This window comes from Wolbachia endosymbiont of Culex quinquefasciatus Pel (assembly GCF_000073005.1).
In the GTDB taxonomy this organism is placed as follows: Bacteria; Pseudomonadota; Alphaproteobacteria; order Rickettsiales; family Anaplasmataceae; genus Wolbachia.
In genome coordinates this window covers 173,015-230,685 of sequence record NC_010981.1, presented here as the reverse complement: position 1 = coordinate 230,685, position 57,671 = coordinate 173,015, and the positions used below count along the sequence as shown (strand labels likewise).

Annotated in this window: 46 protein-coding genes, 1 other RNA gene and 7 pseudogenes (2 of these 54 running past the window's edge); 41 read left to right on the top strand and 13 right to left on the bottom strand. The window is 34.6% G+C overall.

The window, feature by feature from the left end; translation table 11 throughout:
• Positions 1–2,861 carry the 5' portion of a phosphoribosylformylglycinamidine synthase subunit PurL gene (locus tag WP_RS01100; RefSeq protein WP_007302652.1) on the bottom strand. Its footprint begins 199 nt before the window's first position, so only the first 2,861 of its 3,060 coding nucleotides appear in the window; it begins with the start codon at positions 2,859–2,861; its stop codon lies off the left edge, out of view.
• Positions 2,862–2,969: 108 nt separating this feature from the next.
• Between WP_RS01100 and WP_RS01095 the strand changes: the two genes are divergently transcribed.
• The 5 genes from WP_RS01095 (at position 2,970) to WP_RS01070 (ending at position 10,194) form a co-directional block, all read left to right on the top strand.
• Positions 2,970–5,768 carry a PD-(D/E)XK nuclease family protein gene (locus tag WP_RS01095; RefSeq protein ID WP_012481761.1) on the top strand — a complete coding sequence of 933 codons (2,799 nt, stop codon included), beginning with the start codon at positions 2,970–2,972 and terminating at the stop codon, positions 5,766–5,768.
• Between the two features lie 214 nt (positions 5,769–5,982).
• Positions 5,983–6,579: an ankyrin repeat domain-containing protein gene (locus tag WP_RS07630; protein WP_007302654.1), complete on the top strand. Its 597-nt coding sequence runs from the start codon at positions 5,983–5,985 to the stop codon at positions 6,577–6,579.
• Between the two features lie 60 nt (positions 6,580–6,639).
• Positions 6,640–7,389, top strand: a complete 750-nt coding sequence (locus tag WP_RS07625; protein ID WP_007302655.1) for an ankyrin repeat domain-containing protein — start codon at positions 6,640–6,642, stop codon at positions 7,387–7,389.
• Positions 7,390–7,581: 192 nt separating this feature from the next.
• Entirely contained in the window at positions 7,582–8,970 is a 1,389-nt protein-coding gene (gene fumC / locus WP_RS01080) for a class II fumarate hydratase (RefSeq protein ID WP_007302656.1), read from the top strand.
• A gap of 351 nt (positions 8,971–9,321) precedes the next feature.
• The gene (locus WP_RS01070) at positions 9,322–10,194 is read left to right on the top strand and encodes an IS982-like element ISWpi16 family transposase (RefSeq protein WP_007301954.1); all 873 of its coding nucleotides are present in this window, start codon (positions 9,322–9,324) and stop codon (positions 10,192–10,194) included.
• Here WP_RS01070 and WP_RS01065 read toward each other — a convergent pair.
• Positions 10,191–10,742 (bottom strand): hypothetical protein, encoded by a 552-nt coding sequence (locus WP_RS01065; protein ID WP_038227380.1) that lies wholly within the window; start codon positions 10,740–10,742, stop codon positions 10,191–10,193. The two genes, WP_RS01070 and WP_RS01065, sit on opposite strands and share 4 nt — an antisense overlap.
• 462 nt (positions 10,743–11,204) lie before the next feature.
• Between WP_RS01065 and WP_RS07940 the strand changes: the two are divergent.
• A pseudogene (locus WP_RS07940) lies at positions 11,205–12,145 on the top strand (IS5 family transposase).
• 128 nt (positions 12,146–12,273) lie between these two features.
• On the opposite strand, the gene WP_RS01050 reads toward WP_RS07940, so the two are convergent.
• Complete coding sequence (locus WP_RS01050) at positions 12,274–13,458, bottom strand: hypothetical protein (RefSeq protein WP_007302657.1); 1,185 nt, start codon at positions 13,456–13,458, stop codon at positions 12,274–12,276.
• Between the two features lie 143 nt (positions 13,459–13,601).
• Between WP_RS01050 and WP_RS01045 the strand changes: the two genes are divergently transcribed.
• The 10 genes and pseudogenes from WP_RS01045 (at position 13,602) to WP_RS01005 (ending at position 20,694) form a co-directional block, all read left to right on the top strand.
• Positions 13,602–14,243 (top strand): HAD family hydrolase, encoded by a 642-nt coding sequence (locus WP_RS01045; RefSeq protein ID WP_007302658.1) that lies wholly within the window; start codon positions 13,602–13,604, stop codon positions 14,241–14,243.
• Positions 14,243–14,716, top strand: a complete 474-nt coding sequence (locus WP_RS01040; RefSeq protein ID WP_007302659.1) for an RDD family protein — start codon at positions 14,243–14,245, stop codon at positions 14,714–14,716. Before WP_RS01045 ends, WP_RS01040 begins: the two co-directional genes overlap by 1 nt.
• Before the next feature lie 53 nt (positions 14,717–14,769).
• Positions 14,770–15,246 (top strand): bacterioferritin, encoded by a 477-nt coding sequence (bfr, locus tag WP_RS01035; protein WP_007302660.1) that lies wholly within the window; start codon positions 14,770–14,772, stop codon positions 15,244–15,246.
• A 1-nt stretch (position 15,247) separates the two neighbouring features.
• A complete protein-coding gene (locus WP_RS01030) occupies positions 15,248–15,859 on the top strand; it encodes an SURF1 family protein (protein WP_007302661.1) in 612 nt (203 codons plus the stop codon).
• A gap of 9 nt (positions 15,860–15,868) precedes the next feature.
• Complete coding sequence (locus WP_RS01025) at positions 15,869–16,867, top strand: recombinase zinc beta ribbon domain-containing protein (protein WP_007302662.1); 999 nt, start codon at positions 15,869–15,871, stop codon at positions 16,865–16,867.
• A gap of 120 nt (positions 16,868–16,987) precedes the next feature.
• Positions 16,988–17,121, top strand: a pseudogene (locus tag WP_RS07935) (WPE palindromic element domain-containing protein); the annotation flags it as partial.
• 66 nt (positions 17,122–17,187) lie between these two features.
• The gene (gene eno / locus WP_RS01015; protein ID WP_007302663.1) at positions 17,188–18,462 is read left to right on the top strand and encodes a phosphopyruvate hydratase; all 1,275 of its coding nucleotides are present in this window, start codon (positions 17,188–17,190) and stop codon (positions 18,460–18,462) included.
• A complete protein-coding gene (gene cgtA, locus WP_RS01010) occupies positions 18,450–19,463 on the top strand; it encodes an Obg family GTPase CgtA (RefSeq protein ID WP_007302664.1) in 1,014 nt (337 codons plus the stop codon). Before eno ends, cgtA begins: the two co-directional genes overlap by 13 nt.
• A gap of 448 nt (positions 19,464–19,911) precedes the next feature.
• Positions 19,912–20,249: a transfer-messenger RNA gene (ssrA, locus tag WP_RS06950) on the top strand.
• 16 nt (positions 20,250–20,265) lie between these two features.
• On the top strand, positions 20,266–20,694 hold the full coding sequence (locus WP_RS01005; protein WP_007302665.1) for a ClpXP protease specificity-enhancing factor SspB: 429 nt from the start codon (positions 20,266–20,268) through the stop codon (positions 20,692–20,694).
• Between the two features lie 223 nt (positions 20,695–20,917).
• Here the strand turns inward: WP_RS01005 and WP_RS07930 are convergent.
• Positions 20,918–21,858: pseudogene (locus WP_RS07930) on the bottom strand (IS5 family transposase).
• A gap of 408 nt (positions 21,859–22,266) precedes the next feature.
• Between WP_RS07930 and WP_RS07050 the strand changes: the two are divergent.
• The 7 genes and pseudogenes from WP_RS07050 to WP_RS07600 form a co-directional block, all read left to right on the top strand.
• Positions 22,267–22,545, top strand: coding sequence for a YggT family protein (locus WP_RS07050; RefSeq protein WP_012481756.1), 279 nt, complete (start codon positions 22,267–22,269; stop codon positions 22,543–22,545).
• Positions 22,546–24,657, top strand: a complete 2,112-nt coding sequence (locus WP_RS00990) for a DNA translocase FtsK (RefSeq protein ID WP_012481755.1) — start codon at positions 22,546–22,548, stop codon at positions 24,655–24,657.
• 181 nt (positions 24,658–24,838) lie between these two features.
• A complete protein-coding gene (locus WP_RS00985) occupies positions 24,839–25,396 on the top strand; it encodes a hypothetical protein (RefSeq protein WP_007302667.1) in 558 nt (185 codons plus the stop codon).
• Between the two features lie 176 nt (positions 25,397–25,572).
• Complete coding sequence (locus WP_RS00980) at positions 25,573–26,202, top strand: TRP75-related protein (protein ID WP_012481754.1); 630 nt, start codon at positions 25,573–25,575, stop codon at positions 26,200–26,202.
• 16 nt (positions 26,203–26,218) lie between these two features.
• A complete protein-coding gene (ispG, locus tag WP_RS00975; protein ID WP_007302669.1) occupies positions 26,219–27,499 on the top strand; it encodes a flavodoxin-dependent (E)-4-hydroxy-3-methylbut-2-enyl-diphosphate synthase in 1,281 nt (426 codons plus the stop codon).
• A 298-nt stretch (positions 27,500–27,797) separates the two neighbouring features.
• Entirely contained in the window at positions 27,798–28,964 is a 1,167-nt protein-coding gene (locus WP_RS00970; RefSeq protein WP_399489224.1) for an ankyrin repeat domain-containing protein, read from the top strand.
• Between the two features lie 111 nt (positions 28,965–29,075).
• Positions 29,076–29,389 (top strand): annotated as a pseudogene (locus WP_RS07600) (IS5-like element ISWpi1 family transposase); the annotation flags it as partial.
• A gap of 23 nt (positions 29,390–29,412) precedes the next feature.
• On the opposite strand, the pseudogene WP_RS00965 reads toward WP_RS07600, so the two are convergent.
• Positions 29,413–30,643 (bottom strand): annotated as a pseudogene (locus WP_RS00965) (IS256-like element ISWpi15 family transposase).
• Positions 30,644–30,741: 98 nt separating this feature from the next.
• Positions 30,742–31,119: a TraR/DksA family transcriptional regulator gene (locus WP_RS00960; RefSeq protein WP_007302671.1), complete on the bottom strand. Its 378-nt coding sequence runs from the start codon at positions 31,117–31,119 to the stop codon at positions 30,742–30,744.
• 108 nt (positions 31,120–31,227) lie between these two features.
• Between WP_RS00960 and WP_RS00955 the strand changes: the two genes are divergently transcribed.
• The gene (locus WP_RS00955; RefSeq protein ID WP_007302672.1) at positions 31,228–31,875 is read left to right on the top strand and encodes a heme exporter protein CcmB; all 648 of its coding nucleotides are present in this window, start codon (positions 31,228–31,230) and stop codon (positions 31,873–31,875) included.
• Between the two features lie 77 nt (positions 31,876–31,952).
• Positions 31,953–32,781 (top strand): annotated as a pseudogene (locus WP_RS07045) (IS630 family transposase).
• Between the two features lie 182 nt (positions 32,782–32,963).
• On the opposite strand, the gene WP_RS00935 reads toward WP_RS07045, so the two are convergent.
• The gene (locus WP_RS00935; protein ID WP_007302673.1) at positions 32,964–33,674 is read right to left on the bottom strand and encodes a class II aldolase/adducin family protein; all 711 of its coding nucleotides are present in this window, start codon (positions 33,672–33,674) and stop codon (positions 32,964–32,966) included.
• Between the two features lie 338 nt (positions 33,675–34,012).
• On the opposite strand from WP_RS00935, the gene WP_RS00930 reads away from it, so the two are divergent.
• The gene (locus tag WP_RS00930) at positions 34,013–34,495 is read left to right on the top strand and encodes an adenylate kinase family protein (protein ID WP_007302674.1); all 483 of its coding nucleotides are present in this window, start codon (positions 34,013–34,015) and stop codon (positions 34,493–34,495) included.
• Here the strand turns inward: WP_RS00930 and tsaB are convergent.
• From tsaB to ubiG, 3 genes are all read right to left on the bottom strand, one after another.
• The gene (gene tsaB, locus WP_RS00925) at positions 34,465–35,070 is read right to left on the bottom strand and encodes a tRNA (adenosine(37)-N6)-threonylcarbamoyltransferase complex dimerization subunit type 1 TsaB (RefSeq protein ID WP_007302675.1); all 606 of its coding nucleotides are present in this window, start codon (positions 35,068–35,070) and stop codon (positions 34,465–34,467) included. The genes WP_RS00930 and tsaB overlap by 31 nt on opposite strands.
• Positions 35,070–36,200 carry a cation:dicarboxylate symporter family transporter gene (locus tag WP_RS00920; protein WP_007302676.1) on the bottom strand — a complete coding sequence of 377 codons (1,131 nt, stop codon included), beginning with the start codon at positions 36,198–36,200 and terminating at the stop codon, positions 35,070–35,072. Before WP_RS00920 ends, tsaB begins: the two co-directional genes overlap by 1 nt.
• Before the next feature lie 107 nt (positions 36,201–36,307).
• Complete coding sequence (gene ubiG / locus WP_RS00915; protein ID WP_007302677.1) at positions 36,308–37,474, bottom strand: bifunctional 2-polyprenyl-6-hydroxyphenol methylase/3-demethylubiquinol 3-O-methyltransferase UbiG; 1,167 nt, start codon at positions 37,472–37,474, stop codon at positions 36,308–36,310.
• A gap of 145 nt (positions 37,475–37,619) precedes the next feature.
• On the opposite strand from ubiG, the gene dnaG reads away from it, so the two are divergent.
• A complete protein-coding gene (dnaG, locus tag WP_RS00910; RefSeq protein WP_007302678.1) occupies positions 37,620–39,353 on the top strand; it encodes a DNA primase in 1,734 nt (577 codons plus the stop codon).
• Positions 39,354–39,451: 98 nt separating this feature from the next.
• Positions 39,452–40,750: a Na+/H+ antiporter NhaC family protein gene (locus WP_RS00905; protein ID WP_007302679.1), complete on the top strand. Its 1,299-nt coding sequence runs from the start codon at positions 39,452–39,454 to the stop codon at positions 40,748–40,750.
• 120 nt (positions 40,751–40,870) lie between these two features.
• Here the strand turns inward: WP_RS00905 and WP_RS00900 are convergent, their stop codons facing one another.
• A complete protein-coding gene (locus WP_RS00900; protein ID WP_007301954.1) occupies positions 40,871–41,743 on the bottom strand; it encodes an IS982-like element ISWpi16 family transposase in 873 nt (290 codons plus the stop codon).
• Between the two features lie 166 nt (positions 41,744–41,909).
• On the opposite strand from WP_RS00900, the gene WP_RS00895 reads away from it, so the two are divergent.
• The 4 genes from WP_RS00895 (at position 41,910) to WP_RS00880 (ending at position 44,920) form a co-directional block, all read left to right on the top strand.
• Entirely contained in the window at positions 41,910–42,929 is a 1,020-nt protein-coding gene (locus tag WP_RS00895; protein WP_007302680.1) for a TomO hydrophobic C-terminal domain-containing protein, read from the top strand.
• A gap of 237 nt (positions 42,930–43,166) precedes the next feature.
• Positions 43,167–43,514: a ferredoxin family 2Fe-2S iron-sulfur cluster binding protein gene (locus tag WP_RS00890; protein ID WP_007302681.1), complete on the top strand. Its 348-nt coding sequence runs from the start codon at positions 43,167–43,169 to the stop codon at positions 43,512–43,514.
• A gap of 7 nt (positions 43,515–43,521) precedes the next feature.
• Entirely contained in the window at positions 43,522–44,535 is a 1,014-nt protein-coding gene (locus WP_RS00885; protein ID WP_007302682.1) for a hypothetical protein, read from the top strand.
• Entirely contained in the window at positions 44,519–44,920 is a 402-nt protein-coding gene (locus WP_RS00880) for a cytochrome c-type biogenesis protein (RefSeq protein ID WP_012481753.1), read from the top strand. The genes WP_RS00885 and WP_RS00880 overlap by 17 nt, the downstream gene beginning before the upstream one ends.
• A gap of 59 nt (positions 44,921–44,979) precedes the next feature.
• Here WP_RS00880 and WP_RS00875 read toward each other — a convergent pair whose 3' ends face one another.
• Complete coding sequence (locus WP_RS00875; RefSeq protein WP_007302684.1) at positions 44,980–48,249, bottom strand: UvrD-helicase domain-containing protein; 3,270 nt, start codon at positions 48,247–48,249, stop codon at positions 44,980–44,982.
• A gap of 74 nt (positions 48,250–48,323) precedes the next feature.
• Between WP_RS00875 and WP_RS00870 the strand changes: the two genes are divergently transcribed.
• From WP_RS00870 to WP_RS07925, 8 genes and pseudogenes are all read left to right on the top strand, one after another.
• Complete coding sequence (locus tag WP_RS00870; protein WP_007302685.1) at positions 48,324–49,190, top strand: 4-(cytidine 5'-diphospho)-2-C-methyl-D-erythritol kinase; 867 nt, start codon at positions 48,324–48,326, stop codon at positions 49,188–49,190.
• 3 nt (positions 49,191–49,193) lie between these two features.
• On the top strand, positions 49,194–49,541 hold the full coding sequence (locus WP_RS00865; protein ID WP_007302686.1) for an Mth938-like domain-containing protein: 348 nt from the start codon (positions 49,194–49,196) through the stop codon (positions 49,539–49,541).
• Entirely contained in the window at positions 49,535–50,344 is an 810-nt protein-coding gene (locus tag WP_RS00860) for a metal ABC transporter permease (RefSeq protein WP_007302687.1), read from the top strand. Before WP_RS00865 ends, WP_RS00860 begins: the two co-directional genes overlap by 7 nt.
• Before the next feature lie 114 nt (positions 50,345–50,458).
• Positions 50,459–50,641 carry a hypothetical protein gene (locus WP_RS00855; protein ID WP_007302688.1) on the top strand — a complete coding sequence of 61 codons (183 nt, stop codon included), beginning with the start codon at positions 50,459–50,461 and terminating at the stop codon, positions 50,639–50,641.
• Between the two features lie 5 nt (positions 50,642–50,646).
• Positions 50,647–51,666, top strand: coding sequence for a DNA polymerase III subunit delta (gene holA / locus WP_RS00850; protein WP_007302689.1), 1,020 nt, complete (start codon positions 50,647–50,649; stop codon positions 51,664–51,666).
• Between the two features lie 387 nt (positions 51,667–52,053).
• Positions 52,054–52,194 (top strand): hypothetical protein, encoded by a 141-nt coding sequence (locus WP_RS07510; protein WP_019078704.1) that lies wholly within the window; start codon positions 52,054–52,056, stop codon positions 52,192–52,194.
• A gap of 52 nt (positions 52,195–52,246) precedes the next feature.
• Positions 52,247–53,491 (top strand): group II intron reverse transcriptase/maturase, encoded by a 1,245-nt coding sequence (gene ltrA, locus WP_RS00845; protein ID WP_007302363.1) that lies wholly within the window; start codon positions 52,247–52,249, stop codon positions 53,489–53,491.
• A 165-nt stretch (positions 53,492–53,656) separates the two neighbouring features.
• Positions 53,657–54,592: pseudogene (locus tag WP_RS07925) on the top strand (IS5 family transposase).
• Positions 54,593–54,823: 231 nt separating this feature from the next.
• On the opposite strand, the gene gltX reads toward WP_RS07925, so the two are convergent.
• Complete coding sequence (gene gltX / locus WP_RS00830) at positions 54,824–56,158, bottom strand: glutamate--tRNA ligase (RefSeq protein WP_007302690.1); 1,335 nt, start codon at positions 56,156–56,158, stop codon at positions 54,824–54,826.
• Between the two features lie 222 nt (positions 56,159–56,380).
• Here gltX and typA point away from each other — a divergent pair, with 222 nt between their 5' ends.
• Positions 56,381–57,671, top strand: the 5' portion of a protein-coding gene (gene typA / locus WP_RS00825) for a translational GTPase TypA (protein WP_007302691.1). The gene runs 539 nt beyond the window's last position; only the first 1,291 of its 1,830 coding nucleotides appear in the window; its start codon is at positions 56,381–56,383; the stop codon falls past the right edge of the window.

The following is a 57,671-nucleotide window of genomic DNA, read 5'->3' as shown; positions in this document are numbered from 1 at the left end:
TTTATTATGTCTGTATTTTGTGTTTTTCCTATTGGTACTAGTGAAAGATCAATTTCAGCACCAAGGTCTCCTGCAATTAGCGATTTTGCCAAAGCAATAATTAAGCCGCCTAAGTTTGGTGCAATTGCAGAGACAATTATGCCATCTTTTATTGCCTGGTTGTAACGTTCATACAACTTCCTAGCGCTCTTTGCATTAACTTTTGGCACGTTGTTATTATCTATTCCACTATATAACTGATATTCAGATCTACCAAGCTCATCGTAGGTTGTACCAAGCACATATATCAAGTCCCCTGGCATTTTCACATCAAGCGATACCGCATTTTCAATATTGTCTATAATTCCAATTGCTGAAATGAGTAGTGAAGGTGGTGCAGATATCATCACTTTCTCGCCATTTTCATCATATCCCTTGAAGTCATTGAACATACTGTCTTTTCCGGATATGAATGGTGTTTTAAATGCAGTTGCAAAGTCGTAACAAGCCTCTGCAGCTCTCTTTAGTTGCCACAATCTTTCTGGATTATAAGCATCACACCAGCAAAAATTATCGAGCAACGCTAGATGATTTATATTTCCTCCTGCAGCTACGTAGTTGCGTATGGCAGTGTCAATCGCACATGCTGCCATGTGATAAGTGTCAATTTCTCCATAACTTGAGCCAAATCCCTGCGATTTTACAACACCTTTGTTTGAAGAAAGGACTGGCCTCGAGACAACAGCTTCGCTGCACACTCTTCCCTTGCCTTGCAGTGGTTTCAGTATTGACGATCCTTGAACCTCATGGTCATATTGCACCACTATAAACTCTTTGCTGCGTATGTTTGGTCTGCTTAGCATTTCTTTTAGTTCAAAGGTGTCATGCAAGTAGCTGAGACTGGAATCCATTTCACGCTCAGCTCTACCATCGTATGGGTTTTGGCGTAAAATGTTTGCAGGCTTTACCTGCTGGATCCCAGTGTCAAGCACTGGGATGACAGGAAAGGATACAGCAGACTCCTTAGACCACGGTTTCGTCTGTAAATGCACTTTGGGATTACCGTCATGCAGAAATTCAGTTTCGATGTCCATTATTACTTCTCCTGGGGGACATTTAACAACGGCTTTGCCACTTTTGTTGAATTCTCCAATTACACAGACCTCCACATCATGTGTTTTCATGATTTGCTTAAACGCAGGAAGATTTTCTTCTGGCACTGCTAAGGTCATTCTCTCTTGTGATTCTGATATCCATATTTCCCACGGAGCCATACCATCGTTTTTAAGGAGAACCTTGCTCAAATCAACTTCAAATCCGTCTTTTCCCATTTCACCAATGGACGATGATAGACCGCCTGCTCCATTATCCGTTATTGCATTATAAAGACCAAGATCTCTTGCTTTTACGACGGCGTTGGATAATTTTTTTTGTGTTATAGGATCACCAATTTGCACAATTGTTGAAGGGCTGTTTCCCGACAATGCCTCTGAAGAAAAAGTTGCACCGTGAATTCCGTCCCTTCCAACTCTTCCACCAATAATTACGATTTTATCACCGTTTTTGGGTTCTTTTATGTGTGAAGGTGCATTATTTATATTCCGTGGAATAATTCCGATGCTTCCAACAAAAACTAATGGCTTTCCACAGAATCTATCGTCAAAGTATACCGATCCAAGTTGCGTTGGAATACCGGAGCAATTACCAGCAACATTAACACCGTGAATCACTTCTTTCATTATATATTTTGGTGGTAAGATTTTATCAGTACGCTCTTTATCTCTATAAAGTTTGCCTTTTGATTCTTTGGCAAAGCAAAAGTAATAAGTATTCATGATAGGTTCTGCACCTTTGCCAAAACCGACTATATCTCGATTAACTCCAAGCACTCCAGTCATTGCTCCACCGAACGGATCGAGAGCTGAAGGACTATTGTGAGTTTCAACTTTATCTACAATCAAGTAATCGTCATCAAAAATTATTCCTCCTGCGTTGTCGGAGAAAACTGACACGCATATGTTAGAATTTATCTCACGCGTTGCACGCTTAATATAATGAGCATATAGACCATCTTTTATTTCATCAATAGGGGAGCAAAAAATATTGTGTTTACAATGTTCAGACCAAGTCTGTGCCAGAGACTCAAGTTCAATATCATATGGATTTCTACCGAGTTTTTTAAAGTAATCCTTTATAGCTTTCATTGCTGCCAGCGAGAGCCCTAAAGTGCCATTACCATCGATTCCATCTCTGCTGATTTTTTCAAGCTCTTGGTCACTTACATTGAGTTTGACAGATTTTGCTCCATTATTACCTGGTGTCATCCCAGTGCTTGACACTGGAATCCATTCTTTTTTTTCCTGGTCACGCGCTGTAATGACACCAACTGGGGTATTTTGTTTACTGTAATACTTCCAATGGCAATTGCCGTTTTCTTTATGGAAAAGTGTGCAATATTCAGTAATAGGATTGAATTCCTGTTTTATGTCATCTTCGGTTGGAAAACCTCCTTGACTTAGAATCAATTTTGAACTTCTTGCCTTGATAGAAACACTTTCATCAATGTGGCGTTTGCTCATTAGATATTCTCTAACAATTTGTTTTGCCGTGTTTCCTACGTTATCGGTCATGCCAGGTAAAAAGCTTATCTCCAAGCCCCACTTTGCTTGTGATTCTATGAAGTTATATTGAACTTCTTCAAGGTTTTCATTGTAGGAATAATAACGGCAGTCTTGTATGGCTTTATTATAAAATAGCCCACAAATTTCTTCATGTAATTTTGATGGTAATTCTTTGCTTATGTAAATCAAGTAAACATTAACTACCCTTCTGCGGCTAACTTGTTCACATTTATTAAAAACTTCTATTCTGATGTTTGCCATGTAATATTGTGAAAGACTTTAATATATCATAGCATAAGAAACTGCGAGCACATTTATATTTTAAATAATTTCTATACAATAAAAGTGTTGTATTAATTGTTACTGTTAGTGGGAAGAGTTTTTACTGTTAATGTGAATGAGTCCCTTTTTGATGTGCTGGTTCAGCACATATTTTCTGAATATGAAAGAGAAAAAATTCCCGAGATAAAGATCATACTTCCCTGCAAGAGGGATGTTATAGCATTGCTGAGTGCATTCAAGAATTACAGAACTATAATTTTGCCAGAGATAGTTTCACTAGAAAACATTGATGAAGAAGATTTAATATTAAATCTTGATAGAGTTAAAGTTATCAACCCAACAAAAAGAACACTGCTACTCATTCAATTTATATTGGAGTGGAATAAAAAAAACAATGATAATTTTCCAATCGATCTGGTTTACAGTTTGCCGTCATTGCTTCAATATACCCAAATAGAGGGTGATTATCAACTTGATGAGCACTCAAAAAAAGTAGCGAATTTCATAAATTTACTTATCAAAACTTGGAGTAAAACTTTAAAAGGTTTGGGAGTAATAGATATACTAAAGCATAAGAATGACTACATAAACAATATGATAAACTTCCTGCAGAAAGATCAGCATATGATCTTTATTGGAATTGGAAAGGGTGAAATCTACAAGTTATTGATTAAGGCTATATATGACCTGCCATTTGGAAAGATAATTCTACCTAACCTGAATTTGAAAATGAACGAAAAAGATTGGAAATCACTTGATAAAAAACACTATCAACATTGCCTGAAAGATTTACTCGATTATTTAAAAGTGGATAGAAGGGATGTTAGTTTTCTGTCAGAAGCGTGTTCTGGTGTCATCCCAGTGTCAAGCACTGGGATGACAGAAGAAAGGGCTGGGATAACAGGAAGTCCTGAGGAATATCTTGATTATATCTTCGATACAACTGCTGATCTAAGTGAAGTTGGTGGCGGATCAATTGAAAATATTGAAGTCATCACTTGTGATTCAAGGGAGGAAGAAGCACAAGTGACGTCACTAATTATAAAGAATGAAGGTTATGAAAACGCTTCTTTGTTTGTCTTTGATAAATTACTTGCAGATCGTATGGCGTGTACCATATCGGAAAACTATTCTTATGTGACGCTTCTGCTTTATAGTATTGAGATTTTGAACTCAAAATGGAACGGTGTGGCATTGCTTTCTCTTCTTAAACATAGGCTAGTGACTTTTGGTTACGCTCAAGAAGAGTACACTCGTATTTTATCTGAGTTTGAGATAGAAGTATTGCGTAGCTTTAATACAAATGGTCTTAAGGATATTATTAACGCTATTAATACTTGTAAAAAGCTAAGACATAAAGAAGATATATTAATTATTATCAGTAAGTTAAAGATTATATTTAATCCTTTACTGTATCTTGTAAATTATCCCATTTTTGATGTGGCATCAGCTCATTTGCAGTGTGTTAATGTCCTTTCTAATATCAATTTTTTAGAGCTAAATGGTGAAATAGGTAATTTTACTCGTGATTTCTTAAATGCATGTGAAGATGTAGCAATAAAATGCTCCTTAGAGTTATATAGCCAAATCCTGATATTATTTTTAAAAAGGAAGTTTTTTTCTCCAGAAAATAACTTAGATAAATTCAGCTTATATCACAATAAGGTTGTAGTACTTGCTGGATTTAATGATATACCAAATTTTCAGAATCCGTTTTTGAGTGCACTGAATAGAGAAAAATTTAACCTTCCTTCTGTGCAAGAAGAGCAAGGGTACTTTTTGTATACTTTGCGCAATTTATTTGGTGCCGGCAAGGTTTATATTACGAGGCTAGTGAGTGATAGAAAATCAATTCTATTGCGCCGTTTGGAAGTTCTGTTACAAGAACCAAAATATCCTTATCGCAATTGGCTAAGAATATTAAATACACCTGAGTGCATTGTTCCATGTACTCAGCCTATGCCAAAACCTAAAACTGAAGTGAGGCAAGCAAAAATGCAAGTGATGTCTTGCAGTGCGGTAGAAAAACTGATTCGTAACCCTTATTCATTTTATGTTGAATACATACTGAACCTTAGACAGTTGAAAGACTTAAATTTTAAGCCATCGATATTGGAGTTTGGCACTATGGTACACAATATTCTTGCAAGATATTTACGCAACGAAAAGTCGCTGATGAATATTGCACGAGAAATATTCTCGTCTAATCGATTCCACTTTTCAAATATGTGGTGGGTAAGGTTGCAGAGGATAATTCAATCTTTTGTTGAGCTTGATAGGACTGGAAACAATCAAGTTGAGTTGGAGAAGAGCTTTTCCTATCCGATATTTCATATTCCAGCGCGTGACACACAACTGCGCGGATGCTGTACAACTTCCACTAAGAATAAGGGTGTCATCCCAGTGCTTGACTACTTGGATCCAAAAAATTTGATTGCAAATGAACACACCAGACAATTGTGTAATAAGAGCTGGTCAGATACTCGAATGACAGAAGAAATTTTATTGACAGCAAGATGTGATAGAGTTGAGTATCTACCAGGTGGGCAAGTAGCAATTATAGACTATAAACTTGGTTCACCACCTTCCAATGAGGAAGTTATGTCAGGATTTTTCCCGCAATTAATTTTACAAGCTTTAGCAGTGGAATACACAACAAAAAAAGAAGTCTCGGAGCTTGCTTATTGGAAACTTGATTATGATAAAATAAAGGTTATTGCTTTGAAAGATTATAGACAAAAAATGCATGAATTTCAGAATATTCTACCAGATTTCTTATCTAATTATTTAAGAGATACTACTCCCTTCATTGCCTCTCCTTATTTTGATAAATTCCTGAGATTTAACATCTACAAACAACTAGAAAGGATAGGGGAGTGGTTATAAATTATATCTCCTCTCATCCAGATCAAAATAGCTGGTTGTACAGCTGGTTTACTAAGTGCAGTAGGAGAATTACTAGATTGTGATATAGACTCATCTTTGCTAGACTCAAACAACCATAAAAAAACACTAAAAAGTGATTCAATCAATTTTAGCCATTAAAACTTGAATAGTGGCTAAAATAGCTTTAAATTGTATATTTATTTTAGAGGGGTATATGCCATCACAAAAACAGCTAAATGCGCAGCTAATTGATGCTGCTAAAAAAGGACAGCTAGATTTTGTTCAGCAAGCTATACAGAGTGGAGCAATTATTAATACAATAGATGATGATTATGGGAGAACTGCTTTAATATGGGCTGCTGACAATGGTCAACTAGAGATATTACAATACTTGATAGAAGAGGGAGCAAATGTTAATGCAGAATCTCCGGGAAACATAACTGCTCTAATTCATGCTGCTGCCCATGGTCATCTTGAGGTAGTACAACTTCTAATAGCAAATGGAGCTGATTTAAATGTGAAACGTCAAGGTCAATTCTCTGCCCTAACATATGCTATTGTAAATGGCCATACGGAGATAGCAAAGCTTCTAACTAGATATCATTTAATAGCTAATCTTGATATGTCAATACCTCGCTTGCCTCTTCCTACTTGTATACCAGAGTTATCATCTTATTGGTATGACTGTAAGGATGAGCTCAATAAAATGAAGGAAGAAGATAGTGAATTATATAATTTTCTTGTAAGTAAGAGAATTAATGAACAGGTAAGAATTTGGACAGAGAGTGAGACAATACGAAATATTGCATAAGATAGATTAAATATAGAATACTCAATCTATGCTAAAGATTTAACAGGTAAAATAGAATTAGTGATATTCTTTCTTAACAACAGGGAAATAATCAATTCTTTATCGTGGTATTATAAGGTAAGAATTCAAACAATTGATCAGGTAAAAAGGCTACTTGATCGTTTCACAAGAGAACATGTAGAGCTTGAAGTAGAAATTGTTCCAGCACAATTAAACTTTAATACTCAAGAGTTACAACCCCCTAAACTAAAAACATTATCATTTGCACAAATGATTAACAATCATGCAGGATTATTTTCAGCTGCCAAAAATGGTCAATTAGAAACAGTAAGATACCTGATAGAAAAACAGAAAGAAGATATTAATTCAACAGATCACTATGGAAGAACTGCTCTAATGTGGGCTGCTGGAAGTGGCTATTTAGAGGTAGTAAAGTACCTGATAGAAACAGCAAAAGCAAATGTTAATGTGAAAGATGGCTATGAAAACACTGCTCTGAATTATGCTACTAGAAACGGGCATTTAGATGTAAAAGAATATCTGAAAAGTCATATACAAAAAGAGCTACGGAAGAAATACGTCTGCATTGGTGTTAGTGGTATAGTAGGTTATGTTGCAGGTATGACAATATCATGTTCTGCGGGAGCAGTGATTACAGTTTGTGCAGCATCAGCGACCGTTAGTCTAGCGTTAGGTGCAATGTTGGGTTATATGATTGTAGAAGTAAAAAAAGAGAAAGCAAACAAAGGTATAGCTTCTGCGCTTAAAGATGTTTTCACTATTCAAGCTCTAAGTAGAATAGCCTTATAGAGAGTGAAAGTAGGTTTATTGCTTAAGGTTGCATGATTGCCTTAATAACAATAAAAAAATAATAGAAGCAAAAGATATGGCTTGAAAATTTTCTAAGGTCTTCACTAAAAATGTCTCAACTTGACACTGAAATACAATTTGATTTAATTAATTCATATATGTAGGTAACGTCAAGCACTAGAAGGAGGAAATATGGATAAAAAAATTAGGATAGAATCAGATAGCTTAGGAGAAGTAAAAGTACCAAGTGAACGTTACTGGGGAGCTCAGACTCAGCGTTCTTTGGAAAATTTCAAAATTGGTACAGAGAAAATGCCAGAGCCCCTGATTAAAGCGCTAGCAATAGTAAAACTTGCAGCAGCACGTGTTAACATGAAACAGGGTAGCATAGATAATAGAGTAGGGGATGCAATCTGCACAGCGGCACAGGAGGTAATAGACGGTAAATTTAATAATCAATTTCCGCTTGTTGTTTGGCAAACCGGTTCTGGAACGCAGACCAATATGAATGTGAATGAAGTGATCAGCAATCGTGCAATAGAAATTTTGGGCGGTGATTTAGGTAGTAAGTCTCCAGTGCATCCAAATGATCATGTAAACTGTGGTCAGTCATCAAATGACACTTTTCCAACAGCAATGCATATAGCAGTAGCAGAGCAAATAAACCGCTTGCTTATTCCCAATCTTGAAGAATTATATAAAGCGCTAAATAATAAGGTTCATGAATTTAAAGATATAATAAAAGTAGGGCGTACTCATCTGCAAGATGCAACTCCTCTAACACTTGGGCAGGAATTTTCTGGCTATGCAGTTCAGATTAAAAAGGGAATAGAGAGAGTAAAGTCAACTCTAAGCAATGTATATGAACTTGCACAAGGTGGTACCGCGGTTGGCACGGGAATCAATACTAAAAAGGGTTTTGCTGAGGATTTTGCTAAAGAAGTGGCAAAAATCACTAATTTTCCATTTATTTCAGCAAAAAATAAGTTTGAAGCACTAGCAGCAAATGATGCTTTAGTTGAGCTCAGTGGAGCACTCAATACAGTAGCAGTAAGCTTGATGAAAATTGCAAATGATATAAGGCTACTTGGTTCTGGTCCAAGATGCGGGATTGGAGAAATAATGTTACCAGAAAATGAGCCTGGCTCTTCAATCATGCCGGGTAAGGTGAATCCAACTCAATGCGAAGCAGTGACTATGGTATGTGCTCAAGTTATGGGAAATCATGTTGCCGTGACAATTGGTGGCTCAAATGGTCACTTTGAATTGAACGTGTTTAAGCCGGTGATAATTTACAATGTTTTGCAGTCTATAAGACTTTTAGCTGATACAAGTTTAAATTTTGCAGAGAAATGCGTAGTTGATATTAAAGCAAACGAAGAAAGAATAAAGGATTTACTAAATCAGTCGTTAATGCTAGTTACTATATTAAATACGCATATAGGATATGACAATGCAGCAAAAATAGCGAAGCTTGCTTATAAAGAAAATATCACTCTAAAGGAAGCAGCAGCAAAACTTCAACTGCTCACTGAGGAGGAGTTTGAAAGGATAGTGAAACCAGAGGAGATGGTAGGTTAAACTACCACCTTTTTTTGTCCCTAGTTAATTGTGGTAATATGTATGGAACTTTGCTGGTTGCTCTACATATACCTCTTCTAAATCACTTAGAGCGTGGTCATTGTGATTAAAGCCATATCTCTTAACCATCTCATCTAGCGTAACAGAGCTTAGAGAGAAACTGAACTCTGGCAATGGATTCACATTTGAGGATTGCAGACTAGTTACTCCATTTATCAAATAGTTATAATACTCTGGGGATAATTGCTCACCTTCTAACCTCAGTTATGGATTAGAAAATAGATAAAAGTATAACTAAGAAGAGGGAAACAGGGTAAACTCGAGTATTTTAGTAATAATAAGAGGTTACCCATGAAGAAAGATATTACAGAACTGTACTGTTGCGTCGAGGATTTTTGTCGTGCGGTAGATGATAATTTTGCAAATAGGTTCTTATCAAACGGCAAAAAACCAACCAGAGTACCAGAAATAGCGCACTCAGAAATTCTAACCATAATCCTGTTATACCATAAATCACCATGTAAAAACTTCAAGGCTTTTTATCTTTGTTATCTTCAGTTATTCTATAGATCAGAGTTTTCAAAGCTGCCTTCATATCACAGATTTATTGCCTTAAAGCCGCGAGTTTTGTGGTATTTAGCATTACTTTTGCAATGGTTCTGTGAACAAGCGAAAATGACCGGCACTTCCTACATCGACACCTCTACGATTGCCGTTTGCCACAAAAAAAGGATCTCTAGGAATAAAGTTTTTAATCATCTAGCAGAAATTAGTAAGAGTACGTATGGTTGGTTTTTTGGCTTCAAGTTGCACTTAGTGATTAACGAAATTGGTGAAATTCAAGCACTTACCCTAACCAAAGGTAACGTTGATGACAGAAAACCTTTACCAACTCTCACTAAAAGACTGACCGGACTTTTGTTTGGAGATAAGGGCTATATAAAGAAAGAGCTTTTTGAGAAACTCTTCGATAGAGGCCTAAAGTTAGTCACTAAAGTAAAAAAAGGTATGAAAAACGCACTAATTTCACTTAAAGAGAAGATTTTATTAAGGAAAAGGTCGATTATTGAGACTGTTTTTGATTCCTTGAAAAACAAATTTGAGATTGAGCATACAAGACATAGATCGCCAACAAATTTCCTAATTCATGTTTTTTCTGTTCTGATTTCCTACTCCATGCAGTCCAAAAAGCCTTCTATTTCTATGCCTTTCTTTATCGGCTAATCCATAACTGAGGTTTCTAGGCTATCTGATATATGCTCATTCGACGTTAAACTACTACTAACTGTCGAATTTTCTGTTACAGTATTGCAGAATTGATTATCGAATTCAGCAAAACCCAGAAATGGAATTACTGTTTGGCTACATGATTGATTCTCTTTGTCAGAAGAAAGTTCTAGTCTAGTATCAAATGTATGTTCAACAACTGTTTCCTCGAACGCAGGAGATATAAGAGAGAAATGTGCTGCTGGCAAATCATCTCTGTTTTGTACTAACGGTTCATTGGAGTTTTCAGTACTTAAGTTGCTTGAACTCTCTTTATTGCTTAAGTAAAAATTCTTTAGGACAAGCTTAGCTTTGACAGTTGATTTTGTCTCTAAATTTACTTTATAATCTTCTTTTTGTTGGGGATTCAGTTGATTAAATAGAATTTTAAATAAAGTCGATGTGGGATTAATACAATCGAGTGTATTGAAAGCAAACTCTTGAGGTAACTGATTAAAGATAGAAGGTGCTTCTTCCTTGTCTAGTGCATTTAGTATGCCGGACATAGCTTTAGAGCCTTGAGGCTTTGCTTTAACATGCTCTATATATTCATTTTATGGTTAGTGCTAAGGTTATTAAATGCCTTTCTAAGTTTATTTGTTTGGTGAGAGTTAATTAACTTGTTTAAATTTTTCACCACTTCGTTGCTTATACTACCATGCATTTCTTTACCACCATCAAAGTTAATATACTAATATTATATTAGATTTAATGATAAAATCAATATAAAATTTTTAAAAATTAATTATTTTTATTATAAAAACAGGAATTCTATTAATTTTTTTCCTGATTTGTGTCTGTTTTGCTTTCTATAGCTAACCCAAATTAGGTTTACCGGAACAAATTTTATAAATAATTTAAGTTAGCGCGTGAAGCTGGGATGGCTTTGTTGCACCACTCAAGGAAAGAACAGGCAGTTACTGATGGAATTTGTTATAAAATAGATATTTAGCCGACAAAGGAAAAATATGCCAATAAGAATGAAAGTCAGTAACTGCAATGAATATAACAAATTTCTTCAAGAAAGGGGAAATGTTTTTCATTATATCAACGATGCCATTGAAAATTGGTACGAAAATAGTCCAAAAGTAGCAGGTGGCAACAATGTCTACAGCGACAAAGTAGTGATTCTAATTCACATAATAACCTATCTATTCAGGATTGGTCTTAGGCAAACAGTGGGATTTATAGAGAAATATCTTGAGCAAATAGGGAAAATTTTGCAAATTATCAGCTATTCGCAGGCTTCAAGAAGGTTTAAAAAGCTTAATATCAAAATCAACGACTGCAGAGTTGATAAGAACGATATGGAAGATATTGAAATTGCTATAGATAGTACAGGTATCAGCATCTACAATAATATTCCAAGCCATAGTAAGGCAAATGGTACAGATAGAAAGTATCGCCGCTATGAGCAAACAAGATGTAATGCTAGAGATAGGTAGTAAAAAAGTTATAGCTGCAAAATACAGTAGTGGAGTTTATTCCGACCACTATGGAGCCTGTGATCTTATTGAAAGAGTGGATACCAAGTATAACATAAGCACGATATATGCAGATAGATCGAAAGAAGTTATACAAACTGTGCGATGAGCTTGACATAAAGACAAGGATTCCTCCGCAAAATAATGCAGTAGAGCATCCAAAGTTGGATTATATGAATGAGAGAAATTCTACAATCAAGCTCATAAAGTCATATGATGAAGATGGTATGAAGAGGTGGAAAAAAGAGATAAATTATTGGAAGAGATCTTATATAGAAAGTTTTTTCTCGCGACTGAAGCAAATATTTGGATTTAGTTTTAGGAATAAATCTGAGATTAATCGTGAGAAGGAACTGCTACTCAAGTGTTATTTGCTTAACAAATTTACTGAAATAGGCATGGCTAAGTTTGATATAGCTTCATGAATTTATTATACATTACCCACTATCCGAAGAGCTGTGCAACAAAGCCCACTGGGATCCAGATTTTTAGCTATGGTCAAGCCATAGGATGACAAATTAGACCCCAGACTATGCAAGAAATCTAAGGCGAATTATCTTTCATGGTCTGTCTTTGTTTGTTCTACTTTCGTGACAGGAGTTACCAATGGATTATCAATTTGCTTTAAACCTTCACTTGCGCTTTGGTCTTGATTTGAAAGGAGCTTATTTTGTTGTTGCCCTTCATCATTTGAAGTGCTTTTTTGAGTAGTTCCTTTTATATCCTCTACACTCTTTTTATCTTCACCAAAAAGTTTTTTGAATATTTTCTTCAGAAAACGTACCAAAAAGCCTTCTTCTTTTTGATTTTCTTTCGGTTGAGCTATATTTTTCTTTTCACTCAACTGAGATTTTTTATTATTAGATTTTTTTTCTGTAGCATTCCTATCCACTGAGACTTGTTTTAACGAAATTTTAGGCTTTTTATCGCTCGGTTTATCTTTTATAGGATCTTTGCTTACTGAAGGTTGTAACTTAGTTACTGTATCTGTTTGAACAGAAATCTTTTCTTGTTGAAAGTTTCTATCTTCTGAAACAGATCTTCCAGAAGTATTTATTTCGCTAACTGAGTCACGAATTTTGTCTGTTTGCACAGAAATCTTTTCTTGTTTATTTTGATCAGAAATTTTGCCTTCTAATGTAGTTTGAGATTTTTTATTACTTTCAAACTCTGCAACTTTTTTACTTGTAAAAACGTCTTTTCCTTCGAATTTTTGTTTAAATCCAGCAATCTTTTTAAAATCTTCAGCTATTTTTTTGGCTGCACGATTCATTCGACCTTCAAGATTATGAATCAATTTTTTAATAATCTTCACTTCATCTTTACGCCCTTTTTGAGCTTTAAGCTCCCGGTGCAATTCAACAATAATTTTTACTTTATCTTCCAATGAAGAATTTTCTGGAAAAACATCTTTAAGTTCCCGATTCAATTCGACGATCTTTTCAAAATCTTTAGCTACTTTTTTAGCTGCACGGTTCATTCGATCTCTAAGACTACGATTTAATTTTGCAATAGTCTTGATTTTATCTCCCAGTGAAGAATTATCTGCTGCAGAAATATCTTTTAACCTTTTCCCGGGATTTTCTTTGGTTACTTGCCTTTTGTAAGCTTTAAGTTCCTGGCGGAAATCATTGATAATCTTCACTTTATCTTCCAGCGACGTACCTTCTGGAAAAGCACCAGCAAAGACATCCTTGAATTTCTTCTCAATATCTTGTGTATCTTTAAGCTGTGTCATACCCAACTAAATAAAAGCTTATACTAAAATCAGTATATTAGTTAATTATGTAAAAATGGTTAAGACACAAGGAGCACCTCATTTATGCTTTTTTCATCAAAATATCATTTACTTATTAACTTAAAATACGTCACAATATAAAAATGAAAAATAGCCCGTTAGCAGTAGTATTCGATTGGGATAATACCTTAGTTGACACTCAAGATAATATTTCTAATGCTATTAAGCATACTTTAGATTTGATGGGATCTGGCAGTAAAGTTGTTGATAGAAATTCTCATGAATCAAGAAAGAGCTACATGGTCAATTTGTTTGGTGATCAGTGGAAAAAAGCGAACCAGATATATCAAAAATACCTAGATAGTGCACTGTTACAAAATATTACTCTGAACGAGGGAGTAGAGGGAATGCTCCAGACGCTGAAAAGCCACAATATTTACCTAGCGATAGTTAGCAATAAGAAAAATACTAATTTACGTCAAGAAGTTGCCTACTTTAAACTAGATTCTTACTTTGAAAGAATAGTTGGATCATGTGATACTGCAGAAGATAAACCATCTGCAACTCCACTGCTATTTGCACTAGAGGAGAGTACGCTACCTGTAAATAGAGAAAATGTGTTTTTTGTTGGTGACAGCATCACAGACATTCTATGTGCACAAAATGCAAATTGCTTACCTATTGTATACGGACAATCAATAAGAGGTTATGAAGATTTGTTATATTTTCAACATTTTAATAAACTTACAGAATTCATAGTAAAGTATTTGAAAGATAGGTGGTAATGACAGAGATCGCTAGTGTACACAGGCGCTTTTGCGCATATTTAATAGATGTAGCAATTTTATTAATTCCAACCTTACTAATTGTGTTGTCATTAGGGGATTTTCCATTAATTTTACACCTGTCATACATGTGTATAAATTGTGGCTACTTTACATATTTTATATCTTCAACAGCTCAAGCAACTCCTGGTCAACAGTTAATGAATATATATACTATCACTTTAGATAGTTCTAAAATAGGTTTGAGCTTAGCATTTGATCGCACTATCTCTCAGTTTTTTCTTCCTATGCTAAATAATTCAATTATCACCTTTATCAAACTTTTTCAAACATCAGTAAATGCTTTAAGTACACTAGAAGTGATTATAGTGATGCTTACCTTCAGTTGGTATTTAGTTGCTTGCTTCTCTCAGAGGAAACAGGCATTTCATGATGTGCTATTTGATACGATTGTTGTGAGAAAAATAAATTGATGTGACCTTGATTGTTATGTAGATTACATTGGTATATTAGCTAAAGAAAGGTTATGAATAAAGAAATAGTAGAACATTTAAATAAATTACTTACAAATGAGCTGACTTCTGTACGCCAGTATCTTTTGCATTTTGCGATTCTTAAAGATAGCGGAATTAATAAACTTGCAGAAAAGATGAAAAACGAGCTTAATGAAGAACTTGAGCATGCAAATAGGCTAGCAGAAAGAATTTTACTGCTTAAGGGCATGCCAAATTTTCAAGATACAAATAAAATCTCAAAGTATGAAGGAAAGTTCACAAAAGATACAATGCAGAAAATCTTAGAAGATAATTCTAACTTAGAAGAAGAAGGTATTAAGGGCATCAAAGAGGCAATTTCCGTTGCTGAAAAAGAAAAGGATTTCGTGAGTGTAATGTTATTAGAAGGACTACTGAAAAATGAGGAAGAGCACTTACATTGGATCAAAGAACAGATTGACCTTATTGAGCTTATGGGTATTGAAAATTACTTGAGAACACAAATATAGAGTGTTAAGAAAAACAACATTTATTTTCATTATACCTTTTTTACTTCTTTTTTCACTCGGGTTATGGCAGTTATTTAGATTGAGCTGGAAGAATAATATTATCAAAAATATGGATCTTCCAGTTATTCATCTACTGCCTAGTGATAATCTTTCAAAGTTTAACTACAGAAACGTTAAAATCGACGGAATTTTAAGTGATATAGAACTATATGTTTTTGCAGGGCAACGTGGCTATCATGTGCTGTCTCCTATGTTGCTTATCAATGGACATTACATGTTAATAAATAAAGGAATAGTCAGAGAAAAAAAAGAAGAAAAAGCAAAAATTGAAAAAGTAGCTGCTGATGGCGTTTTGTATTGTGATGGTAGCAAAAATTGGTTTATCAAAAATGATATTGCTTCAAATACATGGTTTACCCTAAGTACAAAAGAGATCTCCAATGAACTAGGTATTAAGCTAGAGAAATGTATATTGTGGCAAGATAATTTTGGTGGCAAATTGACTATACAGCCAATAAAGCATCTTGAATACGCAATTACTTGGTTTGCACTTTCCTTGATTTGGCTCATTATATGCGTATTTTACTATAGGCAAAATATATATAAGTCGTAGAGATACAGTTTGGAAAAAGAAAAGCTACAAATAGAAAAAATGCAACAAAGTGGAAGAAAATACTTATTACAAGGGTTAGTGATATGTCAGTGTTGCAAATCCGTTTATTATGGAATGAGTAATGCTAAGGGAGGAAGAAGTTACTATCGTTGTCCTGGAAAACGTTTTGGTGAATGTAACAGCAAATCAATACGCGCGGATATACTAGAAGAGGTAGTATGGGAAGAAGTGAAGATGTTAAGAGGGCATATAACGAAGGAAAAGTGTGATTTATCAGAGGTAGATTGGGAGACTAAATTTAATATAATTAGAAAGTTAGTTCAGCGTATTGAAATTGATGATGATAATGTACATATGGTGTTTCGATTAAAAGAACTCGCTCTCGAAAGACAAAAAGAAGATATCCAACCTTGTACCAGAATTATAAAGAATGTAGTGCTATCAAATGCAATAGGAATGCATAAAATTAGCAACGCCCTGGCTGCAATATCAGTTGCAGTGAAACTTGGAATTAGTGATGAAGAGATTAAAAAAGGTCTTTTGGAATTTAAAGGAGTAGCAAGGAGATTTTCATTAATTGCCGATATTAAAGGTGTTAAGTTAATTGAGGATTATGCTCACCACCCAAATGAAATACAGGCAACCCTGTCAGCAGCACGTTTGACCACTAAAGGAAAGGTAACAGGAATTATCGAGCCGCTTCGTTTTGCTCGTGTTCGTAATTTTTTTGATGAGTTCGTACGAATTTTCATGATGTTTGATTATGTAATTCTCACTCCTGTCCATCCTCCAGAAGATAAGCCTATTCCTGGCTGTGGAATTGATGATATACAAAAAGCCTTGATCAGTAATGGGTTTAATGATGTGAAGATTATGAATGATGCTTTACTCATTTCACATTTTATTAGTAATTCGACAAGTTCAGGAGATGTAGTATTATTTATTGGTGCTGGTAGTAATATAGCTAAACTAGCGAAAGAAACTGCAAAGCTGCTGCTAGTAAAATAAACTTAAGCATTGGTGATTTATATGATAAAATTGTGTAGTAAAACTGGATCCCAGTGTCTAGGCAAACAACTGTACAGACATTGCGATATGGGGATAGCTTCCATTAAGAATGGTGTCATCCCAGTGCCCAGACACTGGGATCCAGAAGACTTAACTTTAAATAAGTGGCTGTATAATAAAAACTGGATTCCAGTGTCAAGCACTGACCATCCGCTACTCAAATTACCTGTATATTGCAATGTTCGTACACTGAAATGTTACAGCGCTGGGGTGACATTTCCCGAACGTGAACACAATTGTGAATCTAGTGGAGGTTTAGCATGATGAAAAAGACGATCAGCAGTGTATTTGCAAGAGAAATTTTAGATAGCAGGGGTTACCCAACAATTGAGGTAGAAATAGAACTATGTGATGGAGCAACAGGTAGAGCCGCTGTCCCTTCTGGGGCTTCGACCGGTAAACTAGAAGCATTGGAGCTGAGAGATCAAGATGAAAAAAGGTATTGTGGTAAAGGAGTGCTGAAAGCTGTTCAATCTGTGAGTGGAGTGATAGCAAATAAAATCATTGGCATGGATGCAGCAAACCAGAGTGCAATTGATAAAGTTTTAATTGAACTAGATGGAACAAAAAATAAATCTAAACTTGGAGCAAATGCAACTTTGGGTGTGTCTCTTGCTGTTGCAAAAGCAGCAGCAAACAGTTTCAAAACACCGTTATATAAATATTTGGGCGTAGGGGAGAAGCAGATGCCAGTTCCGCTAATTAACGTCATTAATGGTGGAGTACATGCGGATAATAAACTCGATTTTCAAGAATTTATGATTCTTCCGGTTGGTGCTGAAACTTTCAGTGAAGCAATAAGAATATCTGCAGAGGTATTTCATAACTTGCGCAGCATTCTTAAGAAAAAAGGTTATAGTACAAACGTAGGAGATGAAGGTGGTTTTGCACCAAACATTGGAAGCACTGAAGAAGCTCTTAATTTGATAATTCAGGCTGTTGAATCTGCCGGTTATTCGATGAAAAATCACTTTGCACTGGGTCTTGATGTTGCTGCATCTACTTTTTATGAAGATGGAGTTTATAAATTTGAAAACAGAGAACTCACTTCAGAGGAATTGGTTCAGTATTATTTTGACCTTGTAGGCAAATATCCAATAATTTCTATAGAAGATGCAATGAATGAAGACGACTATGAAGGTTGGAAATTACTTACTGTAAAACTTGGGAATAAAGTTCAATTGGTTGGAGATGATTTATTTGTTACAAATTGTAAACTAATAAGTAAAGGAATAGAGGAGAAAATGGCAAATGCTGTACTAATCAAGCCAAATCAGATAGGAACACTTACGGAAACTTTTGCTGCTATTGAAATGGCAAAATTAAATGGCTACAGGGCTATTATTTCGCATCGCTCAGGTGAAACAGAAGATACAACGATATCCCACATAGCGGTTGCATCGAATTGTGGACAAATCAAGACTGGCTCGCTGTCGCGTTCTGATAGGCTTGCAAAGTATAATGAATTAATGAGAATAGAAAGTTCATTAGGAGAAAATGCTAAATATTATTGTGGGTTAGCATGGACTTCATAGACGAAGTTAAATTATATTTAAAAGCAGGTGATGGTGGCGATGGCTGCGCAAGTTTTCGTCGAGAAAAATTCGTTGAATTTGGTGGCCCAAACGGTGGTAATGGGGGCAAGGGAGGAGACATAATTTTCATCAGTGATGCAAATCTCAACACTTTGCTTAATTTTCGTTGTCGAAGACATATTAAAGCAAGTAGTGGAAAAAGTGGTACGAGTAGAGATAGATCTGGCACGGCAGGAAAAGATATTATACTTAAAGTTCCAGTTGGTACACAAATAATAGATGAAGAAAGTGAGGAAGTGATAGTAGATCTTGATAAACCCGACATGGAATTTCAAGTAGTACAAGGTGGAAAAGGTGGACTTGGAAATACTAACTTTAAATCTTCCACCAATAGGGCACCAAGGCATTTTACTCATGGTCAGCCTGGTGAGGAAAGAAACATAGTATTGAAGCTAAAAGTTTTATCTGATGTTGGCATTATTGGTATGCCAAATGTAGGTAAATCTAAATTTTTAACCCGCTGCTCGAATTCTGATACGAAAGTAGGCGATTATGAATTTACTACTATAAGACCACATTTAGGTGTAGCAAAAGTGGATTATAGCGAAATTGTAATAGCAGATATTCCTGGAATAATCGCTGATGCTCATCTTGGAGTTGGGCTCGGACACAAATTTTTAAAGCACATAGAAAGGTGCAAAATTTTACTGCATTTAATTGATGTAACTCACGATGAAATTATTTCAGCTTATAATTGTACGCATAATGAACTGAAGCTTTACAATAGCGATCTTGTTGAAAAAGAGGAAATTGTAGTGTTAAATAAATGTGACTTATTGGAAGAAACAGAAATTCTTGAGAAGAAGAATCATTTAGCCAATTATCTTGATAGAGAAGTACTGTGTTTATCAATTGACGATGATTTACAGCCCATTCTGAGGTTGTTAAATGAAAAAGTGAAAACTAAGGAAATTAATGTATATGATCCTTTTAAGATGTGAATTTTTTATTTGACAATCAAAGTCTGGATTCCAGTGGGTAATTTTCCACAGTTGTCTGCATTTTTTGTTCCACAACTTATCTTTTTTTCGGCTTGTGCCATTTCTCACACTGTCTCTTGCCTTCTTGAACTCAGAAATTCAATAGCTACAAAAGCATTTGAGTAGTTTTTTGTTAAGAATTAGGCATAGAATCCCCCATATTTATTAATAAAGAACAGAAAAAATGTAACGTACATACGACAGAGATTAAGCATATGTGTGCACCCATGTGCGCTGAAGAAGATACGCTACATTCTTTACTTAGTTTGATTATTTGATAGAAAAGTCTGCAGACGAAGATAGATTTTGAGCTCTAAAAATACCTCTACTGTGAGTATACTAAGATTAGATAAATAGGCGAAGTAATTTTTATATTAGTTTTTTAGTTGCCAATCAATTTGGAGTTCAATAACTTGACATTTATTCAATACTACTGTATAATAAGCATGTGTATTTTTTATACACTATGGCAATAAAATTACCTTGTAATAGGTGTATTGGACCCGAGGGCAGTACTCGGCGCCTCCACCATATTTTTTGATTGATACGGGGGCGAGTAAGGATCGACATGCATAGTAAAGATGGTAGCTTTGCTCGGTTAGATACCACCGCTAAGAGTTCACAATTTAGATGCAAACGATAACTTTGCTGCTGAAGACAATGTTGCATTAGCTGCTTAATTTAGGCACTATAACTTCATCGCTATAAGCACGGTTTAGGGAACGCCGGGTAACAGAAGTTCCCCCAAACATGTAAGGGTTATATGGATAAAACAGATTATCAGAAGTCGCTTAGTTATGCTAAATTTCAAGTTATCAAAAAGGCTTTGAATACTATATTAGATAATGTTTTTACTCCTCACTTAGAAATAGTATTTTTTACGCGCTTTAATGGTGTTGTCATGCCAGACTACTTGAAAGAATCATACCCTACTCAAATGCTTATTATATTACAGCATCAATTTTTTGGTCTAAAAGTTCTTGAAGATAAGTTTAGCGTCAGTTTGAGCTTTCGTGGAAAACAAGAACAAGTCACTGTACCGTTTTTTGCTATTAGTGAGTTTCATGATAAAATTTCAGGAGATACTTTAGTATTTAGCGTTGATTCTGATAAAGAATATGAAAGTGAGAAATGTGCTGAAAAGTCATCAAATGGTAGTATTATATCTATAGATCAACTTTACGATAAGTAGTTACTTCATTTTATAAATAAAAAATATTGTATCTGTTCAGGATATCGACAAGACCATAGAGTAAAAGTGAGTTTATAACAAATGGTATCATTTGAGTAGCTGACATTAGCTTTCACATCAAAAACGTTATAAAGCGCTTTCATGTTTACCAACTTAGTGCCAATCTGGATCCCAGTGGGCTTTGTTGCACAGCTCTTCGGATAGTGGGTAATGTATAATAAATTCATGAAGCTATATCAAACTTAGCCATGCCTATTTCAGTAAATTTGTTAAGCAAATAACACTTGAGTAGCAGTTCCTTCTCACGATTAATCTCAGATTTATTCCTAAAACTAAATCCAAATATTTGCTTCAGTCGCGAGAAAAAACTTTCTATATAAGATCTCTTCCAATAATTTATCTCTTTTTTCCACCTCTTCATACCATCTTCATCATATGACTTTATGAGCTTGATTGTAGAATTTCTCTCATTCATATAATCCAACTTTGGATGCTCTACTGCATTATTTTGCGGAGGAATCCTTGTCTTTATGTCAAGCTCATCGCACAGTTTGTATAACTTCTTTCGATCTATCTGCATATATCGTGCTTATGTTATACTTGGTATCCACTCTTTCAATAAGATCACAGGCTCCATAGTGGTCGGAATAAACTCCACTACTGTATTTTGCAGCTATAACTTTTTTACTACCTATCTCTAGCATTACATCTTGTTTGCTCATAGCGGCGATACTTTCTATCTGTACCATTTGCCTTACTATGGCTTGGAATATTATTGTAGATGCTGATACCTGTACTATCTATAGCAATTTCAATATCTTCCATATCGTTCTTATCAACTCTGCAGTCGTTGATTTTGATATTAAGCTTTTTAAACCTTCTTGAAGCCTGCGAATAGCTGATAATTTGCAAAATTTTCCCTATTTGCTCAAGATATTTCTCTATAAATCCCACTGTTTGCCTAAGACCAATCCTGAATAGATAGGTTATTATGTGAATTAGAATCACTACTTTGTCGCTGTAGACATTGTTGCCACCTGCTACTTTTGGACTATTTTCGTACCAATTTTCAATGGCATCGTTGATATAATGAAAAACATTTCCCCTTTCTTGAAGAAATTTGTTATATTCATTGCAGTTACTGACTTTCATTCTTATTGGCATATTTTTCCTTTGTCGGCTAAATATCTATTTTATAACAAATTCCATCAGTAACTGCCTGTTCTTTCCTTGAGTGGTGCAACAAAGCCATCCCAGTGTCTGGGCACTGGGATGACAACAAAGGGGCTACTTGAACAGAGGCTATTTAGGTAACAAGAGGTGACAAGAAAAGAAGCGCTGGTTTCATACGTACCTGAACACTTATCCTGCATGTAATAAACATGATCAAAAAGCTATTCATACAGTACACATCTCTCCGTTAATTTATCAATAAGTTTTTTATCCACGTGGAATCAAAGGGTATAATATCTTATAGCTTATTGTTTACACCTATTTCAGCATAAAAATTATTGTGGGGCTTGATTTTATACATATCACTACACATAATAGGTTTTAGTGTAAATTAGTAATATGCATCCAATCATATACTTACTTAACCTGTTACTTGATCTTTACAGCTTCGTTCTAATATGCTCAATTGCTCTCGATTTGTTGATTAAATTGAATGTAGTTAACATGTATAATGAGATTGTAAGCAGCATAATGCAAACTTTAAACAGACTCACTTATCCTCCACTAAAGGTTATCAGAAGGTATATACAACCATTCAATGGATTAGATTTATCCGTGATGATATTGATAATAGCAATTCACTTTGTAAAATATACAATTACTTATTACTTTAAGTAGATGTTAAAAAAACAGCTAAAATCAGCGATATACTTGTCACTATTAATGTATATATATATATCGGTTTTTAGCTATAATTATAAAGATCCATCCTTAAATACAGCTACAAATCAGGAAGTAACAAATTTGGGCGGAGTAGTAGGTTCATATTTAGCTGATATATTGGTTCAATTTCTTGGACTCGCTAGTATTACAATAGCTACAACCATAGTTTACTTTTTAATTTTCAGAGCATCATTGCTGAAAATTATCTACCTAACGTTAATCAATGTAGCAATATATGCTATATTGTCGCAACTTTCGCTTGGCATTACTGCTAGATACATGCACGGTGGAATAGTCGGTAATGCTCTAATTGACCACTGCCCGTTTTACATATTCACAGTAGTAGCATCAATAGGTATTGTAGGATTGATTGGTTGGAAGAGAACGGTTTATTCTTTGCTTTTCCTATGTAAAAAAATATTTTCCCTTTTTACAAAGGTTCTGTTTTTCAGGTTACGTAAAACTACTGATTATTCAATAGCACCATTAGTAGTAGAGGAAAAATATATAACCACTAAACAACAACCGAAAGAAAGAAAGAAAAAAGCTGCCGAAGAAATTGTTAAACCACCTTCTAGCGAGTTTGAGTTTCCAAGCATTCACTTACTTTCCAAAGCAGAAGAATCTTTGCAGAGAAAACAGTTGAATGCATTAGAGAGCAATAAGAATTTATCTCTGCTCGAACAGGTTCTGAGTGATTTTGGCGTGCAAGGAAAAATTATAAGTGTATGTTATGGACCGGTTGTGACTTTATACAAACTTGAACCACAAGCAGGTACAAAATCTGCAAGAGTGATTGGTCTTGCAGATGATATTGCACGTTCAATGAGTGCACTTTCTGCACGTATTTCAATAATTCGTGGACAAAATGCCATGGGAATAGAATTGCCAAACAAGGAGCGAGAGATTGTAATGCTGCGTGATTTACTTGAATCGCCAGAATACCAAAATGCAAACTTAAATCTTCCAATTGCGCTTGGCAAGGAAATAAGCGGAAAACCAGTTATTGCAGATCTGACTAAAATGCCCCACTTGCTTGTTGCCGGAACTACAGGGTCAGGTAAGTCGGTTGCAATTAACACGATGATTCTGTCGCTTGTTTATCGACTAAGTCCTGATGAATGCAAGATGATAATGATCGACCCCAAAATGCTCGAGCTTTCAATATATGATGCAATACCGCATCTAATAACGCCAGTGGTAACAGAGCCAAAAAAAGCTGTTATTGCTCTTAAGTGGATAGTGAAAGAGATGGAAAATCGCTATCGCATGATGTCATATTTAAATGTGCGCAATGTAATAAACTATAATCAAAAAATTACAGAAGCGATGAATAGCGGAATAGAGTTGGAGCGCGTTGTACAGATTGGCTTTAACTCAACAACGGGTAAACCTTTATTTGAAAAAATACCACTTAAAATGGAGACATTTCCGTATATTGTGGTGATCGTAGATGAAATGGCAGATTTAATGCTTGTTGCTGGCAAAGATATAGAATGCTCTATTCAACGTTTAGCTCAGATGGCTCGTGCTGCAGGAATACACATCATAATGGCAACACAACGCCCATCTGTAGATGTGATAACAGGTGTGATAAAAGCAAACTTTCCAACGAGAATTAGTTTTGCTGTTACTTCTAAGATAGATAGCCGTACAATACTTGGTGAACAAGGGGCCGAACAGTTACTCGGTATGGGTGATATGCTTTATATGGCCTCTGGTGGTAAGATTATTCGAGTGCACGGTCCATTTGTAAGTGATGATGAGGTGCAAAATATAGTTGATCATCTGAAAACGCAAGGTGAGCCAAACTACATGGAGGAAATCACTCAAGAAGATGAAAATTCTTTCGCGGAATCAGAAGGTGAAACAGAAGATGAAGAGAACGATCTATACAAGCAAGCAGTGGCCATCATTCAGAGAGATCAAAAGGTTTCAACTAGTTACATTCAAAGGCAACTTAGAATAGGCTATAACAGAGCTGCAAATATTGTTGAAAGAATGGAGAAAGAAGGTATTGTCAGTGCTCCGAGTTACTCAGGAAAGAGAGAGATATTGGTAGAATAACCCTTAACTTAAACCAAAGAAAGTTATTTTAAGATCAATAGATCTCTTGCATAACTGGAATTCAAAAGTTCCAGCGCATGACCAGATATTTCTTATTGGATCCCAGTTGTATAGTGTTTAATACTAAATTAACTACTAAAAACGTACAATAGTAATATATTAATTAGCTAGGGGGTTAAAAATGGGTATAACCAAATTTGTATTCGGTTTTGATAAATCGGATGTAACAGCATTGCAGGAAAGTCAAAATATTGATGCTAAAAAGTTTCAAGAAGTATTTAGCGCATTAAAAGAATGGCAAGAAGCTCAAAAGATAGATGCTAAACAGTTTGAAGAGGTATTTAGTGCATTAAAAGAGTGGCAAGAAGCTCAAAAGATAGATGTTGAGCAGTTTGAAAAAGTTTTTGGTGCATTAGAAGACAAGATTGGTACTGAGCAGTTTCAAGCTATGCAAGAGCACTTAAGCGGCTTGCAAGAAAAATTTACAGGCTTAGAAGAAAAAGTAGAAACATTTGCAGACATGGTAGGGGGACAAGAACAAGCAATACTAACTTGTGCCATAGTCAGTGCTGTTGCTGCAATAGCTGTAACTAGTTTTGTTGCATTCTGTATCTATCAGGGAGTTAAGCTTGATAAAGAGAAGAAAAACGACTTGTCTCAAGATATGCCAAGCGGAAAGTTTAATAATGTGAATGATACCGAAAAACTGAAGAATAACTTACAGCAAGGAAGAGTGTAATGCTCTTCTTGAAAGGGTGTTACGTAAAATTTGTAACACCTTAAATTTCCTTTAGATTATGTAGGTTTTGGTAGTAAATTTTTTAGAAAGATGTTTGTATTATAAACTTGGTAGAGATTCTGATTTACTTGAAGTTTGTTAATTGGTATCTTTTAAAGCACAATATTCACTATAGTATGCTTAAGATCTTTTCTAAAGTTTTATTTATATTAATACTTTTGGTTTCTAGTTTCTTTACTGTACATAATGTTGAAGCGAAGTCTAAGGTAAAGTTCAGTAAGAGGTACATACCTCCTGGTAACCCTGGTGGTGCAAACTTTCATGCAGACGAGGATTTTGCTGAGTCATATAAACTGTATGAGAAGCGTAGGGAGCTCCTCAAGAAAAAAAAGTTACAAGATCTAGCTATGAATAAAGAAGATCTAATCAAAAAATTAAAAGAAAAAAAAATTGCTAGCCTTGATAACGAGCCAAACAACGTGGGAGCTTGCATAGTTGAAGATGGGGAGGATGCTATGATCAATCAGCATGGTATTAATCTTGCACGTTTAAAGGGTGCTGTATTTATAGATCAAGAGCCAGTTTCTCAGTATGAAAGTAAGCAGCATAAAAAAAGTGAACAACAAAAAGGGAAAAAAGTTACTTCAACACGAGAAAAAAAAGTTTCCCCTATAAATGTTACTATAAAAGAAACTCCATCAAGAAGAACGTGCTCTCATGATTCTATTACTGATCTAAATAGAACACCACAGCATAGTTTAAATGGTTCAAGTTCATTTGGCAGTGTAGTTGACACAGTAAAATAGTGTCACGATTAATAATATGCTAGATAGAGACCTGACATTGAGTGATGATGCATATGAGTCATCGCCGGTTTCCAGGCATAAAACTCATACTGTAAAAGTTGGACAAGTGAAGATAGGTGGAAATAATCCTATAGTTGTTCAATCCATGGCACTTGGTGCACATATAGATTCTGACAACATAAAAAGTAGTGCTCAGAAATATGCAAAAGAAGTAATAGAACTAGCGCATGCAGGTTCAGAATTGGTGCGAATTGCTTTGAACTCAGAGGAAGTAGCAAAAGCAATACCTTATATAGTAGAGGAAATAAATAAAGAAGGCTTTGATGGTAAGATATTAGTAGGCTGTGGACAATATGAGCTCTACAGGCTGATTCAGGATTATCCAGACAACATTAAAATTCTGGGTAAAATTAGGATAAATCCAGGTAATATAGGCTTTGGTGATAAACGTGATGAAAAATTCGAAAAAATTATAGAGTATGCAATAACGCATGATCTTCCTGTCAGAATTGGAGTAAATTGGGGTAGTCTTGATAAGTACCTTTCACAAAAATTAATGGATGAAAACTCCTTATCTAGTAATCCAAAAACTTCTGATGTTATATTACGTAAGACGCTTGTAATGTCTGCTCTTGGTAGTGCAAAAAAAGCTGAAAAGATTGGCCTTAATGCAGAGAAAATAATCATTTCATGTAAAGTCAGTAGAGTGCAGGATTTAATTTTAGTTTATACGGCACTTGCAAAATCTTCCAATTATGCGCTGCATTTGGGTTTAACCGAAGCTGGTATGGGTAACAAAGGCGTAGTAAATACCACAGCAGGGCTTACTTATTTATTGCAAAATGGTATTGGAGACACTATCCGGGCTTCTTTAACTCAGCGCCCTGGTGAATCACGCACTAATGAGGTGGTAGTATGTCAGGAAATACTGCAGTCTATAGGTTTGTGCTACTTTAACCCTCAGGTGAGTTCATGTCCTGGTTGTGGACGCACAAGTAGCGATCGTTTTCGTATATTAACTGAGGAAGTAAATGGCTACATAAAAACTCATATGCCGGTATGGAAGAAAAAGAATCCTGGTGTAGAGTATATGAAAGTTGCTGTTATGGGATGCATAGTAAATGGTCCTGGAGAGAGCAAACATGCAAATCTGGGGATCAGCCTGCCTGGGTATGGAGAAAAACCTGTTTCAGCAGTCTACAAAGACGGCAAATATTTCAAAACTTTACAAGGTGATAATATTTTTGAAGAATTTAAGGAAATTATTAGTGATTATGTGGAGAAGCATTACACATAAGCCTTTCACAAGTTTGTACTTAGACTACATTCTGTTTAGTGAACGTCAAATGAGACAATAAAGAACGTAAATTTAAAAAATAGATAATAGGGTTTCTTCTGCCTTTTTTTTATATGGTAAATTTCTTAATATTTAGATTGGCCCGGAGTAGTATAGAGATGTTATTCCAGTATCAAGGACTGAAGTTTCCTGATCTACAATATTTGTACAGTTATGAAATAGATGCAATTTGACATAAAAGCTTTACTTTTTGAAATTTTGGGTTACGTTTAATTTAACATATTTCAGTGGGGAATTTATTGTAGGTAGAAAGGAAGCTTTAAAAATATTAGGTTTTCAATCAAGCGATGCGCCCAGTGAACAAGAAATTAAATCAGCGTATAGAAAATTAGCCTTGAAATATCATCCTGATAAACATTCAGGTAAAAATGAGGTTGTGAAGAAACAAAATGAAGAAAAATTTAAGCAGCTAGGTTCTGCATATGAATTTCTTACTAAGGAAAGCATAGAAGAGGTTACAAATCTAACTGACGAAAATTTAAATGAAATTAATTCGCCTGGAGATTTGAGGTTTTACTTAAGTAGGGCTCTATATAATCAGGATATAAAGTTTCTTGAAAAGCTTTTTTCCAAATTCAAAAGCAGTAAAGATGGAAGATTTGGTGATTACATCAATGAAAAACTTATTTATATTTACTTTCCATTATCTATTGCTTTAATGCAAGCTAAAGATTCAAGAAATTATAGTATTTTGAAACTTCTTTTAGAAAATGGTGCTGATCCTAATATAAAGCTATTACATAATGAAGCTTCGTTATACTATTGTAGGGTTATCGATGACAGCAGAATTGTAGAGTTATTGTTACAATATGGTGCTGATTCTAATATGTTAGATAAAAATGGTAAAAATCCGTTGTTTAAAGCGTTTTTGTGTGATGATGATCATACTATGGAAATACTTTTGAAATATGGTGCTAATCCTAATATGTTAGATAAAAATGGTCGAGTTCCATTATATCAAGCAATCAATTGTGACAACGATAAACGCGAAAAATATGTAGAGTTGCTTCTAAAGTATGGTGCAGATCCTAATCAGAAGGTTAATGGCTCCAGAGTTATAGAGTGTGCTCCATATTTCACTAATAATTGTGTAATGAATTTGATTAAAACGCTTACTCTGCCATACGGCAGCAATAACAAAGTTAGAAAATTAATGGCCGAGTATGGTGGTGTTGATAGACAGTATATTATGCTTCAAGCAATATTTACTTGTTGTTGCTTAACAGTAGCTTCTGCTACTTTTTTTAGTATAGCTTCTCCTTGGTGTTATATACCAACAGCAATATTTGCACTTGCCGCGTGTTTTTTCATTAAAAATGCTGTACATGCTGCATTTTTTGCAAAAGAACCTTCTACTGAGTTTACCGAAGCTAGAGCTTGTCCAGAGATTAGTAAAAGGCTATAATATCTAAAGTTTTAGTGCTGGGTAAAGATGAGAAAAAAGCATCCAGCAGACCTAAGTCAAAGGGAATGGACAAGAATAGAAAGCTATTCCAGAGTATCATACAGGAAAGTAAGAAAAAAATATACTATAGTTAAAAAAATGTGATGGGATACCAAGGAGAAAATTTAAAAATCATATAAAGGAAGAATATGGTATGGATATTGAGATTGTCAAAAGGCCTTCATGTAGGTTCTAAGTCAACAAAGACACACCGCCTTAGCTACTACCAATGAGGGGTTTAAAGTACAGCCAAGAAGGTGGGTTGTAGAAAGGACTTTTGCTTTAGGAATAGAAGACTATCGAAAGAATAAGATTTACTCACTGAAAATTTCATATATCTGGCTATGAGTAGAGTTATGTTAAGGAGAGAATATGGGGAGTGTTAAATAAACTGTGTCAAACCGCATTTTTAGTTCAACTCAATTTTCAATCTGCCAGGAAAGAAAACATCAAGTTGAGAGATAGTTAATGCCCAATCATGTACAGGCATCGTCGACTTTTCCTCTACCTTCTTTATAGCACAATATACCTGCTTATACAAGGCATTTATGCTGGTAAATGAGCCTTTGGTCTTAGTGAATTTCCTAATTTGCCTATGTAGCCCCTCTATGGGATTGGTGGTGTAGATTATCCTCCTAACTGGACCAGAATACTTAAAATAACCAGACAAGTTTTCCCAATTATTCTGCCAAGATTTTATAACCATAGGGTACTTTGTGCCCCATTTTTCATCCAATTCCAACAGATAATTCTCGGCAATTTCCTTGCTTGAAGCTTGATATACCTTCTTTAAATCGCTCAAAAAACTCTTCGCATCTTTACTGGCCACATACTTCAGTGAGTTGCGTATCTGATGCACTATACACATCTGCACTTCCGCATTAGGAAAGACACTGTTTATAGCTGCAGGAAAGCTTTTCAGCCCATCAACGCAGGCAATAAGGATATCTTCTACTCCTCTTTCTTTGAGGTCATTTAGCACTCCCAACCAGAACTTCACTTTCAGCCAAATAAAAACCTAATACTTCTTTTTTGCCATTTTGATCTATGCCTAATATGTTATACATGCATTTACTTACGCAATGCCCGTCCTCTTTGACTTTAAAAAACATGCCATCCATGAAAACTATCGGATATACAGACTGCAGCGGGCGACTACGCCATTCGTTGATTACTGGTAGCAATTTGTCAGTAATACTTGATATCTCTGCCGCCGATATTTTGTGATCATAAATTTCCTCAACATGTGACACTATATCTCTATAGCCCATACCACTGGCAAATGTGCTCAAAATCTTCGTTTCAAGCTCTGGATGTAAGTTTGTTTGCCTTTTTTTGACTATTTGTGGTTCGAAACTTCCTTCCCTATCTCTTGGCGTCAAAAGCTCAAATGACCCTGCGCTTGTACGTAAAGTCTTTGCATTCCTCCCATTTCTTCGATTATTCTCTTCGCTTTCGGCCGACAAGTGGTTTTCTATTTCACCTTCCAGGCTTACCTCCAGCAACTTTTTTATAAACGGTGTTAATGCTCCATCTCTTCCTGTCAACGGTCTTCCTTCTCGTATAGACGACAGGATATTTGTTTCTAATTCTTTATAATCTACCAAACCGGTAGTTCTGTTTACTACTTTCTGACTCATTGTCAAACCTCCATTTTTTTATATCAATTTATTACTTTTTTTTCGGTTTGACACAGTTTATTTAACACTCCCGAAATACTTGAATTCGCGAACAAGTTCTAATCATTAATGTTATACACGTTCTTTTCTTTTTCTATTCTCTCTTGTTCTTCAATACAATACATAGCAAGCGGATTAGCTTTAAGTCTTTCGACTCCTATTTCTTCTCCCGTTCCATCGCAGTAACCATAAATGCCTAATTTTATTTTTTCCAACGCCTCCTTAATTTTTTCTTTTCTATCTTTTCGGCGCTTAATTAATTCTCCATTTTCACTATCAGAATAAATACTACTATCTTCTAGATCTTGTTTCTCCAGTTCAGAGAGTATTGATTGTAACTTTAAGCTAAAGTATTCCAGTTGTTTTACGTTCATATATTCTTCATTTTCTGAAGGAACGTAATCTTCCGGTAACTTTATTTTTATTAATTTTTCCATAGCATTATCAATAAAATATATTAAAACTTATATAACTTGTAAACACAAAAAATTATACTACCCTCAAAGTAAACACTATAATTTATAATAAACATTTAAAATCCTGGTATGATTAGTTTGGTAAAAAAATTAGTAATAAATGATAATAATCTTACTTATATAGTATGTATTTTTATTATAATGTTAAGTTTATCTTCATATACACTTGAAAACAACAGTAAACAAGAAGTCATATTAACATTAACATGGATATGTGCTACATTTGTTTTGCAGATCTCTACAAATAATTTATTTACATCTGATTATCATGATGGAATATTAGAGCAAATCTTTTTACAGCCACTCTCTTCTAGGCTGATAGTTGCTTATAAAATCTTCGCTCACTGGTTGTTATTTGGGTTACCGATTTCAGTGATTTCTTTCATGTTCAGCTTTGCAATTCTAGGCAATAATATTGAACATTCAATAGCAGTTGGAGTGTCTTTATTATTTAATACGCTGATAATCATTAATATTTCAGCTACTGGAAATGCATTGATGATTGGTCGAAATAACTTAGCATCAGGAGTGTCGCAAATTCTTGTTTTGCCAATGATAATGCCAACTTTTGTATATTTCAAATTGCTAACTCAATTTGAAAATTTATCCTTGAATATTTATACACTACTAATCACCATCTTAGTTTTTGTCATTTTAATTGTTAACAGCACTATAACTACTCACATAGCATTAAAATTTGCTGTGGAGCAGGATTGAAAAAACTTACTAGTTATAGCACTTCTCATAATAGTCCAAAAAAGGTAAGATATGGATTTATAGTAGTGATGGTAAGCATGCCAGCAGCATATAGTTATGACTTAAGGAAAAAGGTAATGGAAGCATTGGATGAAGGAGAGAGTGGAGAAACTGTTGCCAAGAGATTTAAGATTGGAGAAACAACTTTATATGAGTGGAAGAAAAGACGTGAGAAAACGGGAGATTTTCAATCAAAAAAGCTTGGAAGCGTGGCATAAAATTACCGACTGGAATGCATTTGCCGAATTTGCAAATGAGCAAGGTGGCAAAACTCAGTCAGAGATGCTGGGGCAATATTAGTAGACAAACAATTCATCGAGCACTTAAAAATATAGGATTCACAAGAAAAAAAAGACCTACGGATATAAAGAAAGAAATGAAGAAAAGCGAGCTCAATTTTCAAAGGTTATAGCAACAAAAGAACCTAAAGAATTAGTGTATATAGATGAGTCTGGCATTGATAACACTGAACCTATGGGTATTGCCAGAAAGGACAGCGGTTTTATGCCCTAAAATCTGGAAAGAAAACTCAACGAATTAGCATGGTTGCAGCCTTAAGTGGAAGAAAAATAATTGCTCCGTTAACCTTTAAAGGCCACTGCAATATGGATATCTTTAATAAATGGTTTGAGCAGTTTCTGACACCGATTTTGGAACCTGGACAAACTGTTATCCTTGATAATGCTACTTTTCATAAGTCTAATAAGATTTGCTAAAGGAGTTGGTGCAGAAATTTTATATCTTCCTCCATATTCTCCAGATTTCAACAAAATTGAGCATTATTGGTTTGCTATAAAAAACAGAACCAGAAAAAACATTCCTTTATTCAAATCTTTTCGTCATGCTGTCGATTCTTCTTTCTTATGACCTTTTTGGACTATTATGGGAAGGGCTATATTTACTTGTATCTGCTTAGTTAAGGGTGTTAACTTAAGTAGAGATGGAGACATTAGACTTCTTGCATGAATTACAGCGTGTGAAACCATTATTGGATTTCAGACTGGCTGGTTATGCAAGAAATCTAATATCTATCGAAGAGTCAGAAACTTTTATAACTTACCTTTAATCAACCTAACCCATGCGTGCCAATCTCTCTCACCAAGATTGCTTTCGAAAGACAGAAGATCCTTTACGGCTTTTGAGCAAATTTCTTCACTTGGAATTGACAACTCCCTATTCATTGCTAGCATCAGGCATTGAGTTTTACAAGCTTGTTCTAAGTGATACGTATAAAACATTGCTTCTTGTATAGTCTGACCACATGTTATAGATCCATGATTGCGCATTAACATCACAAAATTTTCTTTCAAATCAGCTATTAATCTTTTTCCTTCTGTATCATCAAGTGCCAGGGAATTATAATCATGGTAAGATACCTTATTATAAAAGTGCAGCGCCCACTGACTTATTGGGAGTAATCCATCCTTGAGAGAAGAAACTGCTACAATAGAAGGTGTATGTAGATGAAAAATTGCTTGAATATCTTTCCTTGCTTGATAAATGAAGCCATGGATTACATAGCCAGTTTTATTATATTGATATTCTTTGCCTTCAATTATATTCCCATCAAACGATACTTTCATCAATGAACTTTCATCTACTTCATAAAAACGTATACCAAACGGATAAACATAAAATGACTTTTTATCTTCAGAACGTACAGAGAGATGAGTATACGTATGATCATCTAATTTAAGATAAGATAAAATTTGATAGGCGTTAACTAGGTCTCTTTTCAACTCACTATTTGTTAATAACATAGCTCTTGACTAAAATTTTCTAAAGATTTATACGTAAAAAAAAGTTTATTACAAACTAAAAGGTGAACCTACGTTAAAATACTAAGCACTTTTACTTGCCTTAGGTGATTAGAGTTTACATTTCTAGATTACATAGTATTTTAACTATAAAAGCGACTTTTTATGTAATGTTTCATATGTTTTAAAGCCTTGTTTTTATGTTATTATAATTGTAGGTTTTAATATTAAAAATAATATGATAAACGTTGAGATAAAAAAAACAGCTAACAAAATTTTTCATATATATCACTGGTCTTCCAGGAAGTGGTAAACTTTCTACAGCAATAGTATTATCTAGTATGATAAATGCAGTAATTGTAAGTGGACTTGAATATAATCAAACTTCCAAAGAAGCTCGAGATAGAATATATAACACTACACATGTTATGTTTCAGGCAATAGAAGCCTATCCTATTGACTCAAAAAATTATATATTTGTTGATGAATTAATTAAAAATAATGATTACAACATAAGAATATATAACTCAGTAGTAGAACTTAGTAAAAAAATGAGCACAAAAATCCTCCCTATAGTACTTAGGTGCAATCCATTGATATTACAAGAGCGTACTATATCAAAAAAGCAAAGAAAAAATAGGAAGGTTACTAATATAAATAGTATTAAATTTAGGGAGGAAGATTTATTTGTACCACAAAATGCTATAGAGGTAGAAAATTCAAATATGAGTATAAAAGAAGTAGCAGAAGAAATAGTAAGTCAGATGTACAAACTTGGCCAAATTAATAGTGTTTACGCAATAGGCAACGATTTCATATACTGAGGCTCATTTAAATATAGAGCCTCAACTCCATTTAATTTTTGTTTATTTTTTAGTCTATAACGGACTAATAGCCCTGCATGGCTAGCATCCAACTTTGGTAAACTGCAATCCATATATGTAATGCAGTGCGTTTCAGGCTGGAGTTCACTTACTACAGCAGGATTTGATAGCGGTAACAAATTGAAATCAAATAACTGCGTATAAAACTTTTGATCATCTTCGATTATAGCTTTAATATTTTTTTTGCTATTTGTACAAAGTAGCGATATTGCATATGCTTGAGCTTCCAGGGCACTAACCCCATATAACGGCTTATTTGTAGCAAGATTTATACCTTGTGCAGTTGATATACCAACTCTGATTCCAGTAAAACTTCCTGGTCCAACTATCACTGCTAAATGGTCTATTTTATCGTAGCTGTAATTATGCTTATCAAACAAAGTATTCAGTATTTGAAAAAATGATTCTGCATGACTATTGTTTGCAGAATTGCGTTCTACAAAACAATTACCATCGTAATCAATTACTGCTATTGAACTACCAGCACCTACAGTATTAATTGCTAGAATGGACATCACTTAAGCTTATCATAGAGCTTTGTAAACATCATAGTGAACGCACCGTTACCCATAACATTTGCTGAAGTTATTATTGGGTCAAACACTATATACAATGCTGTAATTAATGAAAGCATCTCTGGGGAGAATTTAAGATACTTCTCAAGAACGGGCAACATTACCATAATCCCTCCCGCTGGAACTGCAACAATAGCAAATTTAAATAACAGAAAGTAGAGAAGGAAAGTCACATAGTCTGTTGCAGACAATGCACCACCAAAAGTCATTATCATTGATAGTATTATAATAAAAAAGCAATCACCTACTAAATGAAAGCTAGCGGTTATTGGCACAACAGACGATGCTATATCATGCTGCTTTACATTTTTTTTGCTTCCTTCAAGAGTAAGCGGCATAGCTGCATTACTAGACATTGTGCTCATTGCAGTAATAAATGCTGGTATCATATTACCTATACTAGCTATCCAGCTTGTGATCTTGAACGAATTTGCTGCTCCATATAAGAGAAAAACATAAAGGTAGGTTGCAGATGATATAATAATAAAAATTATTGAGTAATCCTTAAATATTATGGGTAAAACCTGATCATGTTCCATTTTTAAAGCAAGACCAAGTACAAACATTGGAATAATTGGCGTCAAAAATGTCTTCAAAATAAAGAGAGTTAAATCTAACATTTTGTTCGAGAGCTCTTTGCTTTTTTTTGGTAATATTGTGGACACTAATATGCTTAACACAAATCCACAAGCAAGGGCATAAAAATTAGAAAGCAATGCAGGTATCCTAAATGACCATAAAGGAACAATTGTTTCTTCATATGTTATATCTTGTATTGAATAAGTGTTTTGTGTGATGAAATGCCCAACAGAATAAGCTATTAAACTTGAAGCTAGATTCGACAAGAAAATCGTTATAATAAGTAACAATATAAACTTTATAGCCGACTGCTTAAGATTGTTAACACTACTAAAGATTAATGCAAAAACAATAAAAGGCATTATAAATAGTAAGATCTCTTTTATACTAAGGCTTATTGAATACAAGAAGGTTTTCACTTCCATTGGAACTAGATGACCAAAGAATACAACCGAAGTGATAACAGCAAGTAAGGTTAGTAATTGTAACATATTCTAATATAGCGATACCCTATGGAAATACATATGATAAATTAGCTGCTAAGTAAAGTAAAACTGCCTAGAATATTTGCATTACCTTCTAGTACTTGAATGAGATTTCAAGTTACAACGTTTCCACAAAGTATATAATTAACATCCACACCTTTGGTCAAGTTCCATTCACGCTTTATTACATTATATTCCATACCAGCCATGTTTTGCAGTATTACGTTGTTTTCCCTTAGATGATTTGCAATTTCTGATGGCTTGAGAAATTTATTCCAATTATGTGTGCCTTTTGGCAGCCAGTTTAATATGTACTCTGCGCCGACTATTGCAAGACAGAAGGATTTAATAGTTCTATTTATCGTCGATATAAAAATTAGCCCTTCTGGCTTCAACAGCTCTATTGCTTTTTTCATGAAAAACTCTAAATTATCGACATGTTCAACCACTTCCATCAACAAAACCACGTCATACTTCTTGTCATTGCTTAGCTCTTCAATGCTAGTGTGTGTGTATTCTATATTTAACCCTACTTTCTTCGCATGCAACTGTGCCACTTTTATGTTTTCCTCACATACATCTATTCCTGCAACGCTAATACCAATACGCGCCATTGACTCTGACAAAATGCCACCACCACAACCAACATCGAGCAATGATAGTTCTTTTAAATCGCATTTTTTTAATTCTTTTATTTTCTCAACGATGTATGATACTCTCACAGGATTCATCATGTGCAATGGCTTGAATTTGCCATTCTCATTCCACCATTCACCTGCTATTTTAGCGAATTTTGATATTTCATCTTCGTTATAAGTTTTTGTGGTTTTTTTCTTGCTAATATTGCTAAGTTTATCAAGGCGTTCTTTATGTCTACTTTCTTTTGAAAATTCTGTTTCGAGGAATTGTTTGACTATGTCTTTTGCTAATCCACTCGCAGTAAACCCTGCACCAAGACAAAGTATATTCGCGTTGCCATGCTCGCGAGCTAATTTTGCGATCTCAACACTATTACATAAAGCAGCGTAGATTCCTTCAAAACGATTTGCCACAGTACTCATGCCCAAACCTGTACCGCAAATTAATATTCCATAATTTGCTTTTTTGTTTGTTATATCTTCTACAACTTCAGCAGCATAGTCAGGGTAGTCTACACTCTTTTGTTCAGCAGTGCAGCCACGGTCTATCACTGTATAATCTAAAGTTTCCAAGTAAGCCTTTATTTCTGATTTTAGTTCATAACCTGCGTGGTCTGAAGCAACTGATATCACATCTGACATATAAGAAATTGCAACTTAAGGGTATTTATATGGGTAATTTATTTTGAGCTTTTTGTCAAGCTCTTCTGATCTTTCTGAATAAATTTCGAGTCAGATATGCATAAATTCTATATAATTTTTATCCTACCACTACTCATTCGGTAAAATGGATCATATAGATATTATAAAGTCAAAATTATTGTTGTCCGACATAGTAGGAAAAAAAGTTAGGTTAATAAAAAGAGGAGATAGTTTTGTTGGACTCTGCCCATTTCATAACGAAAAAACTCCATCTTTTTCGGTCAGCAATGTTAAGGGCTTATATTACTGTTTCGGTTGCTCAGCTCATGGTGATGCGTTTGAATTTATTTCACAAACTGAGGGCTTAAGTTTTAAGGAAGCGTTGGAAAATTTGGCATCTGTTGCAGGTGTTGAGTTACCCAAAAACCTCAGCTTTGCTAAAGAAAATGACAAACTGTTTTCAGCACTGAATTTAGCTGCAAGTTGGTTCGCGCAGAAAAATCGAGGTGTTATGGCTTATTTAAGGCAGCGCAAGATCTCACTCAAAATCATAGATAAATTTAGAATAGGTTATGCACCAAGTTCTGGCTTGAAGGAATATTTGAACTCCTCTGGTATTAAAGACGAGATTTTGATCGATGTTGGGTTAATAAATAAGAATTCTCGTGATTATTTCTATGATCGGCTGATATTTCCTATACACAACATCACGGGCAAAGTTATTGGTTTTGGCGGACGTGCGCTGAACTCTGAGCAACAGCCGAAGTATCTAAACAGCCCAGAGAGTCAGCTCTTTAAGAAAAGAGAAAATTTATATGGATTAAACTTTGCTTTGAGTGAAATACGCAAAAAACAGCATCTATTTGTTGTTGAAGGATATATGGATGTAATAGCACTACATCAAGCGGGAATTAGCAATACAGTTGCTCCGCTTGGTACCGCAATTTCTGCAGAGCAGATAAAAAATCTATGGAAATTTGCTAAAGAAATTTCCATCTGTATGGATGGCGATAGTGCCGGACGTCATGCTGCTATTCGAATTGCAGAACTTGTTCTACCGATACTGGAGCCTGGATACACATTGAAGTTCGTAACTTTGCCAAACAATAAGGACCCATACGATATATGCAATGAGCTAGAATATAAGACAGAAGACGTACTCTCTGCTTTTAACCACTCAACAGAACTGCACTCTGAATATTTATGGCATCACATAATTGGTAGAAATTTGCAAAATTATGAAAAATTTGCTCCGGAAAAATATTCAATTCTTGAGCACAAGTTCATGAAATATGTCAATGCTATCGGTAACAGCAGTATTAGAAGGTATTATAGAGATTATTTTTACAATAAGGTCAGTGAATTAAGAAGAAACTTTAAAAAGCTGATTTTTAATAGCAAAGCAACAAAAGGTGAGTATCTTTACAATAAATCTCCAGAGCTAATTGAAGCAGAGCAAAATCAGGCCATAATTTTGCGTATAGCCGTAGAATTTCCTGAAATCTTGAACCGTCCTATATTTTTTGAGCAATTTTCTCATTTCGAATTTACTAATGAGATGAAAAAATTACAACAGTGCGTAATTAATATGGTAACTAATGAGAGCAACTTTAATAAAGAAATTCTGCTACAGGAGTCTAGTGTTATAAAGTTTATATTTGAAAAAACTAGCGTACTAAATAGTCAATTAAGTGAGAAGAGATCGGCAGAAACTGTCTGGAATAACATAGTATTACGGAAAGAATTAAATGTATTACAAGAAGAAAAAATTAAAGCAAGGCTGGGCGGTAATTTTGACTTAGAGGAAAGGCTAATAGAACAAATAAAGCAAATAGAGGATAGTATACAAGAAATGCAAATGGAATTTATTCAAAAGTAGATGGCTTAAGATGTTCAAAATTATTAGAAAAACACTGTATTAGTATTTGCTTAAAATAGCTTATTCTAGTATATTTCTGGTTTGTTCAACTACGATAAGTGTTTTCATTTCTTCCTCTTATTATCTTTCTAGCCTTATACCTTGGAAGTGGTATTTATTTTTCTTTTATCGGACTTGGTAATCCTCTTCATCAAATTTCACCGTTAGTTTGCTTATTACCAGCATTATTTTTTGCTGTTCTATTCAATAAAAACAAAATTCAACATAGTATTGATACTCTTATAAAAGGTATGGGTAATAAAACTACTCTTACCGTATGTTTGATTTTTCTATTTGCTGGAGCATTTTCTACTGTTACTGAATCGCTTGGTAGTATAAATGTTATTACTAACTTAACTATTCGATTTCTTCCAGCAAGATTATTACTTCCTGGAATGTTTTTACTTTCTACTTTTATTTCAAGTGCAATCGGCACATCAATCGGAGTTATTGCACTTATAACACCAATAGCTGTTAATTTAGCACAAAATGGAGCTTTTGATTGTGCAGTGGGTGTTGGAGCTGTGATAGGTGGGTCTATGTTTGGCAGCAACCTTTCAATGATATCTGACACTACTATTGCTGCTACTTCTTCACAAGGAGCTTCAGTAAAGGATAAAATAAAACTCACTTTCAAGACAGGATCTGTTACAGGTCTTATAATACTTATTTATCTAGTAATAATTTCAAATAGTACAGAAGTTGTTTCTATCTCAAGTCTGAATTATTTATCCATAGTCAAAATTATCCCTTATATATCTTTAATAATTATGGGTTTATTTGAAATAAACACTCTAGTAACATTAGCTATTAATATGGTTATTGCTGGGATATTAGGAATAGCTTTTTTTGATTATTCTCTTATTGAATATTCTCGTGACATATATAGGGGTTTTTATAAGATGAATGAAGTAATGATATTTATTCTCTTCAGTAGTGGATTAAGCCACTTAATGTACGAATACAGTCAGAAAAAGATAGATATATTCACCGATAAGGTGAATATGACAAAAACTCAAGCTGAATTTATGATTGCGGGAATATCATCTCTGTTTACTATTTTAGTTTCCAGCAATGTTGTTGCTATTTTATTAACTAGTAATATTGCGAAAAGACTTGCACAAAGATATAACATTGCACCACACCGTAGTGCGTATTTATTAGAAATATTTACTTCTATCACAAAAAGTATCTTACCTTATGGTTCTCACGTATTACTAGCAAGCAGCATTGCCTCTCTGTCACCTATCATCGTACTAACAAAAGTATATTATTGTTTTGTTTTTGCAGCAGTTGCAATAAGTGAAATAGTGATTAATGGCAGACGTCATGCGGTTGTAGCTCCTCAATTACCATAAACAACTCTTTAAATTTTCACTCAATTTGTTGATAAATTAACAAATATTATAATCTTTGCTAAAATACTTATATAGTACCAATTCTTTTAAAGACATAGTATTACTAACCTCAGTTATGGATTAGCCGATAAAGAAAGGCATAGAAATAGAAGGCTTTTTGGACTGCATGGAGTAGGAAATCAGAACAGAAAAAACATGAATTAGGAAATTTGTTGGCGATCTATGTCTTGTATGCTCAATCTCAAATTTGTTTTTCAAGGAATCAAAAACAGTCTCAATAATCGACCTTTTCCTTAATAAAATCTTCTCTTTAAGTGAAATTAGTGCGTTTTTCATACCTTTTTTTACTTTAGTGACTAACTTTAGGCCTCTATCGAAGAGTTTCTCAAAAAGCTCTTTCTTTATATAGCCCTTATCTCCAAACAAAAGTCCGGTCAGTCTTTTAGTGAGAGTTGGTAAAGGTTTTCTGTCATCAACGTTACCTTTGGTTAGGGTAAGTGCTTGAATTTCACCAATTTCGTTAATCACTAAGTGCAACTTGAAGCCAAAAAACCAACCATACGTACTCTTACTAATTTCTGCTAGATGATTAAAAACTTTATTCCTAGAGATCCTTTTTTTGTGGCAAACGGCAATCGTAGAGGTGTCGATGTAGGAAGTGCCGGTCATTTTCGCTTGTTCACAGAACCATTGCAAAAGTAATGCTAAATACCACAAAACTCGCGGCTTTAAGGCAATAAATCTGTGATATGAAGGCAGCTTTGAAAACTCTGATCTATAGAATAACTGAAGATAACAAAGATAAAAAGCCTTGAAGTTTTTACATGGTGATTTATGGTATAACAGGATTATGGTTAGAATTTCTGAGTGCGCTATTTCTGGTACTCTGGTTGGTTTTTTGCCGTTTGATAAGAACCTATTTGCAAAATTATCATCTACCGCACGACAAAAATCCTCGACGCAACAGTACAGTTCTGTAATATCTTTCTTCATGGGTAACCTCTTATTATTACTAAAATACTCGAGTTTACCCTGTTTCCCTCTTCTTAGTTATACTTTTATCTATTTTCTAATCCATAACTGAGGTTTTGAAGGAAGGATAGAAATATCACGAAATGAAATCTTAAGCTATGCTTATGAATACCAATCTGAAGAGTTTTTGGATTATTTTTTTAATAAGTACTTAGATAAATTAGATATCAACTATAAAGATAAAGAAGGAAATACAGCTTTACATCATACATTAAAATGGTTGGATTTGGGTAAATCGAAATACCAAGGTTTTGTCAAGTCACTTCTTAGTAAAGGTGCAAGGCTTGATGTTAAAAATAGCAAAGATGAAACTCCATTTGATCTCTTGGTCAATTATGCTACATACTTCTCTCGTAAGGAAAAAGTAGTAGAAAAATTAAATAATCTTTCGGTGGTGCTTAGTGGTTGTAAAACCGATGAGCTAAAGAAGCTAGAAGGTACTTCTGCGTTGAATGAACTAGTAGATACTATTGTTAGATATAAGCATAAAAAAGCTCTAGATCTTCTAGTTGAAAATAACATAAAGATTTCAAGTACTATTTTAGAAGGTATTGTTAAACACAATTGGAAAAAAGAGATTTTTGATTGCTTTTTACATAGAAAGAAATATAATTTTCAGGATGAAAATGGGAATACACCTCTACATCATGCTTTAAGAAACTTACAGCCCTATACGTCAATGCTTCGCAAAGTTGAATCACTTGTGAGTGCAGGTGCGAGATTTGATGTTAACAATGACCAAGGTGAAACTCCGTTTGATCTCTTGGTTGAATATGTTGAGAAGGGGTTTTATGGTCAAGCGTCAAGGTTAAGTTATGCTTGGAAGTTGTTTAACAAATGTGAAAATAAAGATGTACTAAGAGAGCTAAAATATAAAGATGGTACTCCTGCATTAGATAAACTAAATGAGCTTCGTATTAAGTGTCGTAATACTTCTATCATAGTTGCTTCTACGTTAGCAGTAGTAGGAGTTGCTTTAGAAGTAGCTATTGCAGTCTACTCAGGAATGTTAGCGTTAGGGATAGGAATTGGAGTTTGTTGTCTTGTTGTTGCTGCAATCACATACCATTGTAATAGTCCTGCAAATTTATTGAAAGATAGCAATGCTGAAGTTGCAATTAATCAAATGGCATTAGTAAAATTATAACTTAAGATCAGAAGAAATGGCAGATCAAGTTTAATAATGTTAATTCAGTAATATATTTAGTAAAATCTAAAACTAAGAAAATTCTATACTTGCAACTCTGTGAGATGCTGGTGGTATCTATCTTACTTTCTTGATAGGAATACAGATTACAAGAGATAGGCGATGGAATTTCAAAGAGTTTGCAAATAATAGTTATTATTTGTAGAATATAGAAAAGTTAATAGAGATTTTAATAGTATGCCATCCGTTACTTTTATTTTACCTGATGGAAGTAAGAAAAGCTATGAAGCTGCAGAAGGAGAAACTCTGCTTAATTTAGCCCACAGAAGTGATCCAGATCTGCTTGAAGGTGCATGTGAAGGCTCTCTTGCTTGTTCTACATGCCATGTGATTGTTGATTCAAAATTTTATGATGTTGTAGAAACACATAACCCTATATCTGATGAGGAAAATGATATGCTGGACCTAGCTTTCGGTTTAACAGAGACATCGAGGCTTGGATGCCAAATAAAAATCACAAAAGATATTGACGGTTTGTGCGTAACCGTGCCCAGAGGTACAAGAAATATATCATTAGATAAATAAGAGGATAATGCGTAAAATTTTTATCTATATTCTTATCTCCTTACCTTTGTTTATTCCTCTAGCTTATAGTGGTTTTTGGTATTTTTCTGCATTTAAGGTAAAAAGTCTTTTAACTGATTACATTAATGACGAAAAAGTTGATATTTCACATGATTTTAAGGGGTTTCCTTTTAACCTAGTTTTTCGTGTAACGAATCCAAAATTTTCTAATGAGCAATTAACTGTTTCATCTGAAGCTTTAATGATAAAAAACAGATTATTTGATAAGTCAGTATATATCTATATACCAAGCAATAAAGTAAACATTGCTGTCCGTAGTGATGAGAAAAAGAATATAAAGTGTCACACACACGTGAGTAGCCACTTTGTTGTTAAACTAAATGATTTACTATCTTCATTAAAATTCAACAGAAATAGCACTGTAATAGACTATATAGATACATTTCGTTACGAAGATTATGGATTAAAATGTGATGTTTTAGAAAATCAGCAAAGTGTTATAACTGAAGTGAATGATAAAAGTAATTACATTCAATTTCACTTTGATAAAGAACTGAATGAAAATACTAAACTAGAATTTGATTTTTATACTTACCGTTATAAACATACTGCAAGTCCTGAAAATTACCTTAGTGTCGACGCTAAATTAGATTATGAATTTGTAAACCATATTTCAGCTTCTAAGATTAATTTCAACATAGAAAAATTTTTGATTGAGAGTAATAACTTTTCTATTGCTGCGAATGGTGGAGTAAGTAATTACAATTTAGTTACATCTTCATTTGAAGATAAAATCAATGTAGCCATATCAAATTATAAAGAATTAATTTCGTTTGTGACTAATGATTCAAAGACTGCAGATAAATTGGAAAAATCAATATCTTCCTTATCAGAAAAAATCACTAATAACGACATTCAATTTTCAATAAAGTACGACAATAATGTAGGTTCAGGCTTTATTGGAAAATTATCCACTACTGATTTTATCACTCAATTCACCAAGAATGAGAATAGTAATTAGCTTACTTTTTACATTGATATTCCATTTAAGCATAAATGCTTTTACTTTGGATGATAAACTAAGAGACGAAAGCATGGAAGAGCGAGCAAGTAGCTTATTTGCAGTAATAAAGTGTCCAGTATGCTCTGGTGAATTATTATCCGAATCTGAGTCTCAAGTTGCATATGGTGTGCGTAAGACAATTCGCAAGAAGATCAGTGATGGATATACTAACGAGCAAATAGTTTCAGAGTTAAAAAATTCTTATGGAGATTCAATTATCATTGTACCACCTGTAAAATCTAGTACCTACATTTTATGGTTTACTCCTTTTATAATTCTTCTTATTGGATGTTTTCTAGTACGAAAATCAGTTCAGAAAATAGATAAAGTAGTAAAAAGATAACTATAGAGTAAAAGTGAGTTTACAACAAATGCAAGTAGCTACTATACGAACATTTGAGTTTAGATCAAAGATTGTAAGGTTAAATCTTCCATCCAAATAACCACGCACTCTACCTGCTTATCTGGGTAGACTTCTTGCACTAAGGTTTTATAGATCAACATTTGCTTTTTTATTTCATTTGATGAGGAAATAGAAACGTTATGGTGTGATTTATAGTCAATTATGATTGCTTTGTCTTCTGTTATGCACAGTCTGTCTAGCCGCACTAATACTGGTTTTCCGTCAATTGTTCCACTAAGTGGAATTTCTGATTTGCCCTCCAAGTCGAACAGGTAATCATATTTTTCATTAAAGGTTAATATTTTGCTGTAAATTTCATCCTTATCTTCACTAGTGTTTATGCTATCAAGATATTTCCTAACCCAATTTTTTCTCCTGTCTTTCTCTATCTTGGGCATATATTGCAATATACTGTGAATTATTAAGCCTCTTGCATAGCTGTCTGTCGTCCCAATGCTCCTTTTTGTCATTCCAGCATTCTCATCTGTCATCCCAGTGCTTGACACTGGCTTTTTTTCTCCAGGTTCCAGCGTTACGTGCTGCAATGACATTGATAGGTTTGATGGAGGTGAAATCACTGGAACATCAAAATAATCACGTTTTTTATAAATAGAAGGGTAGTTTGCATTCATGCATAGCACTTCAACTTTTTCTTTAAATATCGGCTGTAAGTATAGTTTTTTCCTCTCATATAATGCTCCATATTGAATAACTAGATCATACCAAGAGCCCTTTTGCACTGGCTCTTTGCCTAAAATGTATAACTCATCTTCAGCACGCGTAAGTGCCACGTACAGCAAACGCAAATATTCGTTATAATCCTCTAGTTTTTTCTCTCTTTTTACTTGATTACAATAAGCATTACTATTTTTGCCACACCAAAATGGTGCTTCCGTTGCATCAAACAAAATATTTTCGCTGTTTCTTGGTACCGTATTTGTGTCAACTAAAAACACTATTGGAGCTTGTAGACCTTTTGATTTATGAATTGTCATTATTCGTACAGCATTGAGTTTTGATTGCATATCGTTTTTAATCTCAGGATTATTTTCTTTGATCCACTGAACAAATGCTTGAAGAGATGGGTGCTCAAATTGCAATACGAGGTTCATAAATTCGTCTAGAATCTCGAAGCACTCAAGACCTAGCCTTGCAGCAAATTTCTTCCTGCCTGTGCGCAATATATGAGTGAATAGTGTAAGGGGGGATTTTGTCTGAGATAAATTAATTAGATAGTTTAATTCATTAGAGATAATCTCCTGATAATCTTGAAGTTTTTCCCACAACGACTGTTCTTTACGATTGTATGCAATATTGAATAAATCATCCTCAGTGAAGTTAAATAGCGGTGATTTTAAAACATTTGCAAGAGCAAGATCATTTGCCTGGAGGAGCAAAAATTCAGCTAAAGCTATTAAGTCCTGCACAGCTATGTAATCCATAATTCTAAAATAATCTCGGCCTATAACTGGTACATTTACTTTTTTTAGTTCACTTATTATGTAATCAACTAACACATTTCGCTGCCGTACCAAAATCATAATATCCCTTGGTTCTATATGACGATCTTTGGCGACTAAAATCCGCCCTTCGTTTAACCAATTGTGAATTCTTTGGGCTATTGCCTGAGCAAGTAATCGATCCTTTACTACATAATCTTTCCTCTGTGTTAAATGAATTTGTAAGGCTTGCTGCTCTTCCTCTTCATATCCTGGCAGTAACGGCCAAATTTCAATGTATCCTTGATCGTTTTCTCTATATGGAATATGTTTTATCTTGTTATCATTGAAAGATATTTCTTCACGAAAATTGTTAAATATTCTTTCTACAAGCATCAAAACTTCTGGAGTTGAGCGAAATGACTTTTCAAGTTGACATGATACCCAATCTCTGCCACCGGTTTTCGTGTGAAAATATTGCTGCATGTAATTAAATAGATGGGGATTTGCTCCTTGAAATCTGTAAATGGATTGTTTTACATCCCCAACAACGAATAAAGTTCTCTTTTCGTCACCACCGGTAAAAAATTCATTGCAGAGATTTGTTATAATTTTCCATTGACTGATACTATTGTCTTGCGCCTCATCAACAAGGATGTGGTCTATTTTTTGATCTAGATTAAACAATATCCAATCTTTATAGCCTGGATTGCTAAGGAGATTTGTTGCTAAATTGATGATATCATCATAATCAAGCAGTGCATTCTTTGATTTTTCACTATTATATAGATCAACATATACTTTAAATATACTAAGTAAACTACTGGTTCTTCCGAATATTTGATAAGAATTTATGTCCTTTACATGGGTAAACAATGCATTTTGAATGCTTTCTATCATTTGCTCTACGTCTTCAAATTTTTCCAAAGCACCCTTTGTTATAATGGATGATATGCTCTTTTTTTCGTACGATTCTGATTTGAGAAATACTTTAGCTAAGTTCTCTATCTTGTTGTCATCCAAGTAGCTGACACTGGGATCCATATTTCTTTTTTTTTGGGTCCCAGTGTCAGCTACTTGGATGACAACATTTGGTACGGACGATTTTCTGCTATTACACCAATCATAAAGTATCGCACTGTAACTCTGATCTCTTTTGCTGCCCTCACTTAATATTTTAGCTAATCTTTTTATCTGCTCAATCGTTTCACTCTGTAAATCGTGAATCTTATCTGGGGCACTTAGTTTATCTTTGATATACCCTAAATTATTTTCTAGAGCTGATCTCTTTATACATAAGGTATAGAGCAAATCACTCAGCTTGTTTTCATCAAATTCAGCTGCAATGATATTTATATCGTCCTGCACAGTTTCATTATGAAGCGTTTTTTCAAATATGATGGAATGCAATTCTTTACATTCGCTCAACGTACAATTTGGAGCGATACCAGCTTCTGTAGGAAAGCTGGAGATTAATTTGTAACAAAAGGCGTGTATAGTTTGAATATTAAGACCAAGATTTTCCAGTTCAGAAAAAAGCCTTCTTGCTCTTGTTAAATAATCTTTATTTTCTCTGGTTACACACTGGGCTAATTGTTCTAAATCTGCGACCAATATACCCTCTGGATATATTGCCCACTTACTAAGTGTACTGTAAATGCGATCCTCCATTTCATTTGCTGCAGCATTGGTGAATGTTAAGCAGAGAATATTTCTCTTATTCTCTAATAGAAGTCTTAATACTCTGTCTATTAAGATCTTTGTTTTACCTGTACCAGCTGATGCACTTACCCATACAGAGAAGTTAGGATTTATGGCATTTGATCTCATTAGGAGTGTATAAAGTTTGACTGAAGTGGCATTTCAAGTATAGTAAATAAGATAGTGTTAGTGAAGATATACAGATGGAAAGTTTTTGTGTAAAGGCTCCTGCAAAGATCAATCTTTTTTTACATATTATAAATAGAGAAGAAAGAGGGTATCATTTAATTGAAAGTTTGGTTGTCTTTGCTAAACTTTCTAATTTTTTAGAGATAAAAGTAGGAGAAAAAAACTTTAGATATGATAACTCTACAGTTGAATTTGTAAATTCTGAGTTTAGAATAAATTATCGATATAATACTATAACGAGAGCAGTGAGTCTACTGCTTAGGCATGCTCCTGTACGCACTAAAGTCACTGTGAAGGTTGTAAAAAATGTACCAATTGCTGCGGGATTTGGTAGTGGTTCCTCAGATGCTGGAGCTGTGATACGCATGCTGGGAGAGCTTTGGAACATTGATAGGCAATTTTTAAATGATATAGCTTTAAGCGTTGGTGCTGATGTACCTGCAAGTATAGATAGTAAGCCAGTTTTTGTCAGAGGTGTTGGTGAGGAATTATGCCCCATTAAACAATGCTCTTTACCCACAAGTCTGGTACTTGTGAAACCGAAAAAAAAGTTTTTGAATACATCAGAAGTATTTTCCAAGTATAAAGAGGATTTCTCTCAGCCAATTAAGTGGAGTGATAACACTGAGGAGAATTTGTTAGAGCTTCTTAAAGAGACAAAAAATGACCTGCAAGAAGCAGCAATAAGTCTTGTACCTGAAATTCAGAATGTAATATCAACACTAGAGTCACAAGAAGGCTCTATACTTTCTCGTATGTCAGGTAGTGGTGTAGGGTGTTTTGGAATGTTTGATAGTGAAGAAAGTGCAAAAGCTGCAGCGGCAAATATCAAAAAGGAATATCCAGAATGGTGGGTGTGCGACACGGAATTAATGGTTTGATTTATGCCCTTAATTTCCAAGAAGAAAAATCTTATAGATGGTTACAGGGAAGAAAGATTTTGGGTGAATAATCAAGAATATCATGGCTCAATTATAATTTTTCCTGAAAAGGTGATTGAATTGAAAGAAAGTGATATAAATAACAAGGAGTATTTTAAATCTTTTTTAACAGAGGAAATAGAGATTTTGATAATAGGTACTGGTAAGATACGCGATTGTTCAATGAAGTCTTATCTTATGGAGCAAAAGAATTTAAATTTTGAATTTATGACGACGGGTTCTGCATGCAGAACCCATAACGTTTTAATATCTGAAGATAGATTTGTTGTCAGTTATCTGATAGCATGTTAGAGATATTTACACAGAGTTTTTTTATAAACAGTCTAATTGCGGTAATTATGATTAGCCTAGTCACAGGAGCTCTAGGTTCATTTATGATATGGCAAAGGTTATCGTATTTGGGTGATAGTTTGTCCCATTCTTCATTGCTTGGTATTGCACTTGCTTTGATCTTTAATATCAGCCCATCGGTAAGTATAATGCTCATTGCAATTATGTTTGCTATACTACTTTCTCTTAATTTTAATAAATTATACTCTGCTGATACGATATTGAACATAGTTACCAATGTAGTTTTATCATCGAGTTTAATACTTATGTCTTTTCTTCCATCAGGTAATAATAGTATTATTAGCTCACTTTTTGGTGACATATTAATGATTGACCAAAGTAATATAATATCAATTTTTCTAACCTCCGTAATAGTTACTTTGATATTAATATTTAGATGGCGCTATTGGCTGATGATTTCGATTAATCAAGATTTGGCAACAGTTGAGAAAGTACATGTTAATTTTGTTAGGCTAGAATTTTTGATTATACTCGCTATCTTTATTGCAATTTCTGCTCAATTAATAGGAATATTACTCATTGCTGCATTTTTGTTAATACCTGCTGCATCAGCAAGACTCATTTCAAAAACTCCAATGCAAATGATTATTGTTGCAACAGTTTTTTCTGTGATTTCTGGAGTATCAGGTTTGATATTATCTGCAAGTTTTGACTTATTAACTGGACCTGCAATTATACTTATCGCAGCTGTGTATTTAATCATTGCTTATTTTATAAGATTGGTGTTAAGTAGATCGACTTAATTTTGGTCTCGGAAGTTCATAATTCATTAACAAATGAGTGTAACTATCTGAGCGTAAAGTAGTTTTTGCTACGTTGTTTTTATGTGCTAATTGTTAATTTGTGGAGTGAAAGATATGGCCGAAGGATTTTTTTCTAGATATATAGGACAGCCTATAAAAAATTTTTATAATTATGTTACGGGAAAGAAAGAAGTGTCTGATGATATGCAGAATACAGCAAATCAAGAAAGCTCAGAATTGTTGGAAACTGATGTGCAATCAAATGATGTACCACCAAATAGTGATAATATAATATAGATGGCATGAGAATCACGCCATCTAAAGTTAAAAAATTCCTTGAGAAACCCGATACTTTAAGTGGTGTATTAATTCATGGGAGTGACAATAGTAAGGTCGATATTTTTGTACAGGAAATAATTGCCAACTTGAATGAGTATTCAGTTCAGGTGATGGATTTTGCAGTAGTGAATAAGTCGCCTGGCTTGTTATTTTCCGAGTTGGCAAACATTTCGATGTTTACTAAAAAAAGGTTAGTTAAGCTGATAAATGTCAGTGGAAGTATATCTAAAGAGTTAAGAAACATATTGGATCATAATATAGGCGATCATTATATAGTAATGATAGCAAATGATCTTCCATATAGTTCTACAACTAAAAGTTATATGGAAAGCTCAAAAATTTTCGGTGTCATTACCTGCTATAAGGACAGCGGTAGTAATCTTTGTGATATTATATCAAGTTACTTGAAACAAAATGATATAGAGTGCACAAGTGAGATAATCTACCACTTGCAGTCTTATTTTAATCATAGCAAACTGCCTATATATTCAGAGCTTGAAAAATTAGTTTTATATCTAGGAAAAAGAAAAGATCTTAAACTTGCTGATATAGATCTATGCTTTTCAACCTCCGGCAATGATTATGTTACACTTGATAATCTGTGCTCTGCAATAGTGAGTAAAGACATGGGACAATTCATCAAAATTTCCGATGTATTGATATTACAAGAGAATTTTTCACCGATAGCATTAATCCGTATTATATCAAATTATTTTCTACGGCTAGAAAGCGTTTTGCTGTTAATACAAAATGGAATGAATGAACAAGCTGCAATTGACCAGCTGAGTCCTCCATTGTTCTTCAAACAATTGCAGAGTTTTAAATCTCATTTGAAAAGTTTGCAACTTTCAGAACTTAAGAAGATCTTAGAAAATTTGATGAGCTTGGAAGTGACTTGTAAAAGAACTGACTTGGACCATAAAATGATCTTTCAGCATGAGATTAACTATTGGTGTTATTCGTTCAGCAGAGTAGTAAAATAAGGTAGACGAGAAAAAACAACTAAATGTTGTCATGAAAGTAGCTGACACTGGGATGGCTGTGCGCCGTAGAAACACGGAAAGTGTTGAAGCTGTGCAGTAGATGAGGGAGGGCCCCTCGGAGCCGGTTTGCAAGAGCAGGCTTCAAACAGCCATAAGCTGCTTTGGTAAAGAGCTAAGGTAGTGAGCGTTATGGAAAAGGCACAATTATGTGTCATGTATGAAATAGAGAGACGAACGCAAGTGAACCACTGATGAAGTGTCGAAAGCGTAGAGACGACGTCAAAACCAGGGGGTAGTCGTTAACCTGGGATGAATCTACTGGGAGCTTGTTTACTGGGTAGGTGGCGTCCGGCATAAAAGTGGCGTGAATCTATTTTAGGCTATTGCATGGAACTACGGGAACCTGTCGTTTCGATGAAAAGGGAGAAGTCCAAAGAGCTGATCTCTGAGGATGAGAGTACCGATGCGAAAAACAGGGGCGGATTAGCTCGTAGTAGCGAAGAAGTTTCTGTAATGGAAATGGAGTGAAGGGGCTAAGTTATTTAGTTTTAATTATTTATCAACCGAAAGGGAGGAGTTAATGAATAAAACAAAGTCTTTTGATATACCGAAGCAACTTATTTGGAGAGCTTATAAACAAGTATCGAAAAATAAAGGTGCAGCAGGTGTAGATGAGGTCTCGATAACAAAGTTTGAAGAAAATCTAAAGGATAATCTATACAAATTATGGAATCGGATGTCATCCGGAAGTTATTTTCCAGAGCCGGTAAAAGCTGTTGCGATACCAAAAGATACAGGAGGGCAAAGAATTTTATGTGTGCCTTCAGTATTCGACAGAATAGCGCAAACAGCAGCTACAATGTATCTTGAGCCGTTAGTAGAACCGAAATTTCACGAAGATTCATATGGTTATAGACCAAATAAGTCTGCGCTGGATGCGGTATACACAGCACGGAAGAGATGTTGGAAAAATGATTGGACGGTAGATCTTGATATATCTGGATTTTTCGACAATCTGGACCACGATTTAGCACTGCAGGCTATCAAGAAACACACAGACTGCAAATGGGTCATACTGTATGTTGAGAGGTGGATGAAAGCCCCCATTCAGCAAGCAGATGGCAGTAGGGTAACAAGGGATAAAGGAGTTCCGCAAGGAGGTTCAATAAGCCCAATCATTTCAAGCATATTTATGCACCATGCGTTTGATATGTGGATGAAACAAAATTATCCAACAGTACCATTTGAAAGATATGTAGATGATGCGATAGTGCACTGCAGAACTAAAAGACAGGCAGGATTTATGAAAGTAATGATTGAAGAAAGATTGGCTAAGTGTAAATTGAAGTTACATCCTGAAAAGACACAGATTGTGTACAGTAAGGATGATGATAGAAAAGAACAATTTCCTAAACAAAGCTTTGATTTTCTAGGTTATACTTTTAGACCTAGAGTAGCAAAGAATAAGATGAGGAATTATTTCATCTCATTTCTACCTGCAATTAGTAACAAAGCCAAGAAGAAGATCAAGAAAACCATAAAGTCATGGAGAATACATCGGATTACATGGACCACACTAGAGGAAATATCGAAGAAGATAGATCCAATAGTCAGAGGCTGGTTTCAGTACTATGGCAGGTTTTATAAATCAGAGATGTATCCATCTCTTAGAAATATAGAGAGATACCTCATAAGATGGGTCAGGACAAAATATAAGAAACTTCGTGATCACGGAAGACTAGCAAAGCAATTTCTAGGAAAAGTGAGAAAGAGGTCTCCAAGTATTTTCTATCATTGGACACTTGGGTTAGGATCAAAAGGCTAAATAATGGGAGCTGTATAAGCCGAGAGGTTTCCGTGCAGTTCTGCGAGAGACTGGTGGGGAAGCTCCGCCGGTCTACTCTCCTTGTTGCATCACTCAAGTAAAAAGAGCTAGCAGTTACTGACAAAATTCACTATAAGACAAGCATTTAACCTACGAAAGAAAAATATGTCACAAAAAATGAGAGTCAGTAACTGCCATGAATATAACAAATTTCTCCAAGAGAGGGGAAATATTTTTCATTTTATTAATGAAGCAATTGAGAATTGGTACGAAAAAGGTCCAAAAATGGCTGGTGGCAACTATATTTATAGCGATAAAGTTGTGATTTTAGTGCATATAGTCGCTAATCTCTTTAGAATTGGCTTAAGACAAACGGTAGGGTTTATAGAAGGGTATTTGCAGCAAATAGGAAAAAATTTGCAGATTATCAGCTATTCACAAGCTTCAAGGAGGTTTAGAAAACTCAATATTAAGATCAGTGACTGTAGAGTTAACAAAAATGATACGGAAGGTATTGAAATTGCCATAGATAGTACAAGTATCAGATAATACCCCTGGTCACAGTAAGGAAAATAGCGAAGTATCGCAGTTATAAACAGGTAAGAAAGCTGCATGTAATGCTGGAGATAGGTAGCAAAAAAGTCATAGCTGCAAAATATAGTAGAGGAGTTTATTCTGATCATTACGGAACCTGTGATCTTATTGAAAGAGTTGAAGCTCAATATAAGCACACTGTATGGAGATAGGGCATATAACCGAAAGAAATTATATAAATTGTGCAATGAACTTGGGATAAAGACAAAAATTCCTCTGCAAAATAATGCAGTAGAGCATCCAAAGTTAGACTATATGGCAGAGAGAAATGCTGCAATTAGACTAATAAAATCATATGATAAAGATAATATAAAGATGTGGAAAAGGCAAATAAACTACGGAAAAAGATCTTATATAGAAAGTTTTTTCTCGCGACTGAAACAAATATTCGGATTTAATTTTCGTAACAAATCTGAGATTAATCGTGAGAAGGAACTGCTACTCAAGTGTTATTTGCTTAACAAATTTACTGATTTTGGTATGGCTAAATTTGAAATAGTTACATGAATTTGTCGTAAATCACCACTACATGAAGTGTTATGCAACAAAGCCCACTGGGATCCAGAAATATGGGATATGTATAGAAGTTATTTTAAAATACAACGTTTTGGCGAGATTATGGATTCCAGTGTTAGCTACTTGAATGACAGGAGCAGAAACTGGAATGACAAGAAATCTAATATTTTCACATTTCCTGAACAATGCTTATTGGTGTCATTCAAAATACATTCGGTGCATTTAAACCTTTTGTATAATTCTTTGGCTTTCTTCTAACCTTGCAATAATGCTCTCTCTACCGATAAAAATTAATAATTTAGCGAGTTCTGGACCTGTTTCTGTTCCTGTTAAAGCGAGGCGCAACTGCATAAATAGATCTTTTGCCTTTATATCAATTGTCTGTCGAATATTTTTAACCCACTCTGATAATGTGTTTTCATTACAATCACCTTGAGGTAATGTGCTTAGCGCTATTTTTATAAACTCTTTATTAAGAACCACAGGTTCTATACCAAATTTGCATATTTTCCACCATTTGGCCACTTCAGAAAACTTTTCTATATTACTCCTTATAAAATACCAAAACTCTGAGCCAATTTGACTTAAACGATCTTGCACCATTTCAAATGGCATTTGTTGTAGCACTTTGCTATTTAGCTTATACATTTCACTCAAGCTGAATTGTAAAGATGCTGAACTAAATTTTTTGATATCAAATGAGTCAATTAAAGACTGCATATCAATATAAGCTTCTATCGGATCAGATGTTCCAAGCTTTGCTAAATAGCTAGTTAGCGCCATTGATTCAATCTCATCTTCTCTTATGGACTTAATATCCAGCCCGCCTTTCCGTTTCGATATTTTGCTATCATCAAAGTGTAGTAAGGGAAGGTGGGCAAAGATAGGAATTTTCGCTTTTAATGCTTGAATCATTTGAATCTGAACTGCGGTATTAGTTACATGATCTTCCCCACGTACAACATGGGTTACATTAAAGTCAATGTCATCAATAACAGAAGGTAGCATGTACGTATAAATTCCATCTTCTCTTTTTACTACAGGATCGCTGATATGAATTGTTGCAATATTTATTTCGCCTTTAACTTCATCATTCCATTTTACAGTTTTATTTCTATCCAATTTAAATCTGAAATGTGGTTTTCGTCCTTCTTGCTCATAACGAATTTTCTCTTGCTCAGTTAAAAGCAACGCACCTTTATCGTAAACAGGGGGGAAACCTTGTTTTAATTGCAATTTTCGTTTAGTGTCTAATTCTTCTCTTGTTTCATAACATGCATAAATATGACCTTCTTTCATTAACTGTAAGAACACCTCGTTATAGCGCTCAAAACGCTCTGATTGCTTAAAACTTGAATTCCAATTTATGCCAATCCATTTTAGGTCTTCTATGATATTATCTACATATTTGATATCTGAACGCTCAAGATCAGTATCATCAAAACGTAGTAAAAATTTTCCATTTTGATTACGTGTGTACATCCAACAAATGAGTGCAGTGCGTATGTTTCCTACATGTAGGTAGCCAGTTGGGCTTGGAGCGAATCTTGTTAGCATTTAAATGATTACTTTAGTTTATTTTAATTTTATATAAATGTACTGCTAAAGCAAGATTCTTCTTTGTCTTGGTGTTAGTTGCTACAAAGTACAGCGAACATGAAACCTTTTTGTTAGAGTTCCATGATCTGCCTAAAATACTCTGAAAGCACGGCTTTAGTTATTTACTCTAAATATATTATACGTATACTTGTTATTAAATTAAATTTGAAATGATAAGAAATGAGTGAATTTAAATCAATCCGCAATATTGCAATAATTGCACACGTTGACCACGGAAAAACTACTTTACTTGATAACATGTTAAAACAAAGTGGCACGTTTCGTGAGAATCAAGAAGTTCAAGAACGAGTGATGGATAGTGGTGATCAAGAACGTGAACGTGGGATTACAATACTTGCAAAATGTACGTCAATAATGTGGGGTGATGAGAAAATCAATATCATTGATACACCAGGACATGCGGATTTTGGTGGAGAAGTGGAAAGGGTGCTCTGCATGGCAGATGGTGTATTACTACTGGTTGATGCTGCAGAAGGTCCAATGCCACAGACTAAGTTTGTGTTGTCAAAAGCACTAAAGGCAAATTTAAAACCGATTGTGATAATCAATAAGGTTGATCGACCAGACAGCAGAATTGATGAAGTACTAAATGAAATATATGAGTTATTTTTTAACCTTGATGCAACCAACGAGCAACTAGATTTTCCAGTACTCTATGCTTCAGGTAGAAATGGTTGGTGTGCTAAGGAGCTATCTGATGAGAGAAAAGATTTAAGCCCATTATTTTCAACGGTGATAGATTACATAAAACCTTCCGTTTATGATCAAAATGCACCTTTTGCTATGCTAGTTACTTTACTTGAATCTGATAAATTTCTTGGCAGAATATTGACAGGAAAGATTTACCAAGGAATCGCGCAAGTTAACTCAGATCTTAAGGTAATTGATCTTGATGGTCAAGTGGTTGAGCGAGGGAGATTAACTAAGTTACTCTCATTTTCTGGCTTAAAACGCGTTCCAGTAGAGCAAGCTGTAGCTGGTGATATCATTGCCATTGCAGGACTTGAGAAAGCTTCAGTTTCAGACACTATAGCAGCACCAGAAGTTACAACTGCGATCAGCTCAACTCCAGTTGACCCGCCAACAATGGCGATTACTATAAGCGTGAATGACTCACCTTTTGCTGGGCAAGAGGGAACAAAACTTACCTCAACTGTTATAAAAGATCGTTTATATGCAGAAGCAGAAACAAACGTTGCAATTACTGTAACTTTGGCTCCAAGTGGTGAAGCATTTGAAGTAGGTGGACGTGGTGAGTTGCAGCTTGGGGTACTGATTGAAAATATGAGAAGGGAAGGTTTTGAACTTTCAGTTTCACGGCCTCGAGTGCTGTTTAAAGAAGAAGATGGCAAAAAACTTGAACCTATAGAGGAAGTAGTAATTGATGTAGATGATGAGTATAGTGGAATCATCATGGAAAAACTTAGCTTTCGAAAAGGTGAAGTAACTG

What these genes read in the sequence shown, in the direction of transcription:
- ubiG (WP_007302677.1), bottom strand. Translation starts at nt 37,474, where the DNA reads ATGTCAGATGTGATATCAGTTGCTTCAGACCACGCAGGTTATGAACTA.
- WP_RS01065 (WP_038227380.1), bottom strand. Translation starts at nt 10,742, where the DNA reads ATGTCCGGCATACTAAATGCACTAGACAAGGAAGAAGCACCTTCTATC.
- WP_RS00890 (WP_007302681.1), top strand. Translation starts at nt 43,167, where the DNA reads ATGCCATCCGTTACTTTTATTTTACCTGATGGAAGTAAGAAAAGCTAT.
- holA (WP_007302689.1), top strand. Translation starts at nt 50,647, where the DNA reads ATGAGAATCACGCCATCTAAAGTTAAAAAATTCCTTGAGAAACCCGAT.
- WP_RS01040 (WP_007302659.1), top strand. Translation starts at nt 14,243, where the DNA reads ATGACAGAGATCGCTAGTGTACACAGGCGCTTTTGCGCATATTTAATA.
- WP_RS00880 (WP_012481753.1), top strand. Translation starts at nt 44,519, where the DNA reads ATGAGAATAGTAATTAGCTTACTTTTTACATTGATATTCCATTTAAGC.
- WP_RS00885 (WP_007302682.1), top strand. Translation starts at nt 43,522, where the DNA reads ATGCGTAAAATTTTTATCTATATTCTTATCTCCTTACCTTTGTTTATT.
- WP_RS00990 (WP_012481755.1), top strand. Translation starts at nt 22,546, where the DNA reads ATGTTAAAAAAACAGCTAAAATCAGCGATATACTTGTCACTATTAATG.
- eno (WP_007302663.1), top strand. Translation starts at nt 17,188, where the DNA reads ATGATGAAAAAGACGATCAGCAGTGTATTTGCAAGAGAAATTTTAGAT.
- ispG (WP_007302669.1), top strand. Translation starts at nt 26,219, where the DNA reads ATGCTAGATAGAGACCTGACATTGAGTGATGATGCATATGAGTCATCG.
- WP_RS07050 (WP_012481756.1), top strand. Translation starts at nt 22,267, where the DNA reads ATGCATCCAATCATATACTTACTTAACCTGTTACTTGATCTTTACAGC.
- WP_RS00980 (WP_012481754.1), top strand. Translation starts at nt 25,573, where the DNA reads ATGCTTAAGATCTTTTCTAAAGTTTTATTTATATTAATACTTTTGGTT.
- WP_RS00870 (WP_007302685.1), top strand. Translation starts at nt 48,324, where the DNA reads ATGGAAAGTTTTTGTGTAAAGGCTCCTGCAAAGATCAATCTTTTTTTA.
- gltX (WP_007302690.1), bottom strand. Translation starts at nt 56,158, where the DNA reads ATGCTAACAAGATTCGCTCCAAGCCCAACTGGCTACCTACATGTAGGA.
- WP_RS00985 (WP_007302667.1), top strand. Translation starts at nt 24,839, where the DNA reads ATGGGTATAACCAAATTTGTATTCGGTTTTGATAAATCGGATGTAACA.
- WP_RS00900 (WP_007301954.1), bottom strand. Translation starts at nt 41,743, where the DNA reads ATGAAGAAAGATATTACAGAACTGTACTGTTGCGTCGAGGATTTTTGT.
- WP_RS01045 (WP_007302658.1), top strand. Translation starts at nt 13,602, where the DNA reads ATGAAAAATAGCCCGTTAGCAGTAGTATTCGATTGGGATAATACCTTA.
- WP_RS00955 (WP_007302672.1), top strand. Translation starts at nt 31,228, where the DNA reads ATGATTAGTTTGGTAAAAAAATTAGTAATAAATGATAATAATCTTACT.
- WP_RS01070 (WP_007301954.1), top strand. Translation starts at nt 9,322, where the DNA reads ATGAAGAAAGATATTACAGAACTGTACTGTTGCGTCGAGGATTTTTGT.
- ltrA (WP_007302363.1), top strand. Translation starts at nt 52,247, where the DNA reads ATGAATAAAACAAAGTCTTTTGATATACCGAAGCAACTTATTTGGAGA.
- WP_RS00855 (WP_007302688.1), top strand. Translation starts at nt 50,459, where the DNA reads ATGGCCGAAGGATTTTTTTCTAGATATATAGGACAGCCTATAAAAAAT.
- WP_RS07630 (WP_007302654.1), top strand. Translation starts at nt 5,983, where the DNA reads ATGCCATCACAAAAACAGCTAAATGCGCAGCTAATTGATGCTGCTAAA.
- WP_RS00935 (WP_007302673.1), bottom strand. Translation starts at nt 33,674, where the DNA reads ATGTTATTAACAAATAGTGAGTTGAAAAGAGACCTAGTTAACGCCTAT.
- WP_RS00930 (WP_007302674.1), top strand. Translation starts at nt 34,013, where the DNA reads ATGATAAATGCAGTAATTGTAAGTGGACTTGAATATAATCAAACTTCC.
- WP_RS01005 (WP_007302665.1), top strand. Translation starts at nt 20,266, where the DNA reads ATGGATAAAACAGATTATCAGAAGTCGCTTAGTTATGCTAAATTTCAA.
- tsaB (WP_007302675.1), bottom strand. Translation starts at nt 35,070, where the DNA reads ATGTCCATTCTAGCAATTAATACTGTAGGTGCTGGTAGTTCAATAGCA.
- dnaG (WP_007302678.1), top strand. Translation starts at nt 37,620, where the DNA reads ATGGATCATATAGATATTATAAAGTCAAAATTATTGTTGTCCGACATA.
- WP_RS00865 (WP_007302686.1), top strand. Translation starts at nt 49,194, where the DNA reads ATGCCCTTAATTTCCAAGAAGAAAAATCTTATAGATGGTTACAGGGAA.
- WP_RS07510 (WP_019078704.1), top strand. Translation starts at nt 52,054, where the DNA reads ATGGAACTACGGGAACCTGTCGTTTCGATGAAAAGGGAGAAGTCCAAA.
- cgtA (WP_007302664.1), top strand. Translation starts at nt 18,450, where the DNA reads ATGGACTTCATAGACGAAGTTAAATTATATTTAAAAGCAGGTGATGGT.
- WP_RS00920 (WP_007302676.1), bottom strand. Translation starts at nt 36,200, where the DNA reads ATGTTACAATTACTAACCTTACTTGCTGTTATCACTTCGGTTGTATTC.
- WP_RS00875 (WP_007302684.1), bottom strand. Translation starts at nt 48,249, where the DNA reads ATGAGATCAAATGCCATAAATCCTAACTTCTCTGTATGGGTAAGTGCA.
- bfr (WP_007302660.1), top strand. Translation starts at nt 14,770, where the DNA reads ATGAATAAAGAAATAGTAGAACATTTAAATAAATTACTTACAAATGAG.
- WP_RS00860 (WP_007302687.1), top strand. Translation starts at nt 49,535, where the DNA reads ATGTTAGAGATATTTACACAGAGTTTTTTTATAAACAGTCTAATTGCG.
- WP_RS00960 (WP_007302671.1), bottom strand. Translation starts at nt 31,119, where the DNA reads ATGGAAAAATTAATAAAAATAAAGTTACCGGAAGATTACGTTCCTTCA.
- fumC (WP_007302656.1), top strand. Translation starts at nt 7,582, where the DNA reads ATGGATAAAAAAATTAGGATAGAATCAGATAGCTTAGGAGAAGTAAAA.
- WP_RS01050 (WP_007302657.1), bottom strand. Translation starts at nt 13,458, where the DNA reads ATGACACAGCTTAAAGATACACAAGATATTGAGAAGAAATTCAAGGAT.